48 protein-coding genes and 7 pseudogenes (2 of these 55 running past the window's edge) are annotated in these 57,671 nt (G+C 60.0%); 21 read left to right on the forward strand and 34 right to left on the reverse strand.

Annotated features, from left to right (window positions below; all coding sequences use genetic code 11):
• The 14 genes from C4J92_RS12995 to C4J92_RS13060 all read right to left on the reverse strand — a co-directional run.
• Positions 1-97, reverse strand: the 5' end (the start) of a protein-coding gene (locus C4J92_RS12995; protein WP_124404121.1) for an HlyD family secretion protein. The gene continues 971 nt to the left of window position 1, outside the view; only the first 97 of its 1,068 coding nucleotides appear in the window; the start codon lies at positions 95-97; the stop codon falls past the left edge of the window.
• Between the two features lie 29 nt (positions 98-126).
• A complete protein-coding gene (locus tag C4J92_RS13000) occupies positions 127-942 on the reverse strand; it encodes a DUF3050 domain-containing protein (RefSeq protein ID WP_124404122.1) in 816 nt (271 codons plus the stop codon).
• A 48-nt stretch (positions 943-990) separates the two neighbouring features.
• On the reverse strand, positions 991-1,875 hold the full coding sequence (locus C4J92_RS13005) for a fatty acid desaturase (RefSeq protein ID WP_256657481.1): 885 nt from the start codon (positions 1,873-1,875) through the stop codon (positions 991-993).
• A gap of 85 nt (positions 1,876-1,960) precedes the next feature.
• A complete protein-coding gene (locus C4J92_RS13010) occupies positions 1,961-2,788 on the reverse strand; it encodes an SDR family oxidoreductase (RefSeq protein WP_124404124.1) in 828 nt (275 codons plus the stop codon).
• Positions 2,785-3,927, reverse strand: a complete 1,143-nt coding sequence (locus C4J92_RS13015; protein WP_124404125.1) for an acyl-CoA/acyl-ACP dehydrogenase — start codon at positions 3,925-3,927, stop codon at positions 2,785-2,787. The genes C4J92_RS13010 and C4J92_RS13015 overlap by 4 nt, the downstream gene beginning before the upstream one ends.
• Positions 3,928-3,930: 3 nt before the next feature.
• Positions 3,931-4,374 (reverse strand): type II toxin-antitoxin system RatA family toxin, encoded by a 444-nt coding sequence (locus C4J92_RS13020; RefSeq protein WP_124404126.1) that lies wholly within the window; start codon positions 4,372-4,374, stop codon positions 3,931-3,933.
• A 15-nt stretch (positions 4,375-4,389) separates the two neighbouring features.
• Positions 4,390-5,649 (reverse strand): aspartate aminotransferase family protein, encoded by a 1,260-nt coding sequence (locus C4J92_RS13025; RefSeq protein WP_124404127.1) that lies wholly within the window; start codon positions 5,647-5,649, stop codon positions 4,390-4,392.
• Entirely contained in the window at positions 5,646-6,710 is a 1,065-nt protein-coding gene (locus C4J92_RS13030) for an SDR family oxidoreductase (RefSeq protein WP_124404128.1), read from the reverse strand. Before C4J92_RS13030 ends, C4J92_RS13025 begins: the two co-directional genes overlap by 4 nt.
• A gap of 183 nt (positions 6,711-6,893) precedes the next feature.
• Positions 6,894-7,622, reverse strand: coding sequence for an AraC family transcriptional regulator (locus C4J92_RS13035; protein ID WP_124404129.1), 729 nt, complete (start codon positions 7,620-7,622; stop codon positions 6,894-6,896).
• A gap of 240 nt (positions 7,623-7,862) precedes the next feature.
• Entirely contained in the window at positions 7,863-9,194 is a 1,332-nt protein-coding gene (locus C4J92_RS13040; protein WP_124370649.1) for an ABC transporter substrate-binding protein, read from the reverse strand.
• Between the two features lie 29 nt (positions 9,195-9,223).
• On the reverse strand, positions 9,224-10,291 hold the full coding sequence (locus C4J92_RS13045; RefSeq protein WP_124404130.1) for a branched-chain amino acid ABC transporter permease: 1,068 nt from the start codon (positions 10,289-10,291) through the stop codon (positions 9,224-9,226).
• A gap of 22 nt (positions 10,292-10,313) precedes the next feature.
• The gene (locus C4J92_RS13050; RefSeq protein ID WP_124404131.1) at positions 10,314-11,195 is read right to left on the reverse strand and encodes a branched-chain amino acid ABC transporter permease; all 882 of its coding nucleotides are present in this window, start codon (positions 11,193-11,195) and stop codon (positions 10,314-10,316) included.
• Positions 11,196-11,197: 2 nt separating this feature from the next.
• Positions 11,198-11,974, reverse strand: a complete 777-nt coding sequence (locus tag C4J92_RS13055; protein ID WP_124404132.1) for an ABC transporter ATP-binding protein — start codon at positions 11,972-11,974, stop codon at positions 11,198-11,200.
• A gap of 10 nt (positions 11,975-11,984) precedes the next feature.
• The gene (locus C4J92_RS13060) at positions 11,985-13,040 is read right to left on the reverse strand and encodes an AMP-binding protein (RefSeq protein ID WP_124404133.1); all 1,056 of its coding nucleotides are present in this window, start codon (positions 13,038-13,040) and stop codon (positions 11,985-11,987) included.
• A 1,092-nt stretch (positions 13,041-14,132) separates the two neighbouring features.
• Here C4J92_RS13060 and C4J92_RS27470 point away from each other — a divergent pair.
• From C4J92_RS27470 to C4J92_RS13075, 4 genes and pseudogenes are all read left to right on the forward strand, one after another.
• Positions 14,133-14,552, forward strand: a pseudogene (locus tag C4J92_RS27470) (HAMP domain-containing protein); the annotation flags it as partial.
• A gap of 102 nt (positions 14,553-14,654) precedes the next feature.
• Positions 14,655-15,410, forward strand: a complete 756-nt coding sequence (locus C4J92_RS27475) for a methyl-accepting chemotaxis protein (RefSeq protein WP_372237501.1) — start codon at positions 14,655-14,657, stop codon at positions 15,408-15,410.
• A 17-nt stretch (positions 15,411-15,427) separates the two neighbouring features.
• Complete coding sequence (locus C4J92_RS13070) at positions 15,428-16,348, forward strand: substrate-binding domain-containing protein (protein ID WP_124404135.1); 921 nt, start codon at positions 15,428-15,430, stop codon at positions 16,346-16,348.
• Positions 16,349-16,420: 72 nt separating this feature from the next.
• Positions 16,421-17,032: a glutathione S-transferase family protein gene (locus C4J92_RS13075; RefSeq protein ID WP_124404136.1), complete on the forward strand. Its 612-nt coding sequence runs from the start codon at positions 16,421-16,423 to the stop codon at positions 17,030-17,032.
• A gap of 160 nt (positions 17,033-17,192) precedes the next feature.
• Here the strand turns inward: C4J92_RS13075 and C4J92_RS13080 are convergent, their stop codons facing one another.
• From C4J92_RS13080 to C4J92_RS13095, 4 genes and pseudogenes are all read right to left on the reverse strand, one after another.
• Positions 17,193-18,128, reverse strand: coding sequence for a DMT family transporter (locus C4J92_RS13080; protein ID WP_124404137.1), 936 nt, complete (start codon positions 18,126-18,128; stop codon positions 17,193-17,195).
• A 134-nt stretch (positions 18,129-18,262) separates the two neighbouring features.
• A pseudogene (locus C4J92_RS13085) lies at positions 18,263-18,641 on the reverse strand (helix-turn-helix domain-containing protein); the annotation flags it as partial.
• 186 nt (positions 18,642-18,827) lie between these two features.
• Positions 18,828-19,367 (reverse strand): AAA family ATPase, encoded by a 540-nt coding sequence (locus C4J92_RS13090; protein WP_124404138.1) that lies wholly within the window; start codon positions 19,365-19,367, stop codon positions 18,828-18,830.
• Between the two features lie 122 nt (positions 19,368-19,489).
• Positions 19,490-20,386: a LysR family transcriptional regulator gene (locus C4J92_RS13095; RefSeq protein ID WP_124404139.1), complete on the reverse strand. Its 897-nt coding sequence runs from the start codon at positions 20,384-20,386 to the stop codon at positions 19,490-19,492.
• Between the two features lie 152 nt (positions 20,387-20,538).
• Here C4J92_RS13095 and C4J92_RS13100 point away from each other — a divergent pair, with 152 nt between their 5' ends.
• From C4J92_RS13100 to C4J92_RS13115, 4 genes are all read left to right on the forward strand, one after another.
• Positions 20,539-21,192, forward strand: a complete 654-nt coding sequence (locus C4J92_RS13100) for a hydrolase (RefSeq protein WP_124404140.1) — start codon at positions 20,539-20,541, stop codon at positions 21,190-21,192.
• A 168-nt stretch (positions 21,193-21,360) separates the two neighbouring features.
• Positions 21,361-21,663 (forward strand): helix-turn-helix transcriptional regulator, encoded by a 303-nt coding sequence (locus C4J92_RS13105; protein ID WP_124404141.1) that lies wholly within the window; start codon positions 21,361-21,363, stop codon positions 21,661-21,663.
• Positions 21,664-21,725: 62 nt separating this feature from the next.
• Positions 21,726-22,700 (forward strand): zinc-dependent alcohol dehydrogenase family protein, encoded by a 975-nt coding sequence (locus C4J92_RS13110; RefSeq protein WP_124362795.1) that lies wholly within the window; start codon positions 21,726-21,728, stop codon positions 22,698-22,700.
• A 42-nt stretch (positions 22,701-22,742) separates the two neighbouring features.
• Positions 22,743-23,036, forward strand: coding sequence for an antibiotic biosynthesis monooxygenase (locus tag C4J92_RS13115; RefSeq protein ID WP_124404142.1), 294 nt, complete (start codon positions 22,743-22,745; stop codon positions 23,034-23,036).
• 46 nt (positions 23,037-23,082) lie between these two features.
• On the opposite strand, the gene C4J92_RS13120 is transcribed toward C4J92_RS13115, so the two are convergent.
• The gene (locus tag C4J92_RS13120; RefSeq protein WP_124404143.1) at positions 23,083-24,942 is read right to left on the reverse strand and encodes an ABC transporter ATP-binding protein; all 1,860 of its coding nucleotides are present in this window, start codon (positions 24,940-24,942) and stop codon (positions 23,083-23,085) included.
• 144 nt (positions 24,943-25,086) lie between these two features.
• Here C4J92_RS13120 and C4J92_RS13125 point away from each other — a divergent pair.
• The 4 genes and pseudogenes from C4J92_RS13125 to C4J92_RS13140 all read left to right on the forward strand — a co-directional run bounded on the left by C4J92_RS13125 (position 25,087) and on the right by C4J92_RS13140 (position 27,612).
• Positions 25,087-25,468, forward strand: a pseudogene (locus tag C4J92_RS13125) (adenylate kinase).
• Positions 25,469-25,638: 170 nt separating this feature from the next.
• Positions 25,639-25,887, forward strand: coding sequence for a hypothetical protein (locus C4J92_RS13130; protein WP_124404144.1), 249 nt, complete (start codon positions 25,639-25,641; stop codon positions 25,885-25,887).
• A gap of 64 nt (positions 25,888-25,951) precedes the next feature.
• Positions 25,952-26,434 (forward strand): annotated as a pseudogene (locus C4J92_RS13135) (Rrf2 family transcriptional regulator); the annotation flags it as partial.
• A gap of 269 nt (positions 26,435-26,703) precedes the next feature.
• A complete protein-coding gene (locus tag C4J92_RS13140) occupies positions 26,704-27,612 on the forward strand; it encodes a LysR family transcriptional regulator (protein ID WP_124404145.1) in 909 nt (302 codons plus the stop codon).
• Positions 27,613-27,650: 38 nt separating this feature from the next.
• On the opposite strand, the gene C4J92_RS13145 is transcribed toward C4J92_RS13140, so the two are convergent.
• Both C4J92_RS13145 and C4J92_RS13150 read right to left on the reverse strand, forming a co-directional pair.
• Positions 27,651-28,739, reverse strand: coding sequence for an alkene reductase (locus tag C4J92_RS13145; protein WP_124404146.1), 1,089 nt, complete (start codon positions 28,737-28,739; stop codon positions 27,651-27,653).
• A gap of 34 nt (positions 28,740-28,773) precedes the next feature.
• Positions 28,774-29,532 (reverse strand): SDR family oxidoreductase, encoded by a 759-nt coding sequence (locus C4J92_RS13150; RefSeq protein WP_124404147.1) that lies wholly within the window; start codon positions 29,530-29,532, stop codon positions 28,774-28,776.
• 99 nt (positions 29,533-29,631) lie between these two features.
• Here C4J92_RS13150 and C4J92_RS13155 point away from each other — a divergent pair, with 99 nt between their 5' ends.
• Positions 29,632-30,585, forward strand: coding sequence for a LysR family transcriptional regulator (locus C4J92_RS13155; RefSeq protein ID WP_124404148.1), 954 nt, complete (start codon positions 29,632-29,634; stop codon positions 30,583-30,585).
• Between the two features lie 21 nt (positions 30,586-30,606).
• Here C4J92_RS13155 and C4J92_RS13160 read toward each other — a convergent pair whose 3' ends face one another.
• From C4J92_RS13160 to C4J92_RS13215, 12 genes are all read right to left on the reverse strand, one after another.
• Complete coding sequence (locus C4J92_RS13160; RefSeq protein WP_164487533.1) at positions 30,607-31,173, reverse strand: thioredoxin domain-containing protein; 567 nt, start codon at positions 31,171-31,173, stop codon at positions 30,607-30,609.
• 69 nt (positions 31,174-31,242) lie between these two features.
• Entirely contained in the window at positions 31,243-31,890 is a 648-nt protein-coding gene (locus tag C4J92_RS13165; RefSeq protein WP_124362802.1) for a hypothetical protein, read from the reverse strand.
• Between the two features lie 97 nt (positions 31,891-31,987).
• The gene (locus C4J92_RS13170) at positions 31,988-33,409 is read right to left on the reverse strand and encodes a mechanosensitive ion channel family protein (RefSeq protein ID WP_256657482.1); all 1,422 of its coding nucleotides are present in this window, start codon (positions 33,407-33,409) and stop codon (positions 31,988-31,990) included.
• A 60-nt stretch (positions 33,410-33,469) separates the two neighbouring features.
• Positions 33,470-34,318, reverse strand: a complete 849-nt coding sequence (locus C4J92_RS13175; protein ID WP_164487534.1) for an alpha/beta fold hydrolase — start codon at positions 34,316-34,318, stop codon at positions 33,470-33,472.
• 117 nt (positions 34,319-34,435) lie between these two features.
• Positions 34,436-35,452: an alpha/beta hydrolase gene (locus tag C4J92_RS13180; protein WP_124404149.1), complete on the reverse strand. Its 1,017-nt coding sequence runs from the start codon at positions 35,450-35,452 to the stop codon at positions 34,436-34,438.
• Positions 35,453-35,698: 246 nt separating this feature from the next.
• Entirely contained in the window at positions 35,699-36,367 is a 669-nt protein-coding gene (locus C4J92_RS13185) for an SDR family oxidoreductase (protein WP_124404150.1), read from the reverse strand.
• A gap of 136 nt (positions 36,368-36,503) precedes the next feature.
• Entirely contained in the window at positions 36,504-37,034 is a 531-nt protein-coding gene (locus tag C4J92_RS13190) for a DJ-1/PfpI family protein (RefSeq protein ID WP_124367015.1), read from the reverse strand.
• Positions 37,035-37,919: 885 nt separating this feature from the next.
• Complete coding sequence (locus C4J92_RS13195) at positions 37,920-39,533, reverse strand: ABC transporter ATP-binding protein (RefSeq protein WP_124404151.1); 1,614 nt, start codon at positions 39,531-39,533, stop codon at positions 37,920-37,922.
• Positions 39,530-40,414, reverse strand: a complete 885-nt coding sequence (locus C4J92_RS13200; protein WP_124404152.1) for an ABC transporter permease — start codon at positions 40,412-40,414, stop codon at positions 39,530-39,532. The genes C4J92_RS13195 and C4J92_RS13200 overlap by 4 nt, the downstream gene beginning before the upstream one ends.
• Positions 40,415-40,417: 3 nt before the next feature.
• Positions 40,418-41,368, reverse strand: coding sequence for an ABC transporter permease (locus C4J92_RS13205; protein WP_124362809.1), 951 nt, complete (start codon positions 41,366-41,368; stop codon positions 40,418-40,420).
• Positions 41,365-42,978, reverse strand: a complete 1,614-nt coding sequence (locus tag C4J92_RS13210; protein WP_124405802.1) for an ABC transporter substrate-binding protein — start codon at positions 42,976-42,978, stop codon at positions 41,365-41,367. Before C4J92_RS13210 ends, C4J92_RS13205 begins: the two co-directional genes overlap by 4 nt.
• 45 nt (positions 42,979-43,023) lie before the next feature.
• Entirely contained in the window at positions 43,024-45,444 is a 2,421-nt protein-coding gene (locus C4J92_RS13215) for a TonB-dependent siderophore receptor (RefSeq protein ID WP_124404153.1), read from the reverse strand.
• Positions 45,445-45,691: 247 nt separating this feature from the next.
• On the opposite strand from C4J92_RS13215, the gene C4J92_RS13220 reads away from it, so the two are divergent.
• From C4J92_RS13220 to C4J92_RS27490, 5 genes and pseudogenes are all read left to right on the forward strand, one after another.
• Positions 45,692-47,500: an ABC transporter ATP-binding protein gene (locus C4J92_RS13220; protein ID WP_124404154.1), complete on the forward strand. Its 1,809-nt coding sequence runs from the start codon at positions 45,692-45,694 to the stop codon at positions 47,498-47,500.
• 277 nt (positions 47,501-47,777) lie between these two features.
• Entirely contained in the window at positions 47,778-48,875 is a 1,098-nt protein-coding gene (locus C4J92_RS13225; RefSeq protein WP_124404155.1) for an ABC transporter substrate-binding protein, read from the forward strand.
• A gap of 1,294 nt (positions 48,876-50,169) precedes the next feature.
• Positions 50,170-51,219 (forward strand): annotated as a pseudogene (locus C4J92_RS27480) (sensor histidine kinase); the annotation flags it as partial.
• Positions 51,220-51,417: 198 nt separating this feature from the next.
• Positions 51,418-51,753: pseudogene (locus tag C4J92_RS27485) on the forward strand (response regulator transcription factor); the annotation flags it as partial.
• A gap of 519 nt (positions 51,754-52,272) precedes the next feature.
• Positions 52,273-52,611: pseudogene (locus tag C4J92_RS27490) on the forward strand (ATP-binding protein); the annotation flags it as partial.
• A gap of 164 nt (positions 52,612-52,775) precedes the next feature.
• On the opposite strand, the gene C4J92_RS13235 reads toward C4J92_RS27490, so the two are convergent.
• On the reverse strand, positions 52,776-53,690 hold the full coding sequence (locus C4J92_RS13235) for a LysR family transcriptional regulator (protein WP_124367023.1): 915 nt from the start codon (positions 53,688-53,690) through the stop codon (positions 52,776-52,778).
• Positions 53,691-53,959: 269 nt separating this feature from the next.
• On the opposite strand from C4J92_RS13235, the gene C4J92_RS13240 reads away from it, so the two are divergent.
• The 3 genes from C4J92_RS13240 to C4J92_RS13250 all read left to right on the forward strand — a co-directional run.
• Positions 53,960-54,982, forward strand: coding sequence for a zinc-dependent alcohol dehydrogenase family protein (locus C4J92_RS13240; RefSeq protein WP_124362828.1), 1,023 nt, complete (start codon positions 53,960-53,962; stop codon positions 54,980-54,982).
• Positions 54,983-55,684: 702 nt separating this feature from the next.
• A complete protein-coding gene (locus tag C4J92_RS13245; RefSeq protein ID WP_124404157.1) occupies positions 55,685-57,103 on the forward strand; it encodes a hypothetical protein in 1,419 nt (472 codons plus the stop codon).
• Between the two features lie 36 nt (positions 57,104-57,139).
• Positions 57,140-57,671, forward strand: partial view of a PLP-dependent aminotransferase family protein gene (locus C4J92_RS13250; protein ID WP_124404158.1) — the beginning only. Its footprint extends 872 nt past the window's final position; only the first 532 of its 1,404 coding nucleotides appear in the window; the start codon lies at positions 57,140-57,142; the stop codon falls past the right edge of the window.

A 57,671-nucleotide genomic window follows, 5' to 3' on the forward strand; every position in this document is an offset into this window, starting at 1 on the left:
AGGTGCTGGAATACTGCCAGCGCTGCCAGCCCAGCATCAGCAGCCCGCCCACCACGACGCCGCACAGCGTCAGTTTTACCAGCTTGCCTTTGGTCATGAGGTACTCCCTGTAGTTGCGCGTCTGTGTCAAGCAGGCTCAGAAACGGTTTCGACCTCACGCACAGGGCGATCCGCAGTGGAATGGGCCTTGTCCAGCAGGAACTGGTGCACGCTGTTCCACAGCTCGATCCGTGAATTGATCGCGGTCTTGGCACTCTCGACCATATGCAGGTGTTGCGCAGGTGTGGTGACGATCTCGGCGATGATGCGCTTGGCTGCCGGACCATGGTCGTCGCCGTCCATTTCGATGTGGCGCTTCAAGTAGTACGTGAGCATCGGTACATCGTGCTCACTGACCGACCATTGCGACAGCAGTCGGCCGAACATATCGGGGATGATGTCTTCACGACCAAAGAAAAAGTACGCCAGCACCGCTTCGGTCGTGCCGTGTTGTGCAATGTCGAGGGTCTGGCACATGAACACTTTGGCGGCTGTTGGGATAGCCGGGTCGTTGAGCGCCTTTGCCAGAGGGACCTGGGCCTTGATCGCTGCCAGGAAGCGGCGGAATACCGTGCTGTCGGCACCGATTTCATCCATGGCCGTGAGGTACAGGTCCAAGTGGCTGATAAAGCCGCCATCGGGGTGCTCGTCGGTTTCTTCGCCGACCACGATTTCATTGATCAGACGGGCGGCGGTGATGTGTACCGGCGGCACCCAAGGCAACTCCACACAGGTAAGGTCGCGCTGGATGCGCTTGAGCAAGGTCATGAAGTCCCATACGGCGAACACATGAAACTCCATCAGGGTGCGCACGTCTTCTACCGTGCGGATGTTTGCAAACAGCGGATGGCTGAACAGCTGTTCGCGTTCGGTTTCAATGTGGCTATCGATGTTAAAAGGCATAGGTGCTCCTGCGGCCTGAGGGTTCAGGCGGAAAATCCATGGGGAAATTTAAGGGTGTTTGTCGTTCAGCGTGTTTCCACGATAGGGGTGGCGACTGCAGGCGTATCGGAAGGACCGAACGAAGCGCTTTTCAAGCAGGTATTGCCGGCCTGCATACCACCCCGCGTCCAACAGGTGGCGGTGTACCTGGGGCAGTCGCCAGCACGGCACTGCGGGATAAAAATGATGCTCCAGGTGAAAATTCGAGCCGGCGTGCAGCCAGGTGTTGACGCGCGAGGTGCGTGAGCGCGCTGGCGGCTGTTGATGGCCCGCTTCGAAAGCATGTTCCTGATAGGCATTGACCGCCGAGATCAGGAACGCCACCGCCAGGCTCAAGGAAAACCCCAGAAGCAGCCCGTCGATGCGCCATATAGCCAGCCCGTAAAGGCTGAGCCATCCAGCCTGGCAGGCAATATTGCAGCGAGCCAGCCGTTGCACCTCAATCGCACTCAGCGGCAGTGGCGAGGGCGTGTTCAGTGGGCCGAAGGCCAGGCGCCAGGTGGCCTGCAGATAGCGCAGGGTGGCGACCAGGCGCGACAGCATGATGCGGCTTGCCAGCGTGTGGTAACGCGAAAAGAGCCGGTAGTCCGGGTCTTTCTCGCTGTTGCTGTAACGATGATGTTGCCAATGGTCCACGAAATAACCGGTCACGCAGAACCCTGGCAGCAACGAACTGGTGGCAATGCCCAAGTAGCAACTGTGCAAGGGGTTCGCACTCAAGTTGAAGTGGAAACCTTCATGCCCAAGGATCGCTTGCAGAAACAACCCATATCCGGCCAAGACCACCAACGGCGAGCACACCAGCACCCAAAAAACGGAGGAGGTGCTCACCACCCACACAAACAGCGCGAGAGGTAACACGTAGAGACTCAAGGCGTAGGCAATGATCAGCAAGGACTCTGCTGATCGGACCCTGAACAAGGCACGGTCGAGGCGGACCTGGGGTTTGGGATGCGGGTGGCTGGCCATTGGCGACGGCTTACTCGATCAGTTCAGGTTTGAGTGCCAAGTGGCCGCCACGCGTGAGCGTGCGCAGGCGCAGGGCGATAAAGGCATCGACCACGCTTGGCATGCAGCGCGCGGTGTACATGGCCAGCGTGCCCATGAACGTCAGCCCACGGTTGCGCAGGCCATTTTTCTGGCAGGCGCGCACCAGACCGTTGGCGGCCGCATCCAGTTTTTCTTCCAGCGACAGCAGGGTCTTGTCACCCCACTTGAACGTCACCAGGCGCTTGACCGACAGACCCACACGCTGGGCCGGCAAGTGGATCGCAGTGTCAATGAACCCCGGGTACACCGTGACCACGTCGAGTTCGCCGCGGTACTGCATACGCAACACATCCGAATAAGCGCTCAATGCGCGTTTGCTGGCAGCGTAGGCGGCCACGTAGGGCGCGTTCACCAGCGCGAACAGTGACGACACGTTGACCACTTTGCCGCGTTTGCGCAGCAACCCCGGCAGGAACCCCGAGACCAATTGCCATGGCGCGAACAAATTCACATCGACCGCGCGGGTCACTTCATCGGTAACGCCGGTTTCGCCGCGTTCCAGGGTCAGGATGCCGGCGTTATTGACCAAAATGTCGATGTCACCGAAATCGGTGCTGATGGCTCTGATTGCGGCGGCCAGGGCGTGACGGTCGCACAGGTCGACTTGATAAAACGCGTCCAGCAAGCTGGCGTCCTGCGGCGTAAGGATGTCTAGACCAATCACCGTGGCGCCCTGTTGCTTGAGCTTGCTGGCGGTCGCCAAGCCCAGGCCGCGCGCAGTGCCGGTGATTACGATGATTTTTCCGAGCAGGTTCATGGGTGCGCTCCGGTCATGCTGAAAGTTGAGTCGGTCAAGTAGGTGTCGAGGTTGGTCGCCATCGAGATCTTTGCCGGGGGATGGAATTGCAGGCCGCGGCAGGCCAGTAAGCCGTTGGAACTCTGGTTGCTGGTGATGAACGCCATCCCGCCCAACATGGCGTGGGCCTGGTCGGAGAGCTGGGCAAGCCGCTGTTCGATGCCGTAGCGCACCAGCAGCAGGCGGGCCAGCACGTTCGGCAAGTCCTGCGGGTTGCGCTCGATATCCAGGGCTGCGCCTTCCAGCGCACTGATCGCCAATTGCAGGTCGGCTGCCAGGTCCACGCGGTGATGCGCGGTCCAGCGTGCGGCGTCGGTCACTGACTCGACCAGACCCGCGCAGGCGCCTACATAAGACGCGCATATCAGCAGTTCGAACCAGATAAACCCCACGGTCTGCACGTCACCCAGCAGGTGGGTGTAGCCGGCGGAAAACAGCATGCGCTCAGGCACCAGCACTTCGTTCAGGCGCACTTCGATGCTTTCAGCAGCGGCCAGGGCGCTGTTCTGCCAGAAGGCACTGCGGCTGATGCCCGATGCAGTGGCGGGAATCAAAGCGACCATCAGTTCTTCACCCGCCGGGGTTTGGCGGATGTAGCTGGCAGTGAGCAGGTCCATCGACTGCCCGAGGCAGCAGGGTTTTTTGCTGCCGCTGAGCAATACCCCTTCCGGGGTGTGCACCGCCTGCATGGCCGAATCGAGGATTCCGGCGCCCGAAGTGCCCTCGGCAAACCCCGACGACAGCAGCAGGCGGTTTTGTGCGACGGCGGCCAGCAACAGGCCTTCGGCGCCGCCGCCGTTTTGTGTGAGTGCCAACAGGCTCGCCACGGAAAACTGGTGCATGGTGCTGGCAACCGCCAGTGAGGGTGACCGTGCGCCAATAGCGATCTGCACATGCATTGCGTCGAGGATGTCCGCACCCAGCCCGCCTGCTGCGCGGTTGACCAACAGGCCCACCGGGCCATGTTGCTTGAACAGGGCGATGACGTCGCTTTGGGGGGCTTCGCGCTGGCCGGCCGGGATCGCCGCCAGACGCTCGTCAAAACCCGGGGCGTAGCGTTGAAGCAGGGCGCGCGAGCGGTTCAGCAGTGACAGTGACATGGTTCACGCCTTCAAGTAGCTCGCCGGAAACAGGCCGGTGATGATTGAGTGGATGTTTTCCCGAATGGCCTGTGTGGCCACCGGGTCGAGCATGTCCGCGAGCATCGGAAGGCCCAGGTCGAAGCGGGATTCAAAGGTGATGATCGAGTCTTTGCCGTCCGGCAAAACGTGCCAGGTGCCGGAGAAGTGATCGACATCGCCGGCCATTTGCTCGAAATGAATTTCCCGGGTCTGGGCATTGAACGTGTCGCGCTCCTGCCACTTGAGGATGCCGCTGTGGAAGTTGACCTCCCAGGAGGTGAACGAGACCTGGTCGCTGACTTTGTTGACGGTGATGTTACGCACCGATTTACACAGCTCGACGTACTTGCTGAAATCGCTGATCACGGCAAATACTTCATCAGCGCAGGCATGGGGAATATGGGCCTGCACGTTGACTTCTTGCATGGGGAAAAACTCCATTCAAAGGGATGGCATTGAGGTGGCCAGCGCCTGCGCGAAGCCTTCGAGCAACCAGTTGCAATCCTCGGCGCTCAACAACGGCGACGGCGTGAGCCTCAGCACCCGATGGTCATTGAGCGAGTGGCACACAATGACTCGTTGCTCGATAAGGGCCATGACCATGTTTGCTGCGATCGAGGCGTCGGCAAATTCAAAGCCGAACAGTAAACCCGCGCTGCGCAGCTCGACGCGCTCGGCCCAGCCCCGTTGTTGCAACAGCGCGCTGAAGCGGGCATGCAGGTCCTGGCCGAGCAGCCGAGCACGCGCTACCAGGTCTTCTTGCACCATCACCTGCAGCGTGGCCTGTACCGCCGCCATCGCCAGCGGATTGGCGCCAAAGGTCGAGGTATGGACCGTGGGGTTGCGGTTGAAAGGCGCATAGATCGTAGCGCTGGCAACCATGGCACTCACCGGTACGCAGCCGCCCGACAGGCTTTTACCTACCAGCATGATGTCGGGCACCACCTGCTCATGGTCGCAGCCCCACCAGTAGCCAGTGCGGCCCAGGCCAGACTGAATTTCATCGATAATCAGCACGGCGTCATATTGATTACACAGCTCGCGTACCCGTCTGAGGTAGCCCGGTGGCGGTAGGACCACCCCAGCTTCGGCCTGGATCGGTTCGAGGATCACGCAAGCCTTTTGCGACGATGTCCGCAGTTGCTGCTCCAGTGCCACGCTGTCGCCAAACGGCACAAAGTCGCTGTCGCTGAGCAACCCACTGAACGGCTCGCGGTAGCTTTCGCGGCCGGTGACGGCGAGGGCACCGAGGGTCTTGCCGTGGAAGCCGCCGAGAGTCGACAACGTGCGGCGGCAGCCGTTGAGGCGGGCGAGTTTAAGACCGGCTTCAGTGGCCTCGGCGCCCGAGTTGCAAAAGAACACATACTCCAGATTGCCTGGGCAATGTGCAGCCAGTGCGTGCGCGGCGAAAGCCTGTTGCGGATTGAGCAATAGCTTGCTCGCCAGCGCATTTTTCTTCAGTTGCCGGGCGACCGCTTCCACGACCACCGGATGGCCATGGCCCAGGAAAAACACGCCGTATCCGCCGGCGTCCAGGTACTGGCGGCCTTGGTCGTCATAGATGTAGACGCCACGGCTGGACTGCTCGATTGGCAGGTTCATCAGCGAAGCGAGGCGTGCGTAGCCCGAGTTGACGTGCTTGCGCAAATACTGGTCGACCAGTGCGGCATCGATGGCGGGTTCGAGGACAAGCGGGTTCATGCCGCGCTCGCTTGTGTGGACGGTAATACCGGCTGCTTGAGCATCCTCGTCAAGGCTCCCAGCTTGGGTGCCAGGTGGTTGAGCGACAGCAGTAACTCACGGCTGACATCGCGCTGGCTGAACGCCGTTTCGCCGAGTAACTGCGGCAAGGACGTGGGCAGCGGCGTGCGCAGGCAGGCATAGCGGCAAAGCTGCGTGGCGCGGGTCAGGGCGGCCTGGATATTGCCGCTCAGCGCTGGAAGAAATACCGGGCGGATCAACCGTTCGTAAATGTCCGGCGCCAGGCATCGTGGTCGTGTGAACGGTTGCGCCTGGGCTTGCATGGACTGGCACATCAGGTCCAGCAGACCATCGAGATCAAGGGACTGGGGACCGCTGGTAAGAAAATAGTCTTCGCCGATCAAACGCTGGCGCAGCGCGTTGGTAATGCCCTGTGCCGCGACATCACGGGCGATCAGGTCGACATAGCCGGCAGAGGGGCAGGGCACGATGGGCAGCACGCCGGACATCATCAGCCCCATGGTCATATGGAAGCCCTGGAAGTTGGGCATGAACCCGGTCTTCGCATCGCCGATGATGATAGATGGACGAAAAATCGACACATCGATACCGGCCGAGCGAACCAGGGTTTCGGCTTGGCGCTTGGCGACTTCGTAAGGGGTTTCGGCTTGCACGCCTTCATAATAGTCGCAGGGATGGGTGAAGGCGGTGCTGATGTGATACAGCGGAACCTTGGCTTGCTTCACAAAGGCCACTACGTTTTCGGTGCCGAGATAGTTCACCGAAAAAATCTGATCGATATCGCCGTCCAGGCGAGTCACCGCTGCGGCGTGGATCACCCAGTCGACACGCTCAAGCAGCGCTGCATGAACGTCGGCGGCCAGCCCCAGGCGAGGGCTGCAGATATCGCCCGTGAGCACTTCCACCCGGGGATCGCGAATGCGGCTTTTACGCGCCAGGCAGACCAGGTCAAAGTCTTCTGCCAGGCAGTCGATCAGTGACTCACCCAGTACGCCTGAGCCTCCCGTCAGAAGGACAGTTAATTTTTGCTGTGCTGACATGTAGTTGCGCTTCCCTGCGGACTCATCGAAACAATTAACGGGGCCATTCGCCGAATCGCAGGCACGGGTGCCCCGAGCGAACACTTTTTATTCACGGTCGGTGCCGCTGAGTTGCTCTGGAGGGAGACGATCAGCGCTTACCGTTTTTGCGAATAAGATGCGATCGATATTGGCGTTTTGATATCAGCGCGTCTTGAACGAAACGCTTGTCTTGCGCAAAACCTCTGCGGCGGTGCGCGGCGTCATACCGATCATACGGCGCATGATGCGGGCCAGGTGCGCCTGGTCGGAGAAGCCACCTTCGGCGGCGGCGTCCGATAACGTCGAACCGCCGGCCAGGGATTTGGAGGCCTGTTCCAATTTGTTCCAGATGATCCACTGGGAAAGGGACACTCCCATCTGGTGGGTGGCGACGCAGCGCAAGCGTGGGCTGGACAATCCCACCGCATGGGCAGCGCGACTGACGCAACCGGGACCGTCGCGGTCCAGGCGCAGAATATTCAGGGCTTTGTACAGCCTATGGTCGATCGGCGTGGTAATCGCGAGCAAACGCGAGAGGGCGTCGACAAATTGCAGGAGGGATGTGGCGCGGCGAAAGCACTCCAGTAATTCGTCACTGGCCAGGGCGATGCCATTGTCTTGCAGCAATGCATTGAGCGCACGGCCCAATGCCGAGTCCGGGCTGACATACACAAACGCCACTGGATGACTGTCGGCCACGGCCCGGTGTTCGACATTGGGGCCGATGATCACACCCGCTGCGCGGATCGACTGTCCGGGCAGTTCCAGGGTGACGGGTTGATCCAGACCGATGCACAGCTGAATGGCAACATGGGAGTGGGCGGTGTTTTGATCAGCACGGCCGATGTAGCCGGCCCACGAGTCGCCAAAGGTAACGCTGCCATCCCACATTTAAGGTCTTCCTGACGCATTGGGTGAGTGTTGCACGCGTGCAGGGTAGGCCTTCGCAGGTCTGGATTCAAGTGAGTGGCGTCCTCCAAAGCATGCCTGCGGGGTAGCGCGGGAACGCAATGGCGCTCGGTGGCACAGTCCTTTTGAAATGCTGTGTCACCTGCCTTTGCGGTAGTTACGGGTTGTCGATGCCTATCGATGCAGATGAACAACTCACTGACAGCCCGGATCGCAAAAGCCTCACTGCTCCTGGCTGCAATCACGCGGCGTGATGCCTTTCTCTTTCGCGTAACCGGCCGCGGAGGCTTCGATGATCGGTCGCAGCAGCGCGCGGTCGGCTTGTACCCAGTCGCTGATCAGGTTCCAGCGCTGGCCGTCCCATTGCTGGAAGCGCACGGCGCCGCCGCCTTCGTGGTCGGCGCAGGACAGTTTCAGCGGTTGCACCAGGCCCTTGGCGCCCAGCGCTTGCAGGCGCGCGTCGTCCAGGTTCAGGTGTTCGAAGCCCCAGCGCACTTGCTCGCCCGTGAGGGGCTTCTGACCATATTTTTCCTGGGCCAGGCGCAGGGCTTCGACGTTGAGAATGCCGTTGACCACGCCCAGGTTGTAATACACGGTGCCAAATCGCTTGGGGTCGGCCAGGTTGCCCTTGCCGGCATTCACCACGCTTTGCGCGATGCCTTGCAGCACCGGGAAGTCAGTGCCCGACGGGTGCGTGGTGATCGAGATAAACCCCTTGGCGGCGGCACCGGCCGGCACCACGTCTTCTTCGGAGTTGCTCCAGATATTGCCGATGATGTGATCGGCCGGGTAGCCGACTTTCTGCGCGGATTTAAGCGCCACCGGGTTCATCACGCCCCAGCCGCGCAGGATCACCCAGTCGGGCTTGAGGCGACGGATGTTCAGCCACTGCGATTGTTGCTCGTTGCCGGGGTGCGGCACTTCCAGCAAGGTCAGTTCGAAGCCGGCGTTTTTCGCCAGGGTCTGGAGCACGCCGTTGGTTTCCTTGCCGTAGGGCGAGCCGTGGTAGAGCACCGCGATTTTCTTGCCCTTGAGCTTGTCGGCGCCGCCTTCGCGCTGGCCGATGTAGTTGATGATCGCCGAGACTTCCGAATACGGGTTCAACTGCAACGGGAATACGTAAGGGAATACGCTGCCGTCGGTGGAGTCGGTGCGGCCATGGTTGATGGTGATCAGCGGCAACTTGTCGGCCGTTGAACGTTCCAGCGTGGCGTAGGCGATGCCCACTGACAGCGGGTTGGTGGCGGCGGCCGGCGCACCGTTGAGCCCGCCCTTGAGGCGTTCATAGCATTCGACGCCTTTTTCCACCACGTACTCGGTCTCGCATTCGCTCCAGGTCAGCTTGACGCCGTTCACTCCGCCGTTGGCATTGATGTATTGCAGGTAGTCGATGAAACCGCCGAAGAAACCGCTGCCGCCAGCGGCGTAAGGGCCGACCCGGTAGCTCTGCAAAGGGAAGTATTGTTCGTTGGCGGCCTGGGCGCCGGCCGTGAGCCCGGTGGTGATCAGGGCCAGGCACAGGGCCAGGCGGCGCAGCGATAAGCGGTGTGTCATGGAGGTCATTCCTGGGGGGGTTATTGAGTTCAGTAACGCAGCGGCCAAACCCTGGCCCGTTGACGAAAGCGCTGCCACAGACGGGCCAGCCCCTCCGGTTCCTTGATCAGAAAAACGATGATCAGCGCGCCAAACAGCATCTTCTGGATGTTCTCCAGCTGGCCCGCATCCATCAGCCCGGCGGGCAACAGGGCGAAGAGGTTGCCCAGCAGGATCGGGAATAACACGATGAACGCGGCGCCGAGGATGTTGCCGAGCACGCTGCCCAGCCCGCCGATAATGATGATGAACAGCACCTGGAACGAACGGCTCAGGTCAAAGCCGTGAGGTTCCACCGTGCCCAGGTAGGCGAAGGCCCACAGGGACCCGGCGACGCCCAGGTAGAAGCCGCTGATTGCAAACGCCAGCAGCTTGGCCTTCAACAGCCCAATACCGATCACGGCAGCGGCGGTGTCCATGTCGCGCACCGCCATCCAGTTACGCCCCAGTTCGCTGCGCACCAGGTTTTTACCCAGCCAGAACAGCGCCACCACCACGGCCAGCGTCAGCACGTAGCGGCCGCGCGGGGAGCTGAAATCCAGTCCGGCAATCAGCAGCGGCGGGGAGGTGATCACGCCGGACGCGTTGTCGTTGGTAAACCAGCTGAAGCGGGTGAGTACCCACTCCACCACGAATTGCGCGGCGAGGGTCGCCACCAGCAGGTAGAACCCCTTGATGCGCAGGCTCGGCAACCCGAAGAACACCGCCACCCCGGCGGCAATCACGCCGCCCAGGGCAAAGCTCACCAGCAGCGGCAGACCGGGTACGCGTAAATGCAGGTTGTAGGCGGCAAACGCGCCCACGGCCATGAACGCCGCCGAGCCCAGTGAGAGTTGCCCGGCGTAGCCCGTCAGCAGGTTGAGCCCGAGCCCGGCCAGCGACAGCACCAGCAGCGGCACCAGGATTGCGCTGAACCAGTAGTCATTGCCCAGCCAAGGCACCGCAAAAAACGCCACGCCCAGCAGCAGCCACAGCGCGACGCGGTCCTGGCGCAGGCGAAAGGTGCGGCGCTCGGCCGCGTAGGAGGTGCTGATTTGACCGGCTTCTTGATACAGCATGCAGGGAGTTCCTCAGGGACAATCAAACCCGTTCGATGGCGCGCTCGCCGAACAGCCCGGCAGGCCGCACCAGCAGGAACAGCAACGCCAGGACGTACGGCACCCAGTTTTCAATGCCGCTGCCGATGAGCGGGCCGAGGTAGATCTCGGCAACTTTCTCTGCCGCGCCGATGATCAAGCCGCCGACAATCGCGCCGCTGATGGACGAGAACCCGCCGATGATCAGCACCGGCAGCGCCTTGAGCACCACCAGCGAAAGCGAGAACTGCACGCCCAGGCGGGCGCCCCAGAGCAACCCGGCCACCAGGCCGACACACCCTGCCGCCGCCCACACCAAAGCCCAGATGCGAGGCAGGCGGATACCGATGGCCATGGACGCCAGCGGGTCGTCGGCCACCGCGCGCAACGACAGGCCCACCCGCGTCTTGTTGAACAGCAGCGACAGGACGATCACCAGCACGGCTGCGGTGCCGGCGGCAAACAGGTCGAATTGCGAGAGCAGCATGCCGCGGATTTCCAGCGGTTCGTCGGCGATGCCCAGGTCCAGCCCGTGCACCTGTGCGCCCCACAGGAACTGCGCAAACCCTTCGATCATGTAGGAGAGCCCAAGGGTGGCCATGAACAGGATGATCGGTGGCCGGTTGACCAACGGGCGCAGCACGACTTTTTCAATCAGCAGCGCCAGCACCACCATGCTCGCCAGGGTGACCAGGAACGCCCAGGCGAACGGAAAGCCGCGTTCCAACAGGCTGACAAACGTCAGTGCGGCAAACAGCACCATGGCGCCCTGGGCAAAATTGAACACGCCGGAGGCCTTGTAGATCAGCACGAAACCAATCGCCACCAGGGCATACATCACACCTGCCAGCAGCCCGCCGATCAGCACTTCGAAGAAAAATTCCATGCTCAGGTACCCAGGTAGGCGGCGATCACATCGGGGTTGGCGCGCACTTGTTGCGGGGTGCCGTCGCCGATCTTGCGGCCGTAGTCGAGCACTACCACGTGGTCGCACAGGCCCATGACCACGCCGATGTCGTGTTCGATCAACACCACGGTGGTGCCGAACTCGCGGTTGATGTCGCGGATGAACTGGCTCATCTGCGCCTTCTCCTGGGCGTTCATGCCGGCCATGGGTTCATCCAGCAACAGCAGGGTGGGTTCGGCCGCCAGGGCGCGGGCCAGTTCGACACGTTTTTGCAGGCCATAGGGCAGGGTGCCGACCAGCACATGGCGCCAGGGATGGATCTGCAGAAAGGCAATCACCTGTTCGGCCTGCAGGCGGTGCGCGTCGTCCTCACGCGGTGCCCGGCCCAGGCGCAGCATTTGCTCGAGCCAACTGCTGCGGCGCTTGAGGTTGCGCCCGGTGAGTACGTTATCGAGCACGCTCATGCCCTTGAACAGCGCGATATTCTGGAAGGTCCGCGCAATCCCGCCTTCGGCTGCCTGGTGCGCGCGCATGCGTCGGCGGGTCTGGCCTGCGTACTGGATGCTGCCGCTTTGGGGGTGGTAGACCCCGTTGATTACATTCAACAACGAGCTTTTACCCGCGCCGTTAGGGCCGATCAGGCCGCAGATGTCCCCGGTCTTGACCTCGAAGCTGATGGAGGTGATGGCCTTGATGCCTTTGAACGACAGGGAGATGTCATCGAGCCGCAGTAATACCGCTTCAGTGGGTGTGTGCATGGAAGGCTCGTCAGGCAAATTGAGGCAGCAAGTGGTCGCTGGGTTCGTGGCGGGAAGCGGGTTCTTGCCAATGGCCGGGACAGATGCCCAGGGCACCGAAGAACGCCGCACTGTCTGGATTCAGCGCTGGCCCGACCAACAAGGGCACGCGCAGGCGGCTCATCCCCAGTACATCCAGCAACGGCCGACGGACCAGCCAGTGCCCCAGCCAGCGGCGTAGGGGGGATCGGCTCGACTGCATGCCCCAGCGGTACACGCGATGACTGAACGTCCCCGGCAGCGGCAGGCGTTCACGCACCCACTGCTCCAGGCGTGCATAGGATTCGCGGGTGCCCAGCACCAGGGTCGGGCCCAGTTCGCGTCGATCGGTGTCGCGGGTGGCCAGGGCCTCCGGAAAGTTCAGCCCAAAGCCGGCATGCAGCCAGGGCGCAAGCAGGTAGCGTGCTTGCCCGCTGGCGGCAAACACCCGTGCGGCCAGGGCCTCGTCGTCGGCGCCGAGGTGTTCCCGGTCGACCAGCGCACGGCCGCCCGCGAGCAACTGCGCATGGGTCAGGCGCAGGGTGGTCTCGGCATGAAAGACGAAGGCCGTGGCGTCGGGTTGCGGCGTGTGGGCGGGGGGCGAGGCATCGGTACGCAAGTCGGCATAGTCGATCAAGCCGGCGTCCGGGTACTGGCTCAGGCCACGCCCGTCGAGGAACACCACCACGTCGCGCTCACGCAGTTGTTGCAACGTGTCCAGGTCTTGCACGATCACGAAGCGCGGCCGCAGCACGTCCAATAACGCCTGGTTGTCGCGTTCCGGGTCGAGCAGTGTGACGCTGGCGCCCAACCATTGCGCCGCCAGCGCCAGCAACAACGCTTCGGGACGCGCCTGGCTGATGATCAACAGGTCATCGTCACGCCCCAAGCTGCGCTGATGCAAGGCAGCGGCGAGCTGGCTGACCTCGCCAGCCACCTCGCTCCAGCTGCGCTCATGCCAGATGCCCAGGCGCTTGTAGCGCAAAGCGATCGCCGACCCGCGGATGTGGGCTTGACGCAACAGCTCCTGGGGCAATGTCTGGGGCATGGATGCATCCTTCGGGTTAGGAGCACAAGTGATTGCATGCGCCATGCCAGAGGGATAAATGTTTGTATTTCAAATGGATAGGTAGCGTGCCTGGAGATTGGCGTGTGTTGATTCAGTACAAGCTGTCCAAGCACTGTTGGTGCATGAACAGTGCTGACGCGAGGCACGACCGGCAGGCTGTCGGGAGTGCGCCTCGGTCATCACTCCCGTATTGCAGCGGTTTATTCGCGCTGAGTCGATCTTAAAACCTGCGCCAGTCGCTTTCTCCCTTCAAGTTTCCGACTGCGCGGCCGATGCAATCATCAGCGTTCCGAGCAGTCTCCCTCGAAGTACGCCGACGCTTCAAACCAGCTCCACAACAATAAAAACCTAACGGGGTTAACCATGACCATTTTACAGCGGGTTATCGGGGGCTTTGCGGTGCTTGTGCTGTTGCTGCTGACCATGGCAGGGGTCAGCTATCAAAGCACGCATTCTATAAGCGAGCGTCTGGGCATCATCACAAGCCAATCGGCACCATTGAGTCGCGCGGCCAGTGAGTTGTACGTGCATATCCTGCGCGCCAACCAGGCGTTGCTGGCCATGTTGATCAGCACCGATGTCAAACAGATCGACGCCGGCAAGCAAGCGTTCACCGACAGCATTACCCAGTTCAATCGCTTGCTCGACAGCACGGCGGTCTATGTGGTCGACCGCGACGAGCTGAAGGCTGGCCTCGCCCAGCAGCGCCAGTTAGTGACGGCCTACGCCGACCAGGCGCAAACCCTGATGGCCTCGCACCGTGAGCATGTGCAGCAACTCGCGTTGACGCGAGTGCTGCAAGGTTACAGCAGTGCCCAGGGTTCGCAGTTGGCGGGTTACCTGCGCGATTACATTGCTCGGGCCCGCAGTGCCGGCGACGCACAACAGGTGGCGACGGCTGAAAAACTGCTGTTGGAAGTCAACAAATCCTATGACGGGCTGGCCGCGCATGCGGCGACGCCAGCCATCGACACCTTGCAACGCGTGCTGAACCTGCAGGACGAGGTCATCAGCACGCGCCTTCAGGCGCTGTTGGCCGTTGACCCCAGAGGCGGGCGGATTGCCGCCGTGATGGTCAATCGTCTACTCACCGATCTGACCGGCGCCGACGGCGTGTTCCATGCCTACCTCGCCGAGGCAAAATTGAGTGCGCAGGTTGTGCAGCAACGCACGGCGGTAGAAGTCGCCCTGCAATCCACCCTGGGCAAGATTGGCGAATTTGGCAGCCAGGCCCTTGAGGTCGCCAATCACGCCCGGGACGATGCCAACGCCACCATCGGCACCAGCCGCAGCCTGGTGCTGATCGCCTGTGTTCTGGCTGTGCTGGCCGCTGTGCTGATCGGCATTTGGGTCGCCTTCAGCCTGCGTCGTCCCCTGGCGGCGTTTCGCGAGGTGCTCAAGCAACTGACGGCCGGCGATATGCGCGTCAGTTTCGATGTCTCGCGCAAGGACGAGTTCGGGGAGCTGGGCGGTTACCTGAATGAACTGACCATTGCCCTGCGCAAAACCTTCCGTGAGCTGATCAGCTCCGCCGATGCCCTGGCGACCACGGCGGACAACAACGCCTTGAGCAGCGAGCAGACCACGCGCGTGGTGGATGAGCAAAAAGACAGGTTGCAGTCGGCGGCCTCGGCCATGACTGAGATGGAAAGTACCGTGGAAGAAGTCGCACGGCGCGCGCAAGACACCCGCAAGGCGGTGGACGACACCAGTGACCTCACCGATCAAGTGCAGGAGCGTGTGGCCGAGACCATCGTCAACATTCGCCTTCAGGCCGAGCAGGTAAACAAAGCCACCGAGGTTACCGACGAACTGCAGAAGTACGGCCACAATATCGAAGGCATTGTGGTTGCCATTCGTACCATCGCCGAACAGACCAACTTGCTCGCACTCAACGCGGCTATCGAAGCCGCGCGGGCGGGCGAACAAGGTCGAGGTTTTGCCGTTGTCGCAGATGAAGTGCGCTCCCTGGCAAGTCGTACCCAGACCTCTACCAGCGAAATCCAGGAAATGATCGGACGAATGCAGGAAAAAATTCATTCCGTGGTCCAGGTGATGAACGAGAGCCAGGTGCAGTCGGGCCAATGCGTGACGCTGGCCTCGGGAGCCGGTGAATTGCTGCACTCGATGAGCGAGGCGGTCGGCACGATTCGCGACATGAACATCCAGATTGCTGCGGCCACCGAGCAGCAGAGCGCCACCGTGGCGGAAACCAGCCGGATGGTCATCCAGATCAATGATTCGGCGCAGCAGACGGCCGAAGGTGCCGAGCAATCGGCCAGCAGCAGTCAACGTTTGTCGGCCATGGCCAAAGTGCAGCGTGAACTGCTTCATCAATTCAGCGTTTGATCCTCGGGAGCTAGAAAATGAAAGCATGGTTCAGATGTTTCCTGGGGTCGGCGCTGTTAACCACAGGCCTGGCCCAGGCCGCTACGCCGCTGGTGGGCGTGGCCATGGCCAAATACGACGATAATTTCCAGGCGTTGCTGCGCAATGGCGTGCAGCAAAAGTCGGCGGCGATGGATATCGATATTTTCATGGAGAATGGGCAGGACAATTCCGAATTGCAGCTGCGGCAGTTTCGCAATCTGATCCATTCCAAAGTCGACGCGATCATCGTGGCCGTGGTCGACGGCAAAAGCACGCCGCAGATGATGCAGTTGGCCAGCGAAGCGAATATTCCCCTGGTCTTCGTCAACCGCAATCCCTCGCCCGAAAAGCTCACTGCGCGCGCTGCGTTTGTCGGCTCCAATGAACTGGAGTCAGGCACGTTGCAGATGGAAGAGCTGGCACGCCGGGCCGGCTACAAGGGCAACGTGGTGATTCTGGTCGGCGACCCCGCCAATGCGTCCTCATTGATGCGCACCGAGGACGTTGAAAAAGTCGTCGCCAAGTACCCGGACATGAAAGTCGTGCAGAAAAAAGTCGCCAACTGGGAGCGTAGCCAGGCCGCCACAGTGGTCATGGACTGGGTGAAGCAGGGCGTCGATTTTTCGATTGTCGCGGCCAATAACGACGAAATGGCGATCGGCGCGATCATGGGCCTGGAGAAGGCCGGTAAGCAGGCCAAGGATTACTGGGTAGGCGGCATCGACGGCACGTCGGATGGGCTCAAGCTCATGGCGGATGGAAAGATGGCTGTCAGTGTGTTCCAGGATGCCGTGGGGCAGGCGAGTGGCGCGGTTGATGCGGCTGTCCGCCTGGCGCGTGGCGAAAAGCTGGATACACCGATCATCTGGGTGCCGTTCCAGTTGATTACTCCGGAGAATCGTCAGCAGTTCGAGTGACGGGCGATGTGAGTCTGTGCAAGGGGCGAGCACGGTAATAGTATTGACCCCATTACAAAGGGAGATCACCTGATGAAATTGATAGGCATGCTGGATTCCCCCTATGTTCGACGGGTGGCTATTTCGCTGGAGGCGATGGGGGTCTCGTTCGAGCACGCCGCACTTTCGGTATTCAGCGACTTCGAAGCATTCGCTGCGATCAACCCAGTGGTGAAGGCACCTAGTTTGGTGCTGGATAACGGCAGCGTGTTGATGGATTCGACGCTGATCATCGACTACTTCGAGGCGCTGAGCCCGGCTGAGCGAAAATTGATGCCACACCAAGCCGTGCCTCTGGCTGATTCGCTGCGGACCTTGGGGCTGGCATTGGCTGCCTGCGAAAAGGCGGTGCAGATTGTCTATGAATACCGGCTGCGACCAGAGGAAAAACGCCACCAGCCCTGGCTGGAGCGGGTAACCGGGCAGTTGTTGGCGGCTTGTCGCGCATGGGATACGCAACTGTCGGGACGGCAATCGGTTGCGTCAGATCGGCCGGATCAGGTTGACATCACCAGCGCCGTCGCCTGGTCGTTCATACAGTTGATGGTCGCTGATGTGGTCAGGGCGGTTGCTTTCCCAGCGTTGCAGGCACATGCGGCACACTGGGAAGCCACCGAGCTGTTTAAACGCTACCCTCAGGTTTGATAGCACCAGAGTGCCTGATGGTCAGTCCTTTACCAGGGGCCAGGTGCGTTGGCGTGCTTTGCGTCTTCATGAGTAAACGAGATTTATCAGTATGTCCGCAGCGGGTAATGCGACTGCCAGCATAAACAGCTCCTTGTTAAGGCCTGTGCATGTGAAGCGTTCAGCGCGCAGCAGTGGGCGTTTTCAGCAGGATGAAGCCTGAAATCAGGATAAGGGCCAGACCGACCGCAGTCCGGCCATTGAGCACTTCATTGAACAGCAACGCCCCCCAGGCAATCGCGAAGATCAGGTAGGTGTAATCGAATGCGCCGATGATCGAGGTCTCGCCGATTTGATAGGCCCGGGCGATGCCGGTACTGACCAGTACCATCAGAATCGCCAGCACCACCATCACGCCCCAGTCGCTGATCGCCATGGGCGACCAGCCGCCCACCAGAAACCGCAGGCCCTCGTTGGCCGGCAGGTGAGGGCCAGTCTGTGCGACGACAATGCTGCCGACCACCCCAATCAACAACAGGACGATGTTCAGCGCCAGGGCCAGGTGCGTGGGCGCCTCATTGGCGCACTTGCCCTTGGTCACGACCGCTGCGAGGGCATAGAAAATCGCAGCGAGCACGGGTAGCAGTGTCCATAAGTTGAAGTCAGCCTGACTGGGCGCGAGCGTGACCAGCACCCCGGCAAACCCCACCAGAATGGCCACCCATTTGCGCGGTGTGACATGCTCGTCCAGGGTGACTGCCGAGAATAAAGCGATAAACAAAGGTGTCGTATAGATTGCCAATGCGGCTATGGTCAGGCTGATGAAGGGCAGTGCGCTGTAAAAGGCGATCCACATCAAGGCAAGCAGCAGGCTTCTTGCGCCTATCCACAAAGGGGAAAGCGGCCGTTGCTGCATTGTGCCGCGGCGGTACATCAACAAGGCGACGAGCATGCCAATGGCCAGTAGCGAACGAATCACGTAGAGCTGCCACATCGATGTCTCGGCGCTGGTGGCCTTGATAAGAGCGTCTGACACCGACAACAGGAACACCGAACCTACGACGATGAGTATGCTTTGTCGGTTTTCAGCGGCGGTAACGGTTGTGGTTGCAGGCATGATGGATCCTGATGTGATCGACCTGAAGGATTCTGGTTGAACTCGTAGTGCATTTAAAGAGACTTATGGTTACGCAGGCGGAATGAAAATTATGGATAACTTCCAACGCTCGCTGCTCTCTTCTAGCCCGTTATCTAACCCTCCAACTGATTAGCGTCTGGTGGCGATCGTTTCCCGAGGAACCTCCCCGTATCTTGTGCAGGAGGCAGTCCAAACACCCGTGAATAATCCCTGCTGAATTGTGTCGCACTTTCATAGCCGACTTCGAAGGCCGCCGCCATCACGCTCTTGGCGTGGGCCACCATCAGTGTTCTAGCCAGGAGCAGGCGAACCCGTTTTTGATACTGCAAAGGACTCAGGTTGGTGACTGCCTTGAAGTGGCGATGAAACGCCGAGATGCATCATTGATGCTCGTTGCGCCAGGCGCTCTACCCCAATCGGCTCAGCGAAGTCACGGCGGATCCACTGGATCGCCATGTTGACTCGGGCCATCGCCGTATCCGGTGCTGCAATGTTGCTGTCAGAGGAGGGCGCCTGGATCAATGCCCAGACCCTCGAAGTGGCCGGCGGCTAAAACATCTGAATCATGAGGGTTTTGCCATGCTGGATCATATCTTTTTGTCCGTGAGCGATATCGCACGGTCCATCCCCAGAAAGGGAAGTCGTGCCTTTGCCTTTTTTAAATCAATCAACCGTCGATCAATCTCGCGGGGCCTGGACGGTCGAACTTCCAATGCTCGCGAGAAAAATGCCGATATCCCGATTAGACCGCAGGCGAACAACGCGGCAATCTGATGGCGCTGTTGCCACAAGTTGCTGCATCTTGGCTCGCGCTGTTTTTTTCGTCCGCCACATGAATCTAAAAAACTCCGGCAGGTTGGCCAGCAGTTCGGGGCAGTTCTGCGGCAAGTCAGGCCGAGATTGACCACGTTGGAGCAGCGTTCTGCGCAGTACGCGCATGAATCGAAGCGTTGCAGATCGGTCAATCCAAATCAAAAGATCTGCACGTGCCAGCCGGTTATCCCACGTGGCTGAATGGCCACCTTCGAATATCCAGCAATCTCGGGCCTCTACTTCGAGACAAAGCTGCGTCTTCTCGTCCCGGCTTCTTTCGATCCACCCTGGCTGCCAGTGGATAGTGTCGATATGAACAACCGGTAGCCCCGTGCGCTGGCCAAGCTCACGCGCCAAAGTGCTTTTGCCCGCCCCAGGTTGACCAACTATCATCACCCGTTGCATCGAAGCTCCTTCTCGCTATGCAAGCTGATTTTTTGGGGTGGCGATTTTACCTCAGTGCCTATCTTGGTCAACAACAAGCGCTCAGCACAGCAGGCAGCCACTCACTCAAACACCTCCCCCAATCAAACAGCAACATCTCCCGCAAAATACGGAGATTTCCCGAAATACTCGATCAACAATTGCGCAAAAACCCGGATCTTCTGCGCAGGATGCTGACCGGCCGGGCGGACTAAGTAAGCACCCGCTGGCGGTGGTGGATAACGCGTCATGATCGGCACCAGTGCGCCGGATGCCAGGCTGTCATACGTTAGACAATCGGGCAGGTACGCGACCCCGAGTCCTGCGACTGCGGCGGCGACTAGCGCGATGCCGTTGTCAGCCTTGAAGCGTCCTTGCGGGCGAATGGCGACGATCTTGTCGCCATCCATGAATTGCCAAGCTTCGGTGCTTTGCATCAGGGCTTGATGGGCGGCTATCTCCTCAGGTTTCTCGGGTGAACCATAAGCCTTGATATAGCCCGGACTCGCGACCAGCTTGCCGTTGATCGGGCCGATGCGTCTTGCGATCAGGTTGGAATCCTGAAGGTAGCCGACGCGGATCGCGCAGTCGTAACCTTCGGCGATGAGGTCAACGAAGCGGTCGCTGTAGCAGGTCTGGATCTGAAGTTGCGGGTGGCGCACGGCCATTTCCGCCAGTACGGGGGCGAAGTGAGTCGGGCCAAAAGAAAGCGGCGCGGCCACTCGTAAACGACCCTGCAGCGCTCCGGCAGGCAGGATCGCTTCCCTGGCTGACTCCATTTCTGAGCAGACCCTCGCTGCATAGTCGCGAAAGGTCGCGCCGGCCTCAGTCAGCGCCGCGCCGCGAGTCGAGCGTGTCAGCAACTGCACGCCAAGCTGCGCTTCCAATCGCGCCAGCCTGCGACTGACGATTGACTTGGACACGCCCAGCCGGGCTGCGGCAGGCGAAACGCCTCCCGCGTCAGCAACCTCTACGAATGTCTGAAGCTCTTCGATATCCAAACGGTGTTCCTCATTTCGCGACACAGCCAAACACTTGGCAACACTACCGGATTAAGCATCGAAACAGCACAGTGTTGTTCGCAGGCAGCGTCGGCACTGGCGTATGCCGCTCATTACCAATCCAATTGATAACGACAACACGGGATCTACTAATGACTTTTCGTAACGGCCTTACATCGCTTCTTCGTCCTGAAGATTCGGTACTCGTTCTGATCGACCACCAGCCTTTCCAGCTCACTAATCTGAACAGCCATGAGCCGCAAATGGTGGTCAACAATGCGACAGCGTTGGCGAAGGCAGCCAAGGCGTTCAACGTACCCACCATCTTGACCAGCGTGATCGCCGAGCGGGGCGGTTTCATCTTTCCGCAAATCCTCGATGTTTTTCCCGGCCAAGAGGTGATTGATCGGACGCTGATCAACACCTGGGAAGACCAGAAGGTGGTGGACGCGGTAAAAGCGACGGGCCGCAAGCAACTGGTTATCGCGGGTCTGTGGACCGAAGTCTGCGTCGCCATGCCGGTGATCCAGGCACTCGGCGAAGGTTGGGATGTAACGGTGATCACTGACGCATCCGGCGCGGTTTCGGTCGAGGCCCATCAAGTGGCGATCCAGCGCATGATTGCGGCGGGCGCGAACATGATGACTTGGCTCGCTCTCGCTGCAGAGTGGCAACGTGACTGGGCTCGGGAGGAAACCGCCGGTGCGCTGACCGATGTGCTGCTGCAGCATGCTGCCGGTAGCGGTATCGCGTATCTGTGGGAGCAGCAGTTGCTCAATGCGCCAGTGCCAGCCACCGCCGGCTGATCTGAGTGGGGGATGAAGAGCTGGTTGATCGATGTCTGGCCACAGACATTGCGAGTCTTCATCTCCTCTCGCAGCAACTGGAGAGGTCTGTTCAGCAGAATGTGAGCCGTCGGTCGCGAAGGGAAATCGGGTATTGATATATCGGAAAATCTCGATATCATCCGAGCTATGGACTTACTCGAAATATTCAAAGCACTCTCAAATCCGGTACGCCTTCAAATCCTGAAAGGCTTGAAGGACCCCGTGAACAATTTCCCTGCGCAGGATGAGGGTGACGTTTTCACGGTGGGTGTCTGCGTCAGCAGTATCCAGGAGGGTATCGGGCTGTCGCAGTCTACGGTGTCGGGTTATCTGGCAACCCTGCAACGAGTGGGCCTGGTTGAAGTCAGGCGCATCGGTCAGTGGACGTACTACAAACGCAATGAAGCATCTATCAGTGCCCTTGCCGAGTTGATCGGGAAAGATCTGTAATTTTTTAGCGCACCATATCGAGATATCTCGATATTCCTTTTTATCGATACGAGGATTTCAAAATGAAAGCGATGCTACTCAAATCATTTGGCGGCCCGGAATCGTTCGAACTCTGCGACGTACCCAAGCCAGTGCCGGGTGTGGGACAGGTCTTGGTGCGGGTACACGCAACCTCCATCAACCCCTTGGATTTTCAGGTTCGGCGCGGCGATTACGCTGACCTGGTGCCACTGCCGGCGATTACCGGACATGACGTTTCGGGCGTTGTCGAAGAAGTCGGGCCGGGGGTGACGGGCTTCGCTCCGGGGGACGAAGTCTGGTACACCCCGCAAATATTCGACGGGCCAGGCAGTTATGCCGAGTACCACGTTGCGGCCGAAAGCATCATCGGCCACAAACCGCCATCGCTGAGCCATCTTGAGGCGGCAAGTCTGACTCTGGTTGGCGGCACGGTGTGGGAAGCACTGACCGTGCGAGCGGCGCTCAGGGTAGGGGAAAGCATTCTGATACACGGCGGCGCGGGAGGCGTGGGTCATGTAGCGATCCAGGTCGCAAAAGCCATTGGCGCGCGGGTCTTCACCACCGTGCGCGAAGCAAACTTTGAGTTCGCCCGTAGCATGGGTGCCGATGTGCTTATCGACTACAAAAAGGAAGATTACGTCGACGCCATCCTGCGCGAAACCGGCGGCCAAGGCGTGGATGTGGTGTTCGACACCATAGGCGGCGACACCCTGTCGCGCAGCCCGGATGCGCTGGCTCAACTGGGCCGTGTGGTCTCGATTGTCGACATCGCGCAGCCGCAAAACCTCGTTCAGGCCTGGGGCAAGAACGCCAGTTATCACTTCGTCTTCACCCGACAAAACCGCGGCAAGCTTGATGAGCTGAGCACGTTGGTGGCTCGCGGTCAGTTGCGCCCACACGTTGGCGCGGTCTATTCGCTGGCCGATATCGGCCTGGCCCATGCTCGGTTGGAAAGTCCCGAGAACGGCCTTCAAGGCAAAATCGCGATTGCAGTTGAGCCATCGCTTATTTCCTGAGCGCCTATTTTCAGCCGTCTAAGTCGTATCAGAGGAAATGCCATGATTTATGAAATTGCTCTGCTTCCCGTACACAAAGAACGTATTGAACAATTCAAAAGTGCCTTCGCCGAGGTCGCGCCGTTGCTCACCCGCGCGAAGGGTTACGGCGGCCACTTGCTCGCGCAAGGAATCGAAACCCCCGAGCATTTCAACCTGATAGTGCGCTGGGCTTCACTTGAAGATCACTCGCCGGGCTTCGAGGCGAGTGATGACCATCAGATGTTCATGCTGGGCCTGGAGGACTATTTTTCTGAAGAACCGAAGGTCCACCATATCGAAGGAGCAGTTTTCTAACTGGATCGATGCTCAGTGGACGGCATCGCTCGCCGCACTCCACCGTTCACACCTGATCCAACGCCTCAATCACACCTTTGTCCTCGCCCAGAAAACCACCGCTCTGGTGCTGCCAAAGCCGCGCATAAACGCCATTCTTTGCCAGCAGTTCACTGTGGGTTCCCTGTTCGATAATGCGCCCGTCATCCATCACGATGAGCCGGTCCATGGCGGCAATCGTCGACAGTCGATGGGCGATGGCGATGACGGTTTTGCCTTGCATCATCTCATCGAGGCTTTCCTGGATCGCGACTTCGACTTCCGAGTCCAGCGCGCTGGTGGCTTCGTCGAGCAGCAGGATCGGGGCGTTTTTGAGCATGACCCGGGCAATTGCCACGCGCTGGCGTTGGCCGCCCGACAACTTGATGCCGCGCTCACCGACCAAGGTGTCGTAGCCGCTATGACCTTGGCGGTCGCTGAGTTGGCTGATGAACTCGTCGGCCTGTGCATTGGCGGCGGCGCTGCGGATTTGTTCGTCGGTCGCGTCGGGTCGGCCGTAGGCAATGTTGTCGCGGATCGAACGGTGCAGCAGGGACGTATCCTGCGTGACCATGCCGATTGAGGCGCGCAGGCTGTCTTGCGTCACTTTTGCGATGTTTTGGCCGTCGATGCAAATCTCGCCGCTGTCGACGTCATAGAAACGCAGCAGCAGGTTGATCAGCGTGGATTTACCCGCACCGGAGCGTCCGACCAGGCCGATTTTTTCGCCAGGACGGATGTTCAGGTTGAGGCCGCTGAGCACTTGGCGCTCGCCGTTGTAGTTGAAGCTGACATTGTTGAAAGTCACCGCGCCGCCGGTGGTTCGCAGCGTGCCCGCATCCGGCGCGTCCTGCACTTTGGTGCCCAGGGTCAGCGTCGCCATGCCATCCTGGGCGGTGCCGATGCTTTCGAACAGCGAAGTCATTTGCCACATGATCCAGTTCGACATGCCGTTGATCCGCAACGCCATCGCAGTGATCGCCGCCACGGCACCCGCGCCGACCGCACCGTCATGCCAGAGCCACAACGCATAGCCGCCCGCCGACATGATCAACGCCACTACCAGTGCCTGATTGACGATCTCGAACTGGCTGACCAGGCGCATCTGGCGGAAACCGGTTTGCTTGAAATCCTCCATCGCCGCACGCGCGAAATGCGCTTCGCGATTGGAGTGGGAAAACAGTTTCACCGTGGTGATGTTGGTGTAAGCGTCCGAAATTCGCCCGGTCATCATCGACCGTGCGTTGGCCTGCTCCTGGCCGACTTTGCCCAGACGCGGCACGAAATACCACATGGCCAGGCCGAACAACACGAACCAGGCCATGAAGGGCAGGATCAGCTTCAGCGCGAAGCCGCCGGCCAGCGCGATGATCGCGATGAAATACACGCCGATCCCAGGCAGGATCTCGATCATTGTGAACAGCACGTCGCGCACGGCCAGCGCAGTCTGCATGACTTTGGTGGTGACGCGACCGGAGAATTCATCGGAAAAAAACGAGAGGCTTTGTCGCAGCATCAGGCGATGGAAATCCCAGCGCAGCCGCAACGGCAAGTTGATCGCCAATACCTGGTGCTGCACCATCGTGCGCAACGCCACCAGCCCGACGCTGGTCACCATGACAATGCCCATGCCCCACAACACGCGGCTTTCCTGCGCCGCCGCTTCACCGCCGGCCTGCCAGGTCGAGAGCAGGTCGACGATTTGCCCCAGAAACGAAAACAGCCACGCTTCGTAGATCGACACACCGGCACTCAGCAGCGCCAGCGCCAGGATATAACCGCGAGCGCCGCGCGTGCAGGCCCATAGGAACCGGGCCAGGCCAGCGGGCGGCGGTGGCACTTCGTCAGGCGGGAAGGGGTCGAGTCTTCGTTCAAATACACGAAGCATGCTGGTCTCCAAAACGATCAAGTTGAGGAGATTCTGCCATTGAACGGATGCTTTGAGGGTTTTGCGAACGCTAGGGGCGGCGATGAGGCGAGGTATGCGATATCTCGCCGACCTCAAAATCGGCTCATATTCATGGAGGAAAAAATGCGGATGTACATCACAGGTGCCTCGTGTGCGGGCGTCACCAAACTAGGGCTAAACCTCGCAACGCTGCTCGGTGTACGGCATGTCGATGTAAATGATTTTTTCTGGATGCCGACCAATCCTCCTTTCACCACCAAGCGACCTGCCGAAGAACACGTGGCGCTGATCCAGCAAAAAAATCGCTGACGCAGATTGGGTGCTGAGCGGCTCATGTATGGGGTGGGGAGAAGCGCTGATTGCTCATGTCGATCTGATTGTATTCGTCGTGACGCCGACGCACGACGATCCCAATTTTTCAGGACGCAATCGAGTTTGGCACGAGGCTTTGGTATCTCGGCAGAAGGCGCCGGTGTTGCGTGTTGATGGGGTGGAGAGTGCTTAGAGGATAGTTGCGGGCGTGGTTCAGGAGGTGCGGATGCGACACGGAGCGATTCTGTAAACTGCCCAGTCATTAATCGGATCAATAACAACCATTAACTCAATGAAGTTCTCATATCAGCACCGCGGTGTAAGATCGGCTCAATTCCAAACCACTCCACGGAGCACATGATAATGAAACGCCAAACCATCCTCGGCATCGCTTTCTCGATCTTCGCGCTGAATGCTTTCGCAGCGACTGCTGCCCAACCTGTGGTCGCTGAAGGCGGCTCGGATCGTCTGTTCAGCGATGCGGTCGCCGCTGCTACGCAAACCGATCCGCTGTTCAGCGATGCCGTCGCAGAGGATGGTTCGGATCGTTTGAAAGGCAACTTGGTTGCCGAAGATGGCGCAGAACGTCTGTTCGAACGCCGTGCAGTCTGAATGCATGGTTCCAACGTAAGACTCGACGAAAAGCCCGGCCTCATCAGCCGGGCTTTTTTGCTTTAGAAATGACACGCGGCGGTCGCGCATGCTGCATGTGCTGTTCCACATGGCGCGCCACGACCAACCGGCCACGTCCGACACCATCGCGCAGATGCTCGGCACCAATCCGGTGGTGGTTCGGCGGACCATGGCACTGTTGAAAAAGGAAGGTTATGTGCGCTCGGAAAAGGCCCACAGGGGAGGGTGGACGCTGGCAAAAACGCTGGCAGAAATGACTCTGCTGGACATCCATCAGGCGCTGGGCTCGTCTTCGCTGTTTGCCATCGGTTTATCGACCGACCACCCACAATGCCTGGTCGAACAAGCGGTGAATGCCGCGCTGACCGAAGCGTTTGACGCGGCGCAGGCATTGCTGATTGATAGCTTACACCGTCTGCGGCGGGCAGGACCGGTGACCAAGCCCATTTGTGCCACCGCGGCATGTCTGAAATTCCATCTGATCGCATTTCCCTGGCTCCCCGAAACCCCTAATTTAGACGCCTAAGCATGTGATTGAAGGATGAAAGTTATTCTTCAAGTAGCGCTCGACCACTGTTGATCAACCCTGCAAAGCGCTTGGCGTCCAGAGGTGGAATGCGCGTTCAGGCGGTGACGACGTAGTACGCAGCCTCGGGTATGCGGTTAATGCACATGAATTGATTCAGGGGAATGATCAAAAAATTATGCCTCACGTGGAATGCCTATTTTTCTTCTGCCGTCTTATATGGCCTTTTAATTAAATGTCTATGGGTTTCATATTAAGAGAGCGCAGTAATGATCAGATTTAATGACCTAGCCATTTTTGTGCGTGTGGCAACCGTTGACAGTTTCTCCGTCGTGGCTAGGGAAATGGATCTCTTTCCTGCTCAAATCAGCGCCGCTATCAAGCGCTTGGAGTGTGAACTTGATACGCGCCTGTTTGCGAGATCAACACGAAGTCTGCGCCTAACAGCCGAAGGCGAACGTTATCTGCCTTACGCTCGGGAGGTTTTGAATACGCTCAGTGAGGGGCGAGCCGGGTTACAACAGGATGATCGTAAACTCCATGGCGTCTTGCAGATCGCCAGTGCCTCAGATTTCGGGAGAAATGTGTTGCTTCCCTGGCTGATCGATTTTCGACGAGACAACCCTGGTCTGGTGCTTCGGGTGATGTTGTCCGATAGCGTCTCGGACATCTTTCGCGATCCGATAGACGTAGCCGTCAGGTATGGCACAGTACAAAACGCCGACTTTATCTCGTTGCCTTTAGTACCTGACAATCGCCGCGTACTGGCTGCATCGCCGGCTTATATAGCGCTGCACGGGCGGCCCAAGTCCGTGGAAGATCTTAAGGCTCATGCGTGTCTTCGTTTCCATATGAATGGAAAACTCTACGACAGATGGATATTTCCCAAGTTGCCGGAGAGTGACTTCGTTATTGTAAACGGCCCGGTTTTAAGCGATGACGCAGACGTCATTCGACGATGCGCCATCGCGGGAGAGGGGATTTTGTACAAATCATGGATGGATGTTTGTGAAGATGTCAGTGCCGGTCACTTGGAAGTATTACTACCTGAGGTTCCAGGTGAGCTTTACCCTTTGAGTTTCGTTTGCCCGCACAGGAAACAGTTTACCCCGGCGATTCGTTTGCTTTATGCGTACTTGAAAGATAAATGTGAATCGCTATTGATGACGCACGCCTAGGCGTGCGCCAGTCTTTATTGTGCCAACACCTGGCTGCTTCAACCTGACTGGACAGAAAGCCCGGGATAGTCGGTGTAGCCTTCCTTCCCTTGGCTGAACCACGTCGAACGATCCTCCTGCCTCAATGGCAAGCGACGGCGAAGTACCTCTGGCAGCTGGGGATTAGCGATAAATGGTCGTCCGAACGCCACGGCATCGGCAATACCCGCTTCCACAACGGCCTTGGCCCGAGCCGAATCGTAATCTGAGTTGAGGATAAGCGTGCCTTTGAAGACATTACGAATAATGGCTGCGCTTGGAGGGTATTCCGAGACGCCAAAACTCCCATCAGCCGGCGGCTCGCGAAGCTCGAGATGGGCGACACCGATCTCGGATAACACGTCAGCGGCATGGGTAAACAAAGGCACAGGATTACTGTCCCTCACGCCCTGGTCATGACTGCTGGGGGTTAATCGAACACCCGTCCGATCTGCTCCAACGACTCCCGCGACCGCTTGCGTCACTTCCTTGAGCAGCCTGACCCTGTTCTCAATTGAGCCTCCATAGGCGTCGGTGCGAAAGTTGCCGCTGTCGCGTAAAAACTGATCGATCAGGTATCCGTTGGCGGCGTGAATCTGGACGCCATCAAACCCCGCCAGCAACGCATTCCTGCCTGCCTGGGCGAAATCGGCAATCAGTGACGGGATCTCCTCGAGCGGTAGCGCTCGAGCTTGGGAGTAGGGTTGTTTCCCTGCGTAGGTATGGGCCAGTCCAGGTGCTGTCGTCACCGAGGGACCTATGGGTTGTGCACCATCAAGGAAGCTGGGATGTACCACCCGGCCCATGTGCCACAGTTGAGCGATTATTCGACCACCGCCAGCGTGCACTGCGTCGGTAACCAGTCGCCAGCCGGCAATTTGCTCAGCGGACCAGATACCGGTTGCATAGGCCCATCCCAGGCCTTGCTGGCTGATGCCGATCGCCTCGCTGATGATAAGCCCCGCCGTCGCACGTTGGGCATAGTAGTCGACCATGATCGGGGTAGGGACGTGGTTCTGCGTTCCCCTGGCCCGAGTCATTGGGGCCATGATGATGCGGTTGGGTAATGTCATGGCGCCCAGACGCAGAGACTCGAACAGTGTGGCCATGTGGATCTCCTTTGTGTTGACGAAATTGTCAGGTTTAAACCAGGCGTGCGCCGCCATCGACGTTGATCGTGGCGCCGTTCATGAAACCGTTGCTCATCAGGAAAACCACTGCCGCGGCCGCTTCGTCGGCAGTGCCCAGACGGTGCAGAGGCAAGGTTTTCTCCAGTGCAGCGACAAAGCCATCGCGCGCATCGCCCATGGCTTTCGCGAGGATCGGCGTATCGATAGGGCCTGGAGACAGGGTGTTGACCCGAATAGGCGCCAATTCGAGGGCCAGGCCGCGGGCGAATGCCTCCATGGCAGCTGATGCAGCGGCGAGCACCGCCGTGCCGTGCGCATTGGGTCTATCTGCGAGCGCACCGGAAATAAAGGTGACGGAGCCGTCTTTGGCAAGGCGATTACCAAGCGCTCTCAAGGCATATACCGAGGCCCAGATTCGCTCGTCGAAAGCGCGTTGCAAATACGCCACATCCGCTTCGAGCACTTTGCCGGCGACGAACGTACCGGCCAGCAGCACCAGGTGATCAACCTTTGGGATATCGGCCAGAGCGGCCTGGATTTGTTCGGGCTTAGTGACATCAGCGGCACGCCAGCCATCCAGCTCGTGGGTATTGGCGGCTTGCTGTGCCCGGTCTGGGTTGGAGCCGATCACGAAGACCTTTGCACCAGACGCCTTGGCCTGAATTGCAGCTGAAAGGCCGATTCCCGATGTGCCGCCCACGACTACCACGATTTGACCCAGAAGGGGGTGTGGGCGTACGTTGCTATGGCCTGGGTTGGAAATATCAATCATCGCTGTTGGCTCCTCTAGGCATCGAATTGATGCTGTGAGGACAGCCTATGCGCAACCTTCAAAGTTGATAATAGGGGTTCAAGTGGTTACTATTGTGCCATGAAAGCACAAATTGGATTGGACCGCCTGACAGGCCTTATTGCGTTTGCTCGCACGGCCTCGCTGGGCAGCTATACAGCCGCTGCACGGGATCTCTCCGTGTCACCCTCGGCCGTCAGCAAAAGCGTTCAGCGCCTGGAAGAGCATTTAGGTCTGCGCCTCTTCAGTCGCACCACCCGCTCGCTGACCCTGACTCCCGAGGGACGTGAACTGTACGAGCGTGCATTGCGGGTGATCCGGGAAATCGAGGACATTGAGCAGACTGCGGTAGCGTCGAGAGGCGAGCCGTCAGGCACTCTGAAAGTAACCGCACCGCTTCCCATCGGCGTCAACATTCTTGCTCCTGCGCTCCCGGCATTCCGTGAGCGTTACCCGAAACTGGCGGTGGACTTGCGGCTTGGCGATCAATTCGCCGACATTATCGAGCAGGGGATAGATGTCGCCATCAGGGTCGGCAACCTGGCTGACTCCAGGCTGGTTTCCAAGCCTCTCGGCCCACACCGAATTTGCACCTTCGCATCGCCCGGCTATCTCGCCAGAAAGGGCAAACCGCGCAACATCGATGATCTGGTCAATCATGATTGCATCAATTTCCGTTATCAGAGTTCGGGACAGGCGCTACGCTGGCCCTTCCAGGTGGGGGAGCGCGTTGTCGAGATCACTCCCGACGCCACCATGACTATTGATGTGAGCGATGCGGTCGCGGTGACGCTCGCCGCAGGCGGCGGTATTGGTATCTCTCCGACTTATGTTGCTGCGCCTTTTGTGCTTAGGGGGGAGTTGGTACCGGTGTTTCCCGAATATGCGGTAGACAGATTCGTCATCACCGCTCTCTGGCCCGAAAGCCGCAGAGGCAATCCAAACGTGAAGGTATTTGTAGACTTCCTACAAGAAGTGTTCCCGGTACCGGCCCCTTGGGATGTGATAGTCGAATCGGCGGGTAATAATCCCTAAGGACGTACGACAGCGTAGCGCTCAGTTGAGTTGCTCGATCCAGGAGGACACCGGGTCACCACTGCTCATGTTCGGCCGGATAATCCCGTTGATCATGAACGTGGGCGAAACGTGGACGCCGTTCTGTCGAGCATACTTGGACTGCCATTTGATGGCCTGATCCAGGGTTGGAGTTGCGAAAGCCTCTGCCAGTTTGACGCCACTATAACGCTCAAGGCGCTCAATGATGTCTCTGGGCGTTACGTCCAGATTGGGGCCTTCAGCGTGATTGTCGAATTCGAATTCCCTCCGGTGCGCTGCGACAGCGGCCATGACGCCCTTGGCATTTTTTTTGCCGCCCTCAAGCGTCGCCGCGGCAAGGATGCACCGGATGATGACGCCTGAAAACATATGCCAGGGCTGGGACTGCAGGCGAATGATCAACGTGATCCGGTCTTCGCCGGCCTCTGCGAGGAGCGCATCGAATTTGAGGAACGCCTTGACGGAATAGGGGCAGGTGGGCTCAAGAAAAACTTCAAACAGGTGAGGGCCATGGCCCCACGAAAGCGTGTCCACTTTCACTGGCTGGTCGTTTTCAGGTTTTTGCATAAAGGTACCTTTCAATGAATCAGATCGAAGTGGGGGGCCCCTGTGGGAGACAAAATAGCCTGAGTGCACTCAGGCATAGAGCACATCCCAGAGCCGTTTTAACTTGAGTGTCATATTGGTTTCAGACACGCTCTGAAGTGTTATGGCTTCTTTGAAATATTTGGCGTAAATCGCTTCAGTTACGTGTCGGACCTCGCCGTTTTCATCCAGTTCGACATCGGAAAATCGAAGGATACCTACAGGCTCGAACCCCGCACGCTCAGTGAACTGTTGCATGGCTTTCGACTTCATCGTGACGTATGAAAAAGCCATTGCGATACCCATCGCTTGAGCCAGGGCATCCACAATATAAGCCGCAAAAAGAGTAGCGCCCGTGCCCCGATGCGCCGGAGCGCACACACCATAGCGGCTATGGAGCGTCAGCGCGTCTCGATCCACTTCCAGGCACAAGGCGCAGACAATTTCCTCGCCGTGTCGACCGATGTAGACGATAACGTCCTTCGTCTCTTCACCCGAAAAGTAAACCTTCGCCTCATAGAATCGTGGGTCAATATACTTTTTGCCAGATCCGACGCTGATGTCCGGATACCACGATTTGATAAGCGCGCATAGAAGGTCAATATCGTTACGTTCCAATTGCTCGTAGTTATATTCAGTCGGAGTGATGGTGTTTTTGGGCAGCTCCGTGAGTAGCGGCCAGGATGCGTGTTTTATCATGTCGATCTCTTGGTGCGTTAAAGTTCAGGCGTGATGCTGCTGACGATTTGAAAGCAGTTGTTTGCCCGAATTTATGGATTTTTAGGCTCGAAGCCGATCAGTGGTGCCTTAGCCATTTCAGAAATCCTCCAGGTACCGCCGTCGGCGCTTTCTGCATAAGAATGGAGCGGGCATGTTGCTGTCGGAGCATTTGGAGGCGGGTGAGGGACATGCGTAATTGCGACCTTTCACCCATACACCGACGTACTTCATCCCGATGCAGTTGAAGTACTTTCACGGCGGAAAGCGCAATGAATTGCGCGCCGTTTGGCTTGTTATCCATGACGCCTTCTTCGCCTAATACTTCCCCTGGCCCCATCCGCGCGACTTCGACCCAATGGGCTCCATCGTTCAACTGGACGGACACCACTCCACTGCCGATAACCAACAAGTGTTCGCTGATTGCGTTGGCTTTCAACACAAAGTCGCCAGTTGCCAGCCAGGTTGATAGCAGGTTCATGGCAAGACGGTCTTTATCCTCTGAAGTGAAACTTGCGAAAATGCGCACGTCGTCCAGCACAAAGCGAGTGATACCGGCCACCGGGATTTCAGCGGAATTGGCGATATCAACGCCGGATGCGCGTAGATGCCTGTAAGCAATGTCGTAAAGGCGATTACGTGCTGCAATTTTTTCGGCAGGCGTGCCGACAAAACCGATGACCTCATACTCCAATAAGCCTTCCGTTATGTTTTTGAGGATGACCTTGGGCGCAGGAACTGGCAGTAGCGCTGAATAACCCAGCAGCGCCTGCTCGAGTATTTCCTGGACGCGTTCGGGTCGAAACCGCAGAGGCAGGTGCAGGCTTATCGTCACCCCGTGTTGATCTTGGGGCCTGCTCATGTTTTGTATTTTGGTTTTCGCCGCCACCGAATTGGGTATGACGACGGTGCTGCCTTGCGAGGTCAGCAACAATGTGGCGCGCCAATCGATGTCGGTGACCCTGCCTTCCATGCCATCGATTTGAATCCAGTCGCCCACTTGATAAGGGCGAGTGGCATTCAGGACAATCCCGCTGAATACATCGCTGAGTGTGCTTTGCAAAGCCAGGCCGACGATAATGGCCAACGCGCCAGAAGTGGCGAGCAATCCTTTGACGGGAAGTTCCAGTACGTAGGCTGCCGCTGCGACGGTGGCGACCAGAAAAATCAGAGCGCCGAGCACTTCCCTGAGCAAGCGACCGCCTCCCTCAGTTCTGGATATCAGGATTGCGCCGAGCAACTCCGTCAGCATCCGCGCGCTTAAAAACCACCAGACGAGTACCAGCAGTGTTGCAGCCAACTGCCAGGAACCAGAGTCAGGATCGCGCACGGGTTGCAAGGGGGAGTTGCCGGACAGAAAGATGGCAGCGCTGTAACAGGCGTAGAGACAAATATTAATGCCCACGCGCAACCCCTGCAGCCTTCGGGGAACAACCCACCAACCAATAATATCGGCGATTAATATCGCCCCGAGGAGGGCGCACAGCCATTCAAGTGTCACGATGTGACCCTCCCGGAGTCTGGTGCATTCGTGCTTTCCCACAAGCGGCGGAACAGGCGATCAAATGGCGACGCCACGCCAGAACTGGTGGAGTTCAGCACTGATGAATTCAGGCTTTTCCTCAAATACCCAATGTCCGCACTGCGCGATGACACCACCTTTTGCCGACAGCGCGATGTGTTTTGCCGAGGTAAAACAATGGTCGCCAAATGACACTTCGCCACCCCAGGCCAACACTGGGATCTTTAGCTTCCCCTTGGTCAGTTGCGCGGTCTGCTCTGCCATTTGCGGGATAGAGCCATAGTGATTCAGGCTGGCACGCAGGTTGCCCGGTTGGCGCATCTGCATGACGTAATAGTCGATGTCGTTCTCGGGCATTGCCGTCGGGTTGTAGGCAAAATCTCTGAAGAAGTGCCGCAGGTACATATCCTCCCGACCTTCAATAAGGGCACGGCTGATGTCCATGTTCATGTGCATGCTCAGATGCCAGTAGGGCACCCGCGGATCGACATAACCGGGAAAATCCAGGCCAAAAAAAGGTGTTTCGATAGTGGCCAACGACAAAGCGCGTTCAGCCGCCAGGTAGGCCAGGGCAACCGAAGGCGGACCTCCCAGGTCATGGCTGAGGATGTGGAATGTATGAGCCTGTTCAACCTCCAGCAGACCGAGCATGTCTTTAGCGATATTGATGGGGTCGTAACCTTGATATGGCTTATCGCTGTCGGCGAAGCCGCGAAGGTCGGGGGCGATGAACGTGTAATGTTCTGCGAGCCTGTCGATGACCGGCATGAACTCTCGATGATTTTGTGGCCAGCCGTGCATACAGAGGACCACGGGGCCTTTCCCGGCAACCACGTAGTTGAGTCGAACACCGTTAACGGTGGCGCGTTTGTGCGTCAGGTTGGTCATGGCGAGTGCCTTTTTTGTCCCGTCTGACCCGGGCCTTTCGAGCCCGGGAGCGTAAGGCGGGTGTGCAATGTGATGCATGCCGGACCCGGCCGGGTGAACGGCATGCGCAAGGCTTGCTTAGTTAAGGTGAGCCTTGAGTTCTGTGCCCGCCTGCCTCATGGCCGCCTTGACTTCCGGTACCTGGCTCAACGGGTTCAGCAGGCCATAGTCATGGATCATGCCGTTGTAGCGAACCGCCGTGACATCGACCCCGGCCGCGTCCAGCTTCTGCGCGTAGGCTTCGCCTTCATCGCGCAACACGTCCAGCCCCGCAGTCTGTACGAGGGCAGGTGGAAGTCCTTTTAACTGATCGATGCTGGCCTTGAGCGGGGAGGCATGAATTTCCGCCCTGGCTTTCAGGTCGGTTGTGTAACTGTCCCAGAACCAGGTCATCATGTTCCTGGTCAGGAAGTGGCCTTCAGCGAACTGCTTGTAGGTGTCCGTCTCGAAGTTGGAGTCCGTGACCGGCCAGAGGAGCAGCTGAAATCGAATTTTCGGAGTGGCTTTTTCTTTAGCCATCAGGCTCACGACAGCGGCCATGTTGCCGCCGACACTGTTACCGGCCACCGCCAGGCGCTTGCCATCCACGTTGATCTGTTTGCCGTTTTCCGCCACCCACTTGGTGGCCGCGTAAGCCTGGTTAATGGCGGTGGGATAATGGGCCTCAGGGGATGGTGTGTAATCGACGTACACCGCGACCGCACCGGAGGAGACGACAAGGTCGCGAATCAGGCGCGCATGGGTGGGATAATCCCCCAGGACCCAGCCGCCACCATGAAAGAACATAAAAACAGGAAGCTCGCCTTTGGCTTTTTCAGGCCGAACCACCGTCAGCTTGATCGTCTTGCCATCGGCGGTAATGGTCTTGTCACTCACCTCAACGCCCGATAGATCAACCTTTACCGAGTTTTGCGCGCCCGTCAGCACCGCGCGGGCTTCTGTTGGACTCAATTGCTCGAGCGGCTTGCCGCCACCCGCCGCCAGCGCACTCAGAAAGTCTTGGGTTTGATGTTCCGGTATTGGATTGCCGGCGGCCATTGCGGACCCGACCGATAGGGCGATCATCGCCGGCACTGCTTTCACGACGTTTTTCATGTTGCCTCCTGAAGCCATTGGTTTGTATGAAGCGTGTAAGAACGAGGGCGACTATCGGTGTCATCCGGCCAGCCTCGTATGGGGGTTATTGGGCGAGATAACCGTTGCGGGCGATTGCGAAGCAGGCGGCTCGACCAATCCCGGTTAATGCTCCGGTCACAAGAACGACGTTGCTCATCATGGTTTCCTTTTTTCTAATAAGGCATGGCCACGTCAGGACGACGCAGCGCGTGAGGTGTCTCGACGTCAAACCAGTCGCGAACCTCCATCGATATTGATCGTGGCGCCGTTCATGAAGCCGTTGCTCATCAGAAACACCACGGCTGCACCCGCTTCGTCCGCCGTGCCGAGGCGATGCAGCGGCAGGGTTTGCTCCAGCGCGGCGACATAACCATCGCGCGCATCGCCCAAGGCTTTCGCAAGGATCGGCGTGTTGATGGGCCCCGGAGACAGGGTGTTGACCCGGATAGGTGCAAGTTCCAGAGCAAGGCCACGGGCCAATGCCTCCATGGCAGCCGATGCAGCGGCGAGCACCGCGGTGCCGTAAGCGTTTGGCCGATCTGCCAACGCACCTGAAATCAAAGTCACCGAGCCCTTTTTGGAAAGGCGATCGCCGAGAGCCCGCAAGGCATGTACCGACGCCCAGATCCGCTCATCAAAAGCGCGCTGCAAGTACGGGATGTCCGCTTCGAGGACTTTGCCGGCGACGAAGGTCCCTGCCAACAGCACCAAATGGTCAACCTGCTGTATGTCTGCCAGCGCGGCATGGATCTGTTCGGGCTTGGTGATATCGGCCGCACGCCAGCCGTCCAGCTCATGGGTGTTGGCGGCCTGCTCTGCGCGTTGCGGATCTGAACCCAGAACAATGACCTTTGCACCCCGGCCCTTGGCCTGAATCGCGACAGCCAGGCCAATTCCGGAGGTCCCCCAAAGACAACAATGTTTTTGCCTGCTAAATCACCGGTTAAGGCGTCCTGCGCGGAAGTAATAGAGTTCATGTCTTAATCCTCATGCTGATAGCGCTGGTGTATTTTTGAAGTCTTGCCCGACGCTACTGGATGGTCTGCCGGAGGGACGTTCGGAGCCAGTTCGATACGGCCTGTGCAAAGGCTTCAACGTCTTTTCCATTGCCAGTGATGATCCACTTCAAGGCCACAACATCGTCGGGCATAAATATCGCGCCATAACTACTCAACTGAATCACCAATTCGACGGAGTTATTGATGGTTGCTTTTTTTCCAACCAAGATGCCTGCCTGGGCAAGCACTATTGCGCCAAGTCCAATTCCCGCAACCAACTTTCGGGCTTTATCGAATTCTTGTAGTTGAGCGATAACATTGATGTTATTCCACAAATACTCTTTAGTCCCCGCTCCCCCCATCACAGCGATGGCATCGAAACATTCGCTGTACAGCTCTTCCAGATCTTGAGTCTTGATGTGTTCAAAAGTCATTCCGTGCGTAGTGCGTGCATCGACGGAGAAAATTTTCAGGTTATATTCTTTGCGCCATACACCCAGGCACGATAAGAGCATCGGTGCGTCTATACGTCTCGGCGGGATAATGATGGCTAAGCTTTTCATAGATGTATCCTAACGACCCAGCTAACTAAAGGTGCCGTATAAAAGTGCATATTGGCTATCGCCGTTATCTGTAGCAGCTGCACCGATTGCAGCTCTGGAGTGAGCATCACCCTGTCGCATTTAAAAATACAGGTGCGCTACGGATTAACACCTAAACTCTTGCGATGTAAATGCGTGCAGCCCAGAGTTTTAAAGGCGTAGCGGCATTAGCACTAAATTCATTTAAGTCCTAAATGCTGGCGTGCGTTCTCTTCTTCGCTGCTTGGAAATATGATCCAACTGCAAAGGGTTTACTCGTTGATCAATCTGCACGGTGACCCTTCTAAGGCGGCATGTCGTCAATTGAACATGTTAAGGAAATCCGTGAGGTGTTGAATGAGCGAGCCATCGGAAAAGCTGCAGGTGTTCGTAAGCTATAATCAAATCCGGGTGCAGTTCCATGCCTCTCCACCTCGGCCTTGCCCTGAACTACAAGATGCCCTCGATCGCCTCGCATCGTTGCCTGGGTGCGTTAATTACGGATTAAGCTATTGGACACATAGTGCATTCCAATGGTCGATTATGGGTGTATGGACTGACGAGGAAGACCGTGATCGTCATTACTGTAGTGAACAAATTCAAGTTCTTTTCAATTGCCTTATTCAGCAACATGCCGCATTGATCTGTTGCAGCGAGGGGCAGATTTGAGCTTTGTGGCGGGGAGCGTCTGAGCGTCCTACATGCGGGAGAATAAAAGTAATGAGCTTCGAAAAGCGTTATCAACCTTATCGCGGCCCCGCAGCAGGATGGGGAGCTCTTTTGTCCGTTGCGAAATATTGGATGCGAAGTGGTAATGCAATGAAAAATGTCCGCGCGCTTCGACTGTGCTGCCGAGTAAAGCGCCGCTCAGGCGGCGCTCGAGGTAGCGTGCCGGCCCGGGATGGCGCCAATCAGCTCACGGGTGTAATCGCTGGTCGGGCGGTTGAAGATGCGTTCCACCGAGCCCTGTTCGATCACCCGGCCATTGCGTAACACCAGCACCTCATGGGCAAAGTTGGCGACCACCGACAAGTCGTGGGACACCAGCACGTAGGCGATGCCCATGTCCCGTTGCAGCTCTTGCAGCAGTTCAAGGATGTGCGCCTGCACGGACACGTCGAGGGCGCTGACCGGTTCATCCAATAGCAATAGATCCGGTTTCAGCGCCAGGGCGCGGGCGATGGCGACACGTTGGCACTGGCCGCCGGAAAGCTCGCGCGGCAGGCGATCGAGGAAACTCACCGGCAAATGCACGCGACTGATCAGCTCGCGCGCGGCCTGTTCCAGGGCCGGGCCCTTGAGCAAGCCGAACGACACCAGCGGTTCGACGATGCTGTCGAACACGGTGAAGCGTGGGTCCAGCGCCGCAAACGGGTTTTGTTGCACCAGTTGCAGGCGCTGGCGCAGCGGGCGGAAGTCGCGCCAGCTGAGGTCGGTGACGTCCTGTTGCTCGAACCACACCCGCCCGCGGCTGGGTTTTTCCAGGCCGAGGGCGATGCGCAGCGCGGTGCTTTTGCCCGAGCCGGACTCGCCGACAATCGCCAGCGTCTGCCCGGGGTAGACCTGCAGGCTCAGGTCCTCCAGCGCCACAAAGGTCGCGTCTTCGCCCTTGACCTTGGGCAGCGCGAACGTCTTGCCAACGTTTTGCAGTTGCAGGATCGGCGGCTGCGTCGGGTTCGGGCGGGCCAGTGGCTGGCGGCGCTTGGCAAACGCCGGCGCGGCGGCGATCAAGGCGCGGGTGTAGTCATGCAGCGGCGCGCCGAGAATCTGCCGTGGTGCCCCTTGCTCCACCACTTGCCCCTGTTGCATCACCAGGACGCGGTCGGCGCGATCCAGCGCCACGCCAAGGTCATGGGTGATGATCAGCAACGAGATCCCGCGCTCACTGACCAGCCGTTGCAGGTGGTCGAGGATCTTGCGCTGCACGGTGACGTCCAGAGCACTGGTCGGCTCGTCGGCGATGATCAAGCGTGGGTTGCCGGCCAGGGCGATGGCGATCAGCACGCGCTGGCGCATGCCCCCGGAGAGTTCATGCGGGTACTGGCGCGCGCGCAGTACCGGCTTGTCGATACCGACCTGTTGCAGCAGCTCGACGATATCGGCATCGACGCCGGGGTAGCGCTTGCCCTTGGCCAGGATCAGCGCCTCGGCAATCTGCTGGCCAATGCGCAGGGTCGGGTTGAGGCTGACCATCGGGTCCTGGGGCACCAGGCCGATGGTACGCCCGCGCAGGCCGCGTCTCTGGCGTTCGCTGGCGTGGGTGAGGTTGTTGCCGTCCACCCACAGCTCGCCGGCGCTGATGGTTGCGCTGTCCGGCAACAGGCCGAGAATCGCGTTGGCCAGGGTGGTTTTACCCGAGCCGGACTCGCCGACAATCGCCAGCGTCTCGCCTTGGGCGATGGTCAGTGACAGCTGGTTTACCGCCAGGTTGCCGTGCCGGTAGCTGACACTAAGCTGGCGAACATCCACTAAAGCATTCATCGCTGAACCTCCTCGAACGTGCGGGCAATGTGGTTGAGGCTGAACACCACCGCGACCAGGAACAGGCCGGGCAGCAACGACACCCAGGGGGCGGTGATCAGAAAGTGCCGACCGTTGGCGATCAACGTGCCCCATTCGGCGGCCGGGGGCGCGGCGCCGAAACCGAGAAAACTCAGGCCGGCGGTGGCGAGGATGGCTGCACCGAAATCCAGGGTCGCCAGTACCGCCACTGGGCCCCACGCGTTGGGCAGGATGTGCCGCAGCAAGGTGCGGCCCCAGCTGGCGCCGCCCAGGCGTGCGGCTTCCACGTACGGCAGGGTCTTGACCCGCAGCACTTCGGCGCGGGTGGTGCGGGCGAATCCGGGGATAATCCCGACGCCCACGGCGATAGCCACCGGCACCGTGCCGAAGCCGATGGCGGTGACAATCGCCAGGGCCAGCAGCAAGCCGGGCAGGGCGAGCAACACGTCGACAAACCGCATGATCACCGCATCGATACGCCCACCGGCAAAGCCGGACAGAATGCCCAGCCCGAGCCCGCCCAACAAGGCGATCCCCACCGCCAGCAAGGCCGCCAGCACTGACAGCCTGGCGCCGTAGACCACTCGGGTATACAGGTCGCGGCCCAGCTCGTCGGTGCCGAACCAATGGCTCAGGTTCGGCGCTGTGAGCTTGACCGCAGGGGCGGTGGCATAGGGGTCGAAGCTGGTCAACCACTGCGGCGCCACGGCGGCCAGCAATGAAAACACCACAATCAACACCGCCAGGCTGAAACCCGGTCGCCGCAGCAAGGGCATTACCGCCGCCGTGGCACGTTGTCGGCGGGTGCGGCGTTGCCAGAGTGGGGGCGCAAGGCCGAGGTTTTGCTCAAGGATAGTCATGGTCTAGGACACCTTTGGCGTGTGGGAGATGCGCGGATCGAGCCACGGGTACAGCAAGTCCACCAGCAGATTGACCAGCACAAAGGCTGCCGCCGACACCGTGACAATCGCCAGCACCACCGGGATGTCCTGGCGCAGCACGGCCTCCTGGGCCAGGCGGCCGATGCCGGAGCGGGCGAAGATGGTTTCCACCAGCACCGCACCGGACACCGTGTTGCCCACCTGCAGGCCGATCAGCGTAAGAATCGGCAGCGCCGCGTTGCGAAACCCATGGCGCGCCTGCACCTGGCCACGGCTCAGGCCCTTGGCGTAGGCGGTGACGATATACGACTCCTGCCACACGCCCTGGAAGCTGCGCTGCAGCACTTGGGCATACACCGCCGCACTTGGAATCGCCAGGGTGATCGCCGGCAGTACCAGGCTTTCAAAGCCCCGGCTGCCGGTGGCGGGGAGCCAGCCGAGGCCGAAGGCGAACACCTGGATCAGCAACAGGCCCATCCAGAACACTGGCACCGAAAACCCCAGGGAAGGCAGGCGCGCCAGGGCTTTTTTCAGCGGTTGCCAGCGGATATAGGCGGTCAGGTAGGCCAGGCCGACACCGCCGACCAGCGACAACACAATCGCCAGGCCGGCCAGGGACAGGGTTTGCGGCAGGCGCTCGGCGAGCAACTCGGCGACCGGGCGGTTCAGCGACAGGGACTGGCCGAAATCTCCGTGCAAGGTGCCCAGTAGCAGGTCGACATATTGCTCGAAGAGGCCCTTGTCCAGGCCGTAATAGGCGCGTGCCTTGGCCAGGTCGGCCACCGACAGCGAATCGGCCTCCATGCCCGAGGCGCTGAGCATGATCGACAGCGTGTCGCCCGGCAGCAGATAGAGGATGAAGTAGGTGATGCTATAGGCCCCCCACAGCACCAGCAGGGCCTGGCCGACGCGGCCGATCAGGTAGCGGCTCATGGCGTGCCGATCTCGATATCACCCAGCAGCGCGAAGCCCTCGGCGGTCCAGCGAAAGTTCTTCACCTTGGCCGACGTTGCAGCCTGCCACACGCGCTCGTACACCGGGAACGCCGAGCTTTCGTCGATCAGCAGGTCCTGCAGGTCGCCATAGGCGGCGGCACGTTGTGCGCCTCGGGTGGCTGTAATGCCGGCATCGAACAAGCCCTTGGCTTTTTCCAGGGTGGCCGGTTCGTAGGTGTTAGTGGCCACGGTGGAGCTGTTGGCGCTGCGCGGGTCGAGGATGGTTTGCAGGATGATCGGGTCGGCGCGGGTCATGTAGTTGATGGTCAGGTCGTAGTTGCCGGCGGAGTTGTTGGCCACCCATTCGGCGCGGGTCACCACGCTGAGTTTCAACTCGATGCCGACCTTGCGCAGTTGGTCCTGGATCAGCACATCACCCGCGGTTTCGGCCGGGCTGATGTTGTAGCTCAGGCTCAGGCGCTTGCCGTTTTTGCTGCGGTAACCGTCCGCGCCCTTGGCCCAGCCGGCTTGATCCAACAGTTTTTCGGCAGCTGCCGGGTCGTAGCCGAGCTTGCTGCCCTGGCTTTTGAAGTAAGGCGTGGTCACGTCGAAGATGCCGTCTACCACCGGGAACTCGGCGTTATACACGGTGCTGGCGTAGCTCTTGCGGTCGATGGACTTCTGCACGGCCAGGCGCACTTGTTGATCGGCGAGAATGCGTTCGCCACGCGTGTTGGGGTACAGGTTCAGCGCCGGGCCCGGCAGCGAACGGCTCTGGATGGTCGCGCCCTTGGACTGGAACAGCTTCAGGTCGACTTCCGAAAACGGGTTGCGTGGCCACAGGATGTCGGCCTTGCCCTGCAGGAACAGGCCGTTGCGCACGCTCTCTTCAGGGATGTAGCTGATGTCGACGGCGTCCAGGTGTGCCTCACCCGGGTTCTTCATATTCGCCGAGGGCCACGCGTAACCCTTGCGTTTGGTCAGGTGCGCGCCGACTTCCGGAGTATAGCTGGCCAGCACAAACGGCCCGGTGCCGATGATCTTGCCCAGCGAGCGCTCCTTGACCGTGAGTGCATAGGACGCGGGCGCGAGAATTGCCAGGTTGGTGGTCGAGGTGGCTTGTAAAAAGCCCGCGTTGGGTTTGGCCAGTACCAGCTTGACGGTGAAGTCGTCGACCACTTCGGCGTGGTCATAACCCGCCAGGTAGGTGGCGCCGAAGGTCGCCGGCAGCTCGGTGGCCAGGGCCTTGTCGCTGTCGAACGCGGTTTTCACCGCTTTTGCGTCGAAGCGCTCGCCGTTGCTGAACGTCACGTTGTCGCGCAGATGAAAGGTGTAGGTCAGCGCGTCGTCACTGATCTCCCAGCTCTTGGCCAGCCAGGGGATGATCTTGCCGGTGGCCGGGTCCTGGTCGGTGAGCGACTCGGCGACATTGCGCAGCAGCACGCGGTGTTCCAGCCAGTAGACCTGGAACGGGTCGACGCTGACCAGGGTGGTGTTGTCGCCAAAAAATGCAATATTCAGGGTTTTGTTCGCTTGCGCCTGGTCACCCGAAGGCGAGCAGGCGGCCAGGCTGATCGCCAGGGCGCAGGGGGCCAGCAGACGGCTCATCAAGTTGGAGGTGTTCAATGGGGTGCCCTCGTTTGGCGATGTGAATCAGAAGTCGTAAGCCAGCTTTGTGTACCAGTAGCCGCCGCCCGGATAGAACGGCGGGTTGCCGTAAGGCGCCAGGCCCAGGTTGCTGTAGACGGCGTGCCGGTCGGGGCGCACGTCGAAGATGTTGGTGCCGCCGAGGCTGACGGTGATGCTGTCGACGAAGGTGTAGCTGACGTCGAGGTCGGTGATCCATTTGGCGCCGAAGCTGCGATCCCCGGTGGGGTTGACCGCCAGGGTCTTGACCGCGCCGTAGCGGGCGGTTTGCAGGTTGACCGCGAGGTCCTCGACCTTCCAGTTCGCGCCGAGGATCCACTTGGTCTTGGGCGATGCCTGCGTGAGGTCACCCTCGCGGTCGCGGCCCACCAGGGTCACGCCGGAACCGTTCAGTGCGGCCGGGGTGTCGCGGGCGCCTTCGATGGTGGTCTTGTTCCAGTTAAAGCCCAGGCTCCAGCGCACGTCGCCCCAGGCATCCAGCGGCGTGGTGTGGTCGGCCACCACATCCAGGCCACGGGTGCGGGTGTCGAAGGCGTTGGTGTAATAGTTGACCCAGGTGCCGGTGGGCACGCCCTGGGCGGCGAGGATCGCGTTGACTGCGCCATTGCCCTGGTCATAGATATTGCTGGTCAGGGCGATGCGGTCGTCGATGTCGATCAGGTAGGCGTCGGCGGTGATGCTGGTGCGCGGCGCAGGTTGCCAGGTGAGGCCCAGGCCGAGGTTGCGCGACTTCTCCGGTTTCAGGTCATCGCCCCCCAGCGCCTTGGCCAGGTTGCTGCCCGACGGGGTCAGGCGGGTGACTGCCGGAACCACGTTGCCGTTGACGTCGGTGGCCACGCGGTTGTCCGCCACGGTGTAGCCGATCTGGGTCAGTGACGGCGCACGGAAACCAGTGCCGAAGGTGCCGCGCACCGCCACGCTGTCGGTCAGCTCGTAGCGCGAGTTCACCTTGAGGCCGAAGGTGTTGCCCGAGTCATCGTCGTAATGTTCGACCCGCCCGGCCACATCGAGGAACCAGCGCTCGGTGAGGTCAAAGCCCAGGTCCAGGTAGCCGGCATAGTTGTTGCGGATCAGGCTGACCTCATCTTCGGGGCGAATGGTCACTGCCGCCTGCGCGCCCGATGCCGCCGGGTAGGTGCCGGTGATGTAGGCCTCGGGGTCGCCGGCGAAGGTGCTGAAATGCTCCCAGCGATGCTCCAGGCCGGCCGACACCTGCACCGGCGACGTGAGGTTGAACAGGCTGTCGTAACGACGGGTGAAGTCGAGGTTGTTGACCCATTGCTCGAAGCGGAAGGTCGCCAGGTTGTCGAATTGGGTCGGCGAGGCGGTGCCCAGCGACGGGTTGATATTCAGGTCGCTGGAGTGGTGCACATTGTTGCGCCCGTAGGTGGTGCTCAGGTCCCAGTTCCACTCTGCCACTTGGCCCTTGCCGCCAAACAGCAACTGGTAGTCGCGGTCCTTGATGTTGTTCAGCGGGAAGTAACCGTCGGGGAACACCTCGGGCACCGCCGCGCGGCCGGTGGGCAGGCGCAGATAGTTGGCCGCTTCGGCGTCGCGCTCGCCGTAGGTGGAGAACGAATAAAGAGTCAGGTCTTGCAGCGCCAGCTCGGCGTTGTAGGCCAGGTTGAAGGCCTTGAGGTCGGGGTCGCCGTTCTTGATTGCCACCCGGTCCCATGCCGCTTCCTTGGCCGGATCGTTGAACGCACGTACGCTGCTGTCGGCCTTGTCGTTCCAGGAGGCTTCGCCGCGTTTGCGCGCATCGGCCGAGAGGTGGAAGAAGCCGCCATCGCCGAGTTTGAAACCTTGGTCGCCGGCGACCTTGATGGTTTCGCCCTGGCCGGAATACAACTGCCCGTAGCTGGTCTCCAGGTGCCCGCCGTTGTTGGCGGACTTGAGGATGATGTTGATCACCCCAGCCACCGCATCCGAGCCGTACTGGGCGGCGGCGCTGTCCTTGAGTACTTCGATATGGTCGACCGAGCTGACCGGGATCAGGTCGATGTCCACGGCATTCGCGCCGCTGTTGTCGATCGAGCCGCGCTGGCCGGTAGCGCCGTTGTGGCGCCGTTTGCCGTTGACCAGCACCAGGGTGTAGGCCGGACCGAGGCTGCGGTTGCTCAGCGGGCGGGTCACCGAGTTGTAGCCAGCGATATTGGTGCCGAAGTTGAAGGAGGGCAGCAGCTTGGCAATCGCCTCGGACAACTCGGCGCGGCCGGTCTTGAGCAACTGCTCGCTGTTGATCACATCAATGGGTGCCGGGCTATCGGCGACGGTGCGCTCCTGGCCGCGCAAACCGGTGGAAATTACGGTTACCGTGCCGAGCTTGGCGTCCTCGGCGCAGGCGGGCACCGCCGCCAGCAGCAGCGAGCTGGTCAACAGCGACAGGTGGAATTTTTTCAGCGGCGCTGCGAGAGAAATATCTGGCATATCGAGAGAGATCCATGTCGGGAGTACGTCCTCCGCCAGGCATGGGGTCGGTCTGTGAAGTGAAGATATCTCTATAAAAAAATGCGGGGAAAGTCTTTTTTGGAATAAGCTAATTATTAGATAATGTTATCTTTCAACTTAATAAGATCATCTATTTTTATTATCTGGCCGTTGGATGTGCGCGACGTCATCGCCTGTCATAATCCACCCGTCTCACCCCAGCCCCCACACGGAGTCCATACTATTGATGGTGCTGTTCAATCGATTGAGCGCGTTTTCCATCCAGGCGCGCAGGGCACTGAAGCTGGTGTGGGGGACGTCGCGGCCCTTATTCATAGGCCTGCTGCTGGCAACCATCGTTGCCGGTCTGTTGCCTGCGCTGGCTGCCTGGATCGGCCAGCGTATTGTCGATGGCGTGGTGCACGCTATGCAGATTCACGCAGCCGGCAGCCAGGCGCCCGTGTGGCCAGTGATGCAATACGTGCTGGCCGAGGCGGGCGTGTTGGCGCTGTTGGCCGCCGCCCAGCGCGCGTTGTCGATGCAGCAATCGTTGCTGCGGGTGCAGTTGGGGGTGAAGGTCAACCTGATGATTCTGGAGAAAGCCCAGACCCTCTCACTCCTGCAATTTGAAGACGCCGAGTTCCACGACAAGCTGGTGCGCGTGCGCCAGGGCGCGTCGACACGGCCGCTGAGCCTGGTCACCAAGGGCCTGGGGCTGGTGCAGAACCTGATCTCGCTGATCAGCTTTGCCGTGCTGTTAGTGCACTTTTCGCCGTGGGCGCTGGCGATTCTGGTGGTCGGTGCCTTACCGGTGTTCTTCGCCGAGACGCATTTCTCGGGCAATGCGTTTCGCCTGTTCCACCGGCGCGCGCCCGAGACCCGTCAGCAGAATTACCTGGAATCGCTGCTGTCCCACGAAACCCATGCCAAAGAGGTCAAGCTGTTTGGCCTGGCGCCGCTGTTCCTCAAGCGCTACCGCGACAACGCCCAGCGCTTGTACACCGAAGACCGCCAGTTGACGGTGCGCCGGGATGCCTGGGGCTTTGCCCTGGGCCTGCTGGGCACCGCGGCGTTTTATGTGGCTTACGCCTGGGTGGTGCTGGACACCGTGCGCGGCCAGACCAGCCTGGGACAGATGACCATGTACATCGTGCTGTTCAAGCAGGGGCAAAGCGCGATCACCGCCAGCCTCAGCGCGATTGCCGGCCTGTATGACGACAGTCTGTTTCTGTCGGACCTTTATGAGTACCTGCTAACCCCGGTGGTCGTGCCAAGTGGCCGGCTTACCCAGGGCGCGCGTCCCGGCGACGGCCTGCGCTGCGAGCACGTGGGGTTCAGTTACCCCGGCGCTGAGCGGCCGGCATTGACTGATATCAACCTGCACTTGGCGCCGGGGCAAAGCCTGGCCCTGGTGGGCGAGAATGGCTCGGGCAAAACCAGCCTGATCAAACTGCTCACGCGCCTTTACACCCCGCACGAGGGGCGCATTCTGCTGGATGGCAGCGACTTGCAAGACTGGGATGAACAGACACTGCGCCAGCGCACTGGGGTGATTTTCCAGGATTACATCCGCTACCAGATGACCGTCGGCGAGAACCTTGGAGTGGGTGATGTCGATGCGCTGAACGACGAGGCGCGCTGGCGCACTGCCGCAACCCAGGGCGTGGCCGCCGAATTCATCGAGCGCCTGAGCAGGACCTACGGCACACAGTTAGGGCGCTGGCTTGGCGGCCAGGAGTTGTCGGGTGGCCAATGGCAGAAAGTCGCCTTGTCACGCGCGTATATGCGCCAGGAGGCGGATCTGCTGATTCTTGACGAGCCCACGGCCGCGCTGGACGCCGGCGCCGAGGCGGCGGTGTTCGAGCACTTTCGCGAACACGCCAAGGGCCGCATGACGTTGTTGATTTCCCATCGATTCTCCAGCGTGCGCAATGCCGACCACATCATCGTGCTGGACGGCGGACGAATCCTGGAGGAGGGCAGCCATCACCAGCTGATGGCGGCGGGTGGGCGCTATGCCGAGTTGTTCGATGTTCAGGCGCGGGGGTATCGCTAGGTCCCCGAGCACCCGTCCAGTTCATGGCGGCAGTCAGCTCGATTTCGCGCGCAGCAGGTCTGTTGAGACTATGCTCATTCCCACCTCAGGCCATGTGCTGGCTTCAGTTGTCGTCCGCCAAGGAAAGGAGTCTGTACATGTCTGGTTCTTCATACCCGGTTCTATTGTTGCACTGGCCGAACGAGCACTCCGGCCCGCTGAAATGGCTTCATCGACAGGCTGTCGGCAGGTGTAGAGGGATGACTGTGGGTCAATCCCGGGCGCGATGGAGGACGGCATGAAGGCTCAACCGATCCACACAATCATGTGGCGCTTCGCCGGCTGCCTGGGTGGGCTGATGATGATTGCCGCCAATCCGGTCCAGGCCGCCGACGGTGGTATCGCCGGCGGCCCTACCGCAAGCTATGGCATTGCCTTCAGCAACTCCTATGCGGGCAGTGATTTTCGCAAGCTGATGGTGCGCAACTGGCAGGAGATTGCGCTCCAGGCGCAAAAAGAGGGTTTGATCGGTGAGGCTCCGGTGGTCAGCGCCAATAACTCGGCCTCGGAACAAGCGGCCCATATTCAGGAGATGATCGTCAACGGCGTCAACGCCATCGTCATCCTGGCCGCGTCCGACACGGCCCTCAACGGGGTCATCCGCGATGCCTGCAACGCCGGCATCGTGGTGGTGGTCATGGCCAGCCTGGTCACCGAACCCTGTGTCTATACGGTGGACTACAACTGGTCCGCCATGGGCCGCGTGGAAGTGGATTACATTGCCGAGCGCCTCAAGGGTAAAGGGACACTGCTGGAAATCCGCGGCATTGCCGGCGATGCCACCGATAAAAATATCAGCGACGGCATTCGCAAGGCCGCCAGTGACTATCCGGGCCTGAGGTTCGCCAAGACCGTATACGGCAACTGGACGGAGTCTGTCGCGCGCAAGGAGGTGGCGCTGGCGTTGCCATCGCTGCCCGACATTGATGCCGTTGCGACTCAGGGAGGCGACGGTTATGGCGCGGCCATGGCGTTCAAGGCGGCGGGGCGTCCTTTGCCGATCATCGTGATGGGGAATCGTCAGGACGAACTCACCCTGTGGCAACAGGAGCGCGATGCCAACGGCTACGAGACCGTCTCCGTTTCCGCTTCTCCAAGTGTCTCCCAGGTGGGGTTCTGGGTGGCCCAGCAGGTGCTGGCGGGCAAGCAGGTGCCGAAGTTCGTCGAAGTACCGCTGGTGCGTATCGATGCGAAAGACCTCGACGCCTGGCTCGCCAGCATGCCGGTGGGCGGCGCCGCCAATCCGCTCTACAGCCAGGCTTCCGTTGCGGCGATGATCGACGCGGCCGCCAACCATACGGCGTCGCCGGCGCCTTTGCCTGAAGTTGCGAAGTAGTGGCGGGCGGGGGGCGCGGCTGCGGGGCGCCATGTTGATATTCAAACCCGTCAGTGATCGGCCCATTGCCGTCAAAATTGGCTTGGCGGTCGCCGCCCTGGTGTTCCTGATGTTGACGGTGTCTCTGGTGAACCTCTACGGCTTGCGAGGCATGGTTCGCGCGGTGGACTCGGCCAGTCATTCCGCAGAAATTCTGGCGTCGGTCAACGCGGCCACCGGGCGGGTGGAAAACTTCATTGCCACCCGCGATCAGGAAAGCTTGTCCCAGGCCGAGGGCAGGGTGGCGACGGCTATCGCTGGCCTCACCGCCATTCCGGTGGCCGAGGCGGAATCGCTCAAGGGCAGTCTGGAGCGGCTCGCCGCCGCGATCGCCGCCTTGCGCACGGCGAGCCTGACCATGGATGGCGAAACGGAGAACATGACCGCCCATTACGGCCGGATGCGAGAGGCGACGACTCTCGTCGAACAGGGCATCGCCGATGGGTTGAAGGCGGTCGACGCTCGCGCCGTTGAGCACCAGGCGCGGGTGAGCAACATCGAAAGTGCCCACCGCATCCTCGATGTCCTGCGCAACGGCGAACGGCTCATCACCGCCAACGTGGCCAGGATGCTGGTGACCGGTGACGGGGCCGCCGCCACTGCGGTGCGTAATGCCTGCGCGGCACTCCGGCCCGTGGTCGAACAGTTGCGCGAGGTGATGGGCACGCCACAGGAGAGCGAGGTCCTCGACCAGTTGGCCGCGGCGCTCGCGGCTGCCAGTGTGGCGATAGAGCGTCTTGGCGAGGCACCCAGGCTGCGCGCAGAGGAAGTTTTGCGGCATCTCTCCGCCGTGGGGGATGTGGCCGGGCGCCTCGAGGCGCTGTTGAGTGATGTGGATGGGGACGTTGCCCATGACGCCAGCGACATTCAGGCAGCCACCGGTTTGCTGCACAATGCAGCGGCGTTATCCAAGCGTTTCGCCGAGCGTGTGGCGACCCTGGAAGCGCAGACCCTGTCGTTTCGTCTGTCACCGTCGGCCGAGATCGCCGGCGCCGTCGGCACCCTCCTGGACGAGCTACTCCGTCTCTCTCGGGTGCTTCCTTCCTCCGTGGGGCTGCAAGGCACGGCTACGCCACTGACTGTCAACGAGCAGATTGCCGGCTACCGGGCGGCATTCGCCAGGTTCCATCAGGCGAGCAACGCCTTGAGCGACGCGCGCGACCAGGTTCGCAACGAGGCCCGCAGCGCCGGCCTATTGGTTGCGCGCTTCGCGGGTCAAGCGCGCTCCGACGCCCTGGTCCACAATGATCGCGGCATGCTTGCGACGATCATTGCGGTTACCGTCGCCATCCTGCTGGCCGGCGCCATTGCCTGGAGCACGTCGCGATTTATCGCGCAGCCCATCGTGGCTCTGGCCTCGGTCATGCGTCGGCTTGCGGCCGGCGACCTGCACGCCGAGATCGCCAGCGTCGGACGCGGCGACGAGATTGGCATCATGACCCGCGCCGTTCGGGTGTTCCAGGAGAATGCCCTGCGCATCCGGGTGCTGGAGGCCGAGGCCGACACCGAACGACAGCAAGTCCAGGCCTCTTTGGAGAGAATGGTCGCCGAACGCACCGATACGCTGCACCAACAGACCGAAGTGCTGGAAGCGCAAGCCGTCGAACTTATCCAGGCGCGCAACCAGGCCGAGACGGCCAACCAGGCGAAGAGCGATTTCGTGGCCACGGTCAGCCACGAATTGCGCACCCCCCTGACCCTCATTCTCGCGCCCCTGGAGCAGCTCTCGGCGGCGGCCACCCCGCCCGTGGATTGGCGCGTGCAGATCGAGCGCGCCCAACGCAATGCGCTGCGCCTGATGAACCGGGTGAACGATATCCTCGATTTCTCCAAGGCTGAAGCGGGCAAGTTTGAGTTGTGTCCAACGTCGGTTGATTTGAACAAAGCGGTGGGGGTGCTGGCCGAGGATGCCGCCATGGTCGCCGAGGGCAAGGGTTGCACCTTGACCTTCAGCATCGACCCCGCGCTCGGCACCGTGTTCCTGGACCCCCGACACTTCGAGAAGATCCTGCTCAACCTGGTGAGCAATGCCATCAAGTTCACGCCCGCTGGCGGCACGGTGCACCTGGCAGTGACGCCGATCGATGGCGAGCGATTTGAACTGGCGGTGCACGACTCGGGGATTGGCATCGCGCCCGACAAACTGCCGCTGCTGTTCCAGCGCTTTTCCCAGATCGACAATTCCGCCACGCGCCACTACAGCGGCACAGGCATCGGCCTGGCCCTGGTCAAGGATCTGGTCGAATTGATGGGCGGCGAAGTCGGCGTCAACAGCGAGCCCGGACGGGGCTCGTGTTTCTTTGTTCGACTTCCGCTGGGGGCTGAGCAAGACAGGATAGCGACCGAAGGCGGCCCTCTGCACGAGCAGCCGTCACTGAGCACAACAAGCTCAACCGAGCAGCGCCACCTGCGTTTTGACGACGGCCACCAGGGCGCTCCAACGCCAGACGCAGGCGAGGAGCAGCACCCGGAACACGCCTCGCGGTCCAGAGTGCTGGTGGTAGACGACAGCCCGGAAATGCTCAGCTATCTCACCGAGCTTTTGCACGACGACTACAGTGTCGCCACCGCAACGGATGGAGAGCAGGCCTGGGCGCTCCTGCAGCGTCGACCGATCGATGTCGTCGTTTCGGATGTGATGATGCCGCTGCTCGACGGCTTCGGCCTGACCGCCAGAATCAAGGCCAGCACCGGTTTTGCCCATTTGCCCGTAATCCTGGTGACCGCCCGCGGCGGCGGTGATGCCTGCGTTTCAGGGCTGGAAAGTGGCGCCGATGACTACATCGCCAAACCCTTCTCGCCGCTGGAGCTCAAGGCTCGCGTTCGCGCGGCGCTGCGCATGAGCCAGGTGCAAAGCGAACTGCATGCCAAATCCCGCCAGGCGGGCATGGCCGAAATCGCCACGGCTGTGCTGCACAACGTCGGCAACGTCCTCAACAGCGTGAACGTCTCGGCAGACCTGGTCAGCAACCAGTTGCGCGCATCCAAAGTCCATGGCCTGGGCAAGGTCGCTCAACTGATGAACGAACACGTCAACGACCTGAGCGATTTTCTTACCCAGGACCCCAAAGGCAAGATGCTGCCCGACTACCTGCTCAAGCTGGCGCAGGTGGTGACGGCAGAGCAACAAGGCATTGTCGAAGAGCTCGGGCAACTCACCAAGGGTATTGACCACATCAAAACCATTGTCGCTGCCCAGCAGTCCTATGCCGTTGCTGTCAGTGTCGTGGAGACAGTGTCGGTCACCGCGTTAATCGATGATGCCTTGCGCATGAGTGCCGGCTCGCTGGAGCGCCAGGGGGTGACGGTGGTCAAGGAAATTGCCGATGTGCCTCTGCTCGCGCTGGACCGTCACCGTGTGCTGCTGATTCTGGTGAACCTGATCAGCAATGCCAAGCACGCGTTGGAAGGCGTGGCCGATCGCAGCCCATGCGTCACGCTCGATGCCGCCCTCGTTGACTCATCAGGGCTGCGTATTTCGGTGACCGACAACGGCAGCGGGATTACGCCAGAGCACCTGGCGCGGATCTTTTCGCATGGCTTCACCACACGCAAAGAGGGTCACGGCTTCGGCCTGCACAGCTGTGCACTGGCCGCGCAGGAAATGGGTGGCCGCTTGACTGTACACAGCGACGGCGCCGGACAAGGCGCCACGTTTACCCTGGATATCCCCCTTGATGCTTCGCTGAGTCAGTGATGAACAGCGGGAAGATGGATTACGCGCTGTGCCAGCCTGCCCAGAGAAGGAAAATCTTGCCCCCATGGGCTCTGGAGTCCAGTGGAACTGGAAGGACGTGACTGAATTAAATTTCGCCGGAACCTTATGTTAATAAAGGCTTTTTGGACTTTAGTGGAATTCCATTACAGGCTATCGGGATCGCCAAAAAACATCTGAATCCGCGACCGCAACCACCGCTCCCCCGGATCATTATCCTGCGACCCACGCCACGCCATGTGCAGCTCAAACGAACGCACCGGCAGCGGCGGGTCTTCGGCTCGCAAACCGCCCGCTGAGGTCAGCGCCTCTGCCGCGTAATCCGGTACGGTGGCGAGGATATCGGTGCCCGCCAATAACGTGCCCAGCCCATTGAACTGGGGCACGGCCAGCACGACGTGGCGTTTGCGATCGAGCTTTTCCAGCTCTTCGTCGATGAACCCGCTCAGGTCACCGGCAAACGAGACCAAGGCATGCGGGCGGGCGCAGAAGTCGTCCAGGCTCAGTGGGCCGGGTACGCTGTCGGCGCGCAGCAGTTTCGGCAGGCTGCGGCGCAAGACCTTGCGCTTGGCGTTGGCCGGCAGGTCGGCGGTGTAGCTGACGCCGATGGAGATTTCGCCGGAGGCCAGCAAGCCGGGCATCAGGATGTAGTTGACGCGACGCACCACCAGCACGATGCCGGGGGCTTCGGCGCGCAGGCGTTTGAGCAATTGCGGCAGCAGGGCGAATTCCACGTCATCGGACAGGCCGATACGAAACACCGCGGTGCTGGTGGCTGGATCGAATTCGGCGGCGCGGCTGACAGCGGTGGAAATCGAGTCCAAGGCCGGGGAGAGCAGGGCGAAGATTTCCACGGCGCGGGCCGTTGGCTCCATGCTGCGCCCGGTGCGTACGAACAGCGGGTCGTCAAACAGCCCGCGCAGGCGTGACAAGGCCGCGCTGATGGCCGGCTGGCCGAGAAACAGTTTCTCGGCGGCGCGGGTCACGCTGCGCTCGTGCATCAAGGTTTCGAATACGATCAAGAGGTTAAGGTCGACACGACGCAGGTCGTTACGGTTCATCTTGTGTCCTGGAAGAGTCAGCGAACTTGACGAGAGCGGCCATATCCAGAACCTCCAAGGTTCCGTTCAGAAGCATGACCGGCATGAATCTTACGGGGAAAGGCTGGTACTCTGCACAAGATAATTGAGTTTTCCTACGATAGCTGAGGTCTATGCCTCACATGCGGAATCAATGACAGACATGTCGACTATTAATGGCGACCGGTGGTCTTACCGGGAAAGCCCAGATAGAGTTCATGGCATTAGAGGTTACTTTGACGAGGTTTGCGATGTCCCGCACGATTCGTTTTCACAAGTTTGGTCCGGCCGAGGTGCTCAAATGCGAAGAGCATGCAACCGCGCAGCCCGCACCGGGCGAAGTGCAGGTGCGTGTCGACGCGATTGGTATCAGCTGGTACGACGTTCTGTGGCGCCAGAACCTGGCGTCGTCCCACGCACGCCTGCCGTCTGGCCTTGGCCATGAAATGGCCGGCGTGGTTGTCGCCCTGGGCGACGGCGTGGATGACTTGGCGGTGGGCGATAAGGTCGCCAGTTTTCCTGCCGAAAGTCCTAACGATTACCCGGTGTATGGCGAGCAGATCGTCCTGCCCCGTTCGGCCCTGACCCGTTACCCGGATGTCTTGAGCCCCATTGAAGCGAGCGTGCACTACACGCCGCTGCTGATTGCCTACTTTGCCTACATGGACCTGGCGCGGGTCAAGCCTGGGCAATTTGCCTTGGTGACCGATGCCAGCCACTGCGCCGGGCCTTCGTTCGTGCAGTTGGGCAAAGCCTTGGGGGTACGGGTGATTGCCGCGACCAAAGACAGCGCGGAGCGTGAATACCTGCTGTCGTTGGGGGCGGAAAAGGTCATCGTCACCGAAGAGCAGGACCTGCTCATGCAAATCAACAAAATCACGGGTGACCGTGGCGTCGATGTGGTGTTCGACGGCCTGGGCGGGCCGCAGATGTCGCTGCTCGGTGATGTGCTGGCGCCGCGTGGCAGCCTGGTGTTGTATGGCCTGCAAGGCGGTAACCAGACTCCTTTTCCGGCCTGCGCCGCGTTCCAGAAGAATATTCAGTTTTTCGTGCATTGCATCGGCAACTTCACCGGCAAGCCGGAGTTGGGCATCATTCAGGACCAGGTTGCGTTGCAGCGCGCCTTGCGGGATATCAACCAACTGACTGCCGACCGGGTACTGGTGCCGTTGAAAACCACGGTGTTTCCGTTCAGTCAATTCGTCGAAGCCCACCGCTATATGGACGAATGCCCGTGCCGCGAACGAGTTGCGTTGCAGGTTGAAGCTGTTTGAGCTGTAGGAGTATTCGCAAATGAATACTCCAGCGTCTGCGCGGATGCAGCAGATGCGCCATTTGTCAGGGCTTAACCCACGATCGGGTTGAGCCACTCCGAGGGCGTTGCGCCCTGCAAACAATACCTTTGGCCCTTATGCCGCCCTGAAATCCAGCGCGGCGCTGTTGTGTGGGCGTCACTGAAGTTCGCGCCGCCGATCATCTGAACTGCTTTCCTGCGCGGTTCTGTATCTATTAATCATTAGTTGAGTGCCGATAATTGCGGCTTAACCATCATCTCAAGGATTGAGCAATGATCAGCTGCCCGACATTACTGTCTTGCATCAGCAAACTAACGAGGCGTTACCTTGCGCGTCGAAAAAAACGTTCGAAACATCCCTTCTTCTTGCAAGAAGCCAGATTAAGTGGGTGATTTATTATTGTCGGAGGTTTCGCTAATTAATTAGTTAACGCGCTGTAGGATAGTGTCGGAACATTCCTAGGAGCTGCCACTTGAGCACACGCGACTGCGGGTTAGCGCGTCTGTCTGTGGGATGGGTTGCCCGCGACTCAGGTGTCCGCTCCGGTAATTTTGTTGCAGGCTGCTAATGTTTAATCATTCTTATGCCCTGCCGCGCAAGACCGACCTACAGATGTAATGGGTCAGGCAACGACGTCGCAGAGTTGCTTGAAACTGATATTTCAACTCAGGTAGTAGAACAATGAGCGCAATTCACGAACAAGCCATGAACTATGTTTATCAGCAAGTTCTGCAACGTTTGATGGGGCACTTCACGCGCGCCGAACGGACTGCACTTCAATTGTTGATCCAGCGAATCGTGGTGGCGGCAGGCGGCATGGAACATGTGGGTAACTATAAAGTATTGATCGCCCACGGCGGCGGCGAAGTCAGCAGTTATACGTTGGCGCTGCTGCGCGCGGCGCAGTTGAGCATCGCCGGCCGTACGCCCAAGACCTTTCACCTGCGCGTGGCGACGCTGCGGCATGCAGGGATGACCCAGGCCACACTGGGCAGGCTGAATGAGGGCTACAGCGCGCTGTTTTTTCACGATGACCCGCGGGTGGAGGTGCTGATGGTGGAAAATCAGGAGGTGCAGCCTTTCAATCATCAGCGGCCCGCTTCCAGCGCCGGCCGTGAGGTCAACCAACGCGACCGGCTGATGATCGGGCACCTGACGTCCGGGGATGTGCGTGCCACGCTGTGCACTGACACTTACCTGGCCCTGGGGGATTTCTACCAGCGTGTGAGCACGTGGAACGGCGGCGTGCATGCGCTGGTCAGCGGCGACTCTGCGCGCAAGCAAAGCCAATACCTGGCCTGGCTGAAGCGTTCGGCCCTGGCTGCGGGTGTCGCTGTCCCGCCGCGCCGGCCCGCGTCGCTCAACATTCTGTTTGCGCGCATGGAAGAGTGGAGTACCGGTTGCTACCGTGACCTCTACGGCGAGCAATACGTGGAGGCCCAGAGCCCGGGGCGTGGCGGGCACCGCCATGTGGCTTATATCGGGGTTGCCGACCTGCTCGACGAGGTGGACGTTGCCTCGTCATCGCTGCTCACCGAGTTCCTGGCCCACAAACCGGACCCGTTCGACTTTCACTTCAGTCATCCTGACTATCCCAACCCGTTGCTCATGGCGCATCTGCATGGATTGCAGGCCCAATGCCTGCGTGAGCTGTCCTACGGCGAAGGCGTCGAGGCTTTTGTGCGGCAGGCGAGGGACGCGATGAGCCGTCGACACATTCCAGACACCTTGATCGACGCATTGGGCGGCCACGATGGGCGCATATTGTCGACGACCTATGCCCAGGAATTCTTCGGCCTGGACGAGGGCCAGTTGACTTGCCTGTTGTTCTCGCCCTTCATCCATCATGGCGAGCGCCTTGAGGGTTACCTGCGCCAATGCCACCCCGGCATGCTGGTGGGGCTTCCCGAGTTGCACAAGGCGCTGCAGGGCAAGCCCGCCGCAGAGATGCTGCAGCAGTGGCTGATTGATACCAGCGGCCTGCCATTGCCTCTGTTACAAAACCTGTACCGCAAGCGTCCTCAGCAGGCGGGTCGTGGTACCCAGGCGCGCAAACGGCGTGGGGCGCAGGCGCAGATTGCGCAAGTGTCGGGGCGTTAGCCGCGTGCCTGTGCGTGCGAACCCGGGCGGGCGCTCATGAAACTGCGCGGGGAGCGGCAAGCGGATTTTGCCTACCAGGCGGTGTATCGCTACATGATCAACCTGATCAACGAAGTCAGCCTGGAAAAACCGGTAAAGCTGCCGTCCCTGCGGCAGTTGTCGACCCGCTTGAAGGTGTCGATCTCGACGATCCAGTACGCCTACTCGATATTGGAAAAGGAAGGGCGGATCTACTCGGTGGCCAAGTCCGGCTACTTTGCCTGGCCGGTGGCCGCCAACGCGCCAGTGGCCACGAGTGGGGACTTGCTTGAGCGCCTTTACGCGGCAGCGCGGCGGCCTGGCATGGTGGTACTCAGTGGCGACGAACCGGCGCTGCTGGGCTCACTCGATGGTGCGTTGCTTTCACTGGAGCGCCAACTGATCCGCCGCTATCCGCACCACCTGCAAACCCACTCGCAACCCTCCGGCGTCTGGGAGCTGCGCGCGGCGCTGGCGGCACGTTATACCTCATCGCCCACGCGCTGCTGGCAGGCGGATGAGGTGTATATCGGCGCCGACGTGCGTGGCG

The sequence above is a fragment of the Pseudomonas sp. R3-18-08 genome (genome assembly GCF_003852065.1).
Taxonomy (GTDB): domain Bacteria; phylum Pseudomonadota; class Gammaproteobacteria; order Pseudomonadales; family Pseudomonadaceae; genus Aquipseudomonas.

What these genes read in the sequence shown, in the direction of transcription:
- C4J92_RS13000 (WP_124404122.1), bottom strand. Translation starts at nt 942, where the DNA reads ATGCCTTTTAACATCGATAGCCACATTGAAACCGAACGCGAACAGCTG.
- C4J92_RS13010 (WP_124404124.1), bottom strand. Translation starts at nt 2,788, where the DNA reads ATGAACCTGCTCGGAAAAATCATCGTAATCACCGGCACTGCGCGCGGC.
- C4J92_RS13015 (WP_124404125.1), bottom strand. Translation starts at nt 3,927, where the DNA reads ATGTCACTGTCACTGCTGAACCGCTCGCGCGCCCTGCTTCAACGCTAC.
- C4J92_RS13020 (WP_124404126.1), bottom strand. Translation starts at nt 4,374, where the DNA reads ATGCAAGAAGTCAACGTGCAGGCCCATATTCCCCATGCCTGCGCTGAT.
- C4J92_RS13025 (WP_124404127.1), bottom strand. Translation starts at nt 5,649, where the DNA reads ATGAACCCGCTTGTCCTCGAACCCGCCATCGATGCCGCACTGGTCGAC.
- C4J92_RS13030 (WP_124404128.1), bottom strand. Translation starts at nt 6,710, where the DNA reads ATGTCAGCACAGCAAAAATTAACTGTCCTTCTGACGGGAGGCTCAGGC.
- C4J92_RS13035 (WP_124404129.1), bottom strand. Translation starts at nt 7,622, where the DNA reads ATGTGGGATGGCAGCGTTACCTTTGGCGACTCGTGGGCCGGCTACATC.
- C4J92_RS13040 (WP_124370649.1), bottom strand. Translation starts at nt 9,194, where the DNA reads ATGACACACCGCTTATCGCTGCGCCGCCTGGCCCTGTGCCTGGCCCTG.
- C4J92_RS13045 (WP_124404130.1), bottom strand. Translation starts at nt 10,291, where the DNA reads ATGCTGTATCAAGAAGCCGGTCAAATCAGCACCTCCTACGCGGCCGAG.
- C4J92_RS13050 (WP_124404131.1), bottom strand. Translation starts at nt 11,195, where the DNA reads ATGGAATTTTTCTTCGAAGTGCTGATCGGCGGGCTGCTGGCAGGTGTG.
- C4J92_RS13055 (WP_124404132.1), bottom strand. Translation starts at nt 11,974, where the DNA reads ATGCACACACCCACTGAAGCGGTATTACTGCGGCTCGATGACATCTCC.
- C4J92_RS13060 (WP_124404133.1), bottom strand. Translation starts at nt 13,040, where the DNA reads ATGCCCCAGACATTGCCCCAGGAGCTGTTGCGTCAAGCCCACATCCGC.
- C4J92_RS13070 (WP_124404135.1), top strand. Translation starts at nt 15,428, where the DNA reads ATGAAAGCATGGTTCAGATGTTTCCTGGGGTCGGCGCTGTTAACCACA.
- C4J92_RS13075 (WP_124404136.1), top strand. Translation starts at nt 16,421, where the DNA reads ATGAAATTGATAGGCATGCTGGATTCCCCCTATGTTCGACGGGTGGCT.
- C4J92_RS13080 (WP_124404137.1), bottom strand. Translation starts at nt 18,128, where the DNA reads ATGCCTGCAACCACAACCGTTACCGCCGCTGAAAACCGACAAAGCATA.
- C4J92_RS13090 (WP_124404138.1), bottom strand. Translation starts at nt 19,367, where the DNA reads ATGCAACGGGTGATGATAGTTGGTCAACCTGGGGCGGGCAAAAGCACT.
- C4J92_RS13100 (WP_124404140.1), top strand. Translation starts at nt 20,539, where the DNA reads ATGACTTTTCGTAACGGCCTTACATCGCTTCTTCGTCCTGAAGATTCG.
- C4J92_RS13105 (WP_124404141.1), top strand. Translation starts at nt 21,361, where the DNA reads ATGGACTTACTCGAAATATTCAAAGCACTCTCAAATCCGGTACGCCTT.
- C4J92_RS13110 (WP_124362795.1), top strand. Translation starts at nt 21,726, where the DNA reads ATGAAAGCGATGCTACTCAAATCATTTGGCGGCCCGGAATCGTTCGAA.
- C4J92_RS13115 (WP_124404142.1), top strand. Translation starts at nt 22,743, where the DNA reads ATGATTTATGAAATTGCTCTGCTTCCCGTACACAAAGAACGTATTGAA.
- C4J92_RS13120 (WP_124404143.1), bottom strand. Translation starts at nt 24,942, where the DNA reads ATGCTTCGTGTATTTGAACGAAGACTCGACCCCTTCCCGCCTGACGAA.
- C4J92_RS13130 (WP_124404144.1), top strand. Translation starts at nt 25,639, where the DNA reads ATGAAACGCCAAACCATCCTCGGCATCGCTTTCTCGATCTTCGCGCTG.
- C4J92_RS13140 (WP_124404145.1), top strand. Translation starts at nt 26,704, where the DNA reads ATGATCAGATTTAATGACCTAGCCATTTTTGTGCGTGTGGCAACCGTT.
- C4J92_RS13145 (WP_124404146.1), bottom strand. Translation starts at nt 28,739, where the DNA reads ATGGCCACACTGTTCGAGTCTCTGCGTCTGGGCGCCATGACATTACCC.
- C4J92_RS13150 (WP_124404147.1), bottom strand. Translation starts at nt 29,532, where the DNA reads ATGATTGATATTTCCAACCCAGGCCATAGCAACGTACGCCCACACCCC.
- C4J92_RS13155 (WP_124404148.1), top strand. Translation starts at nt 29,632, where the DNA reads ATGAAAGCACAAATTGGATTGGACCGCCTGACAGGCCTTATTGCGTTT.
- C4J92_RS13160 (WP_164487533.1), bottom strand. Translation starts at nt 31,173, where the DNA reads ATGCAAAAACCTGAAAACGACCAGCCAGTGAAAGTGGACACGCTTTCG.
- C4J92_RS13165 (WP_124362802.1), bottom strand. Translation starts at nt 31,890, where the DNA reads ATGATAAAACACGCATCCTGGCCGCTACTCACGGAGCTGCCCAAAAAC.
- C4J92_RS13175 (WP_164487534.1), bottom strand. Translation starts at nt 34,318, where the DNA reads ATGACCAACCTGACGCACAAACGCGCCACCGTTAACGGTGTTCGACTC.
- C4J92_RS13180 (WP_124404149.1), bottom strand. Translation starts at nt 35,452, where the DNA reads ATGAAAAACGTCGTGAAAGCAGTGCCGGCGATGATCGCCCTATCGGTC.
- C4J92_RS13190 (WP_124367015.1), bottom strand. Translation starts at nt 37,034, where the DNA reads ATGAAAAGCTTAGCCATCATTATCCCGCCGAGACGTATAGACGCACCG.
- C4J92_RS13195 (WP_124404151.1), bottom strand. Translation starts at nt 39,533, where the DNA reads ATGAATGCTTTAGTGGATGTTCGCCAGCTTAGTGTCAGCTACCGGCAC.
- C4J92_RS13200 (WP_124404152.1), bottom strand. Translation starts at nt 40,414, where the DNA reads ATGACTATCCTTGAGCAAAACCTCGGCCTTGCGCCCCCACTCTGGCAA.
- C4J92_RS13205 (WP_124362809.1), bottom strand. Translation starts at nt 41,368, where the DNA reads ATGAGCCGCTACCTGATCGGCCGCGTCGGCCAGGCCCTGCTGGTGCTG.
- C4J92_RS13210 (WP_124405802.1), bottom strand. Translation starts at nt 42,978, where the DNA reads ATGAGCCGTCTGCTGGCCCCCTGCGCCCTGGCGATCAGCCTGGCCGCC.
- C4J92_RS13215 (WP_124404153.1), bottom strand. Translation starts at nt 45,444, where the DNA reads ATGCCAGATATTTCTCTCGCAGCGCCGCTGAAAAAATTCCACCTGTCG.
- C4J92_RS13220 (WP_124404154.1), top strand. Translation starts at nt 45,692, where the DNA reads ATGGTGCTGTTCAATCGATTGAGCGCGTTTTCCATCCAGGCGCGCAGG.
- C4J92_RS13225 (WP_124404155.1), top strand. Translation starts at nt 47,778, where the DNA reads ATGAAGGCTCAACCGATCCACACAATCATGTGGCGCTTCGCCGGCTGC.
- C4J92_RS13235 (WP_124367023.1), bottom strand. Translation starts at nt 53,690, where the DNA reads ATGAACCGTAACGACCTGCGTCGTGTCGACCTTAACCTCTTGATCGTA.
- C4J92_RS13240 (WP_124362828.1), top strand. Translation starts at nt 53,960, where the DNA reads ATGTCCCGCACGATTCGTTTTCACAAGTTTGGTCCGGCCGAGGTGCTC.
- C4J92_RS13245 (WP_124404157.1), top strand. Translation starts at nt 55,685, where the DNA reads ATGAGCGCAATTCACGAACAAGCCATGAACTATGTTTATCAGCAAGTT.